Below are 57164 nucleotides of genomic sequence, written 5' to 3' on the forward strand. Positions count from 1 at the left end.
ACCGTAGGCTCTTGAGTCGGCTCAGCCGTAGGCTCCACCGTTGGTTCAGCGGTTGGTTCCGGAGTCGGCTCGACCGTAGGCTCTTGAGTCGGCTCAGCCGTAGGCTCCACCGTTGGTTCAGGGGTTGGTTCTGGAGTCGGCTCAGCCGTAGGCTCCACCGTTGGTTCAGCGGTTGGTTCTTGAGTCGGCTCGACCGTAGGCTCTTGAGTCGGCTCAGCCGTAGGCTCCACCGTTGGTTCAGGGGTTGGTTCTGGAGTCGGCTCGACCGTAGGCTCCACCGTTGGTTCAGCGGTTGGTTCTTGAGTCGGCTCGACCGTAGGCTCTTGAGTCGGCTCAGCCGTAGGCTCCACCGTAGGTTCAGGGGTTGGTTCTGGAGTCGGCTCGACCGTAGGCTCCACCGTTGGTTCAGCGGTTGGTTCCGGAGTCGGCTCGACCGTAGGCTCCACCGTAGGTTCAGCGGTTGGTTCCGGAGTCGGCTCGACCGTAGGCTCCACCGTAGGTTCAGGGGTTGGTTCCGGAGTCGGCTCGACCGTAGGCTCCACCGTAGGTTCAGGGGTTGGCTCCACCGTAGGTTCCGAGGTTAGTTCTGGAGTCGGCTCCACCGTAGGTTCCGAGGTTAGTTCTGGAGTCGGCTCAAAAGTTGATTCAGAGGTCGCTTCAGGCGATGGCAAAGTCGCTGGCACACGTGTCAGCGGGGAAAATGGCTTCGTGGATGGCGACTCCACTTGGTTTGTGAATTCTAGTTTGTCCTTGCCATCAGGAACAGGCTGTCCCGTCATATCCCGCAAGAACACGGCACGGCTCATTACGGCGGATGGCGTGCCCCCATCCATCGGGGCTTCGACTCCTTGCACTTGCGACTGGGTCTGGGCCGCGCTGTCCGGTATTGCCCATTCCCTTTCATCCTGCACGATCAGTTTAGGTATCAGACCGATAGCGGACGCTGTTACGGCGACACTTACCAAGCCAACGCCTAAAGTGACGGCTAGGCTGCTGCCTCCTGCAAGACTCAATCCGGCACCCGATGCAACAGCGGTTGCTGTCCCGGCAGTAGCTCCACCAGCTGCCGTCGCTGTGGCAGCTGAAACTCCCATCCCTGCAATACCTCCCGAGGCAGGAATCCCCAGCGCAGTAATCCCTCCAACAACCAGAGGAAGGACGTAAGCACGCAAAGTTGCACCGATTTCGTCCAGTTCCCCGAACACTACTGCGCAATTCGGGCACGATTTCAAATGGGCTTTGACACTACGCTCATTCCGGTTCCCAAGCGTCCCGCGGATAAAGGCGGGCAGATGTTCGCGAATGTCGGCGCAACTCGCGGGCACCCCGGACTGGCCATTCAAATGCGCGGCCAAGTACGCTTCGCGCAATCCCTCTCGCGCGCGTACCGCTAATGCGGAAACCGCATTGGGCGTCATTCCTAGAATTGGCGCAACGTCTCTCGGCGGCAGTTCTTCTACTTCGGTGAGCCACAGCACCGTCTTCCAGCGCTCAGTCAAGGCCTTGAACGCGACGATAGCAAAGGTGGATTCATGGCGTTCCATCGCATCGTCCGCGTGCGCATCGCCTGGCAGGAATTCCTGGACGTCTTCGACAGTAATCTGCTTTGAGGCCGACTTGTTCCTGGAAAAAGCTTCGCGCGATACAGCAGTCATTAAATAGGCGCGGAAGAACTCATCGGGTCCTGCTCCACGCTCGATGATGCGAAAGACCCGCAGGAAAGCTTCGGAGACGACATCCTCGGCATCGGAGGGAGAGTTCGTATGCCTAAACGCTACGTTCAGCGCCACTTGCCTGTGCCGTCGATACAGGTGGTCCTGGGCTTCGCGGCTTCCGTTCCTAACGCCCCGAATTAAATCTGCATCGCTGACTTCAGCAAAGCGTGCCCCAGAATCTATTGTCATTACGTCCCCATAACGTTTCGCGCGACAAGGCCGGCACCCGCCGCCGATCACCCCAAGGATTCCCCAACCCCTGAAGCCGGCAAACGGCAACCAATTCCCCATCGACGATGCCGCCCGAATTTGGGCGGCATTTTCATCCTTTAGAACCTATCAGGATTTTTCCAATATATCTATAAAATGGACTTGAAAATCCTGAAAGGTGGGCGAGTTCCATCCCCCAAGCTTGCAACTCACCCACCCGTCAGCACCTTCCCCATAAGACAACTGGACGACTCGAATCCCCATAATTCCTTGCTGCCCAGTTCAGCGCGTACACCTCTTAGATACGCGAGAACGGGAATCATGACGCAAGAAACCGGATTAATTTGGAAATTTTTTCTTCGGGCTGGAATTCGCATAGATTCCGCGGCTACCCCGCATCCTGGCGCGCGTCAGGAAGCTGGCTCCAGGCACCTTCCAAAACGGACCAGATGCTGTCGTCCATCAATGAAGTGGGGGTAATGGAGACATGCAGCAATGAATGGTCCTCGGCATTCCGCAGTTCCTTGCTCACGGAACTGCTGCCCATGGCGCCTTCGCCTTCCCAAAGCCCGATTTCCAAGGAATACTTTTCAGGTTCCTGCTTGATGTACCGCTGCACCAATTCGTTTGTCGAAAACCGATTGGACGATGCAATGCCCCGGAAATTCCAGATGTTCAGGCGGTCGACCACCTGCAGAAGCTGCCCGTAGTCTTGGCCGGAATCAGGGCGCCCCCTTGGATCCTCGTTGGCAGGTGAGCGCACATCCATGGTGAGCACCGGACCGGTTTCGTCCAAGCTGTCAGCCACTTTCTTCATGATGGAGGTGACCGTCTTTGACCGCCATAGATAGATTTGCTCTGACGTCGAATCAATCGTTCCGTCAGCCGACCTTGGCCAATCAGAGCGCTCGCTGAACTTCTCGAAATTCTTCAAGTCATCATCGCCGAACGTGTAGCTGGGGAACATCAGCTCGGTGACGTTGATGCCATCGGGTGCATAGCGCCGAACCGCTTCGCTGACCAGCTCGACAAGCCTTGTTTCAAGTCCGCCCTCTTTCCACGCCGAAATACTTGCCCAGTTCTTGGATGGATGTCCCTCGGTGTTGATTCCTGATAGCGATGGCTGGCGTTCCAACTCTCTGCCCAACAGGGTATCGATATTCAAGTAGATTGCTCGACGTTTGCCCTGCGCATCGCAGCGGAAGGCACTAATCGCTTCGGCAACGTAGTCCCGACCAGTTTGCGCGACTTCGCTTGATTCGACATCACGTTGGGCTGGCCAGGGGAAAGCCACCCAGTCGAGACGTCCAATGGAGAGCGATACTCCCGTCGCGTTGACCGAATCCAAACGGCGGGCAATTTCCGGGATGCGGGCAGGATCTTCGGCGGTGATATCTTCAAAACCGACGTTCACCACTCTGGAGAATTGGGGATGTTGGGAGCCTGTTTTGGAGAGGTGCATACTGAAGTCGTCTCCAGGGGAACTGGCGCCGTCTGCGCGAGGGGAATCTTGGCAGGCACGCTGCGGGGGCAACGGCGCGACCACCTTGGGGTCCGGCGTCGGGGCCGGTTGATGCGCTGTAGAAGTCTGGAATCCGGTCATGTAGTAGGTGGCCAGCGAAAAAATGATCGCCAACCCCGCAATGGCTGCCACTGCCAGTTTCCGGCGTTGATGTTGGTTCTTTGCCGTGCTCATGATCCGCTTCCGAGAATGGCAGAGAACTCACCGCTGGAAATGACACCGGTTCTTTGCAGCTTGTTCCATTTGGCTGGCCTCCCGCGGATTTCAAACGCGACCGCTGCGAGCATGGTGAGCCCCATCCCCGTGGCGTAGAACGGCCATAGCGGAAGGGTCCATAGGTTCGCCAGATCCCTCCAAGCTGTGTTCAGCGCGATGCCAAGAACCACCGAAGCCAGGGTGACTCCGATGCCAATCCAACCGATGACCATCGCGGTGCGTCCAATTAAGGTTGCTTCTTCGCCGCCGCCGAAGGTAATTAACCCGGCAGGGATGAAATAGAGCAACCCCGCAAGCACCAGGATCTGGGCCAGGGGCACCACCACCATCGTGAGGAAATTGAACAGCAGGAATACGCCGAAGGGCCCGAACCGGAGGTTGCCGTGCATCCGCCAATGTATCTTGATCGATTGCAGCAGGCCCCGTGCCCAGCGGACACGTTGCTTCCACAACGCCTGCAGCGTAGAAGGCGACTCCGCCAGGACAATCGCGCGTGGTTCAAAAGCCACACGATATCCGGCACCGTAGAAGCGCCAGGTCAATTCCAAGTCCTCTCCAACCGTATCGGTGCGGAACCCGCCAAGCTCCCTGACCAGATCGGCACGGAATGCGCCTATGTTCCCGGAAACTACTGGCAAGCAATGAATCAAGGACAGCGCCCGCCGCACAACACCCGTTCCCAGATGCGAAAGGACCGAAAGCATCTTGGTCAGCACCCTGTCCAGGTTTACAGGCCGGTCATCACCGCAGACCGCGCCGACTTTCCCATCACGGAATCCAGTGAGCAACCACGGAATAGTCACCGGCGAAAAAATTCCGTCGGCATCGACAAAAACCAGGATCTCTCCAGTAGCGACGGCTATCCCGCGATTAAGTGCCGCGCCTTTGCCGGCGTTCTCCTGGCTGATGGCCCGCACCAGGCGATGTTCCTGCGCCAGCTCATGCATCAGCCGTGCGGTGCCATCGGTGGATCCGTCATCGACAATCACCACTTCAGCGAGGTTTCCCTTGCTGCGCACAATTGATTCAACGCAGGCGCGCAACACCACTTCCTCGTTGTAGGCCGGGATGATTACCGATACCTTGTAGTCCGGGGTCAGCCCGAAATGCCTCGACGCCCGGGTTTGGCGGCGGGGACGAATGACCGCGTTTGCCCGGCTGCCAGGCGGTAACGCGGAAAGCTTCCCACTGCGGGTGAAGAGCAGGCCCCTGCGGCATTCAAAAAGCAAGGCCAAGGGGATCAGCAGCAGCTTCAACACACCTACGGAAAGGATGACCGTGGTCAGCGTGTAATAGCCAAGAACAAGTGCCGAGCTCATGCACAGCCAGCTTGCGCCGTGGACGCCACCCCGGCCAAGCGCAATGCAGCATCCAGCAGTTCCGGCGCCGACTGGCTGTTGGCTCCAAAACGGGCATTGACCTCGAGCACCACCGGTTGCCCATCGCCGCCCAGGCGCACGTCCATGTCTACCGGCCCGACCAGTTCGAGCGACTGCACCGCACTCCTGACGATCCACGCCACATGCGCGGCGATTGGATCGTCCAACTCGCAGCGGCGCACCGATACTGCGTTGCCCACAAGCCCTTCGCGCAGTTCGGTCTTCTCCACCACCACGCAGGCCTCGATGTCCCCGGTATCAGGGTTCCTGAAGATCATCGGCGCGAATTCGCGTCCGGGGGCAAAGCGCTGCACCACATCCCGCGTGCCAGCCGATACGCGGCCCGCCCCGAGATCCCCTGCCGTAACCAGGCGGACACCTCGCCCTCCGCGCGATACGCGTGGCTTGATGATGATCTGCTCTTCCGGGCTGAACTGTGCCAAGGCTTCGCTGTTGCCGGCGTTGATCCGGGCAAAGTCTGGGACGGGCACATTGTCCCCTCGCAAAGTCAGCATCGTGTAGTACTTGTCATCGCTGATCAGCACGGATTCTTCTGAGGAAATCAGCAATCGGGCTCCGGCCAATTCCAGCAGTTCTCGGATGCGCGCTGCCGAAAGGACCGGGAGTTCTTCGCTGACGGTCGGGATAACCAGTTCAACTGAATGCTCGAGAACAATCTCTTGAAGCCGAGTGGGGTACTGCTGGTCGCTGGCTGCGGGAACCTGGTGGAAGGCGTCGAGCAGCGGATCAATAGTTGGCACCATGTCAGCGCCGATGACGCTGTGTCCTCGCGCATGCAGCTGGCGGGCAAGCGAGCTTCCTGCTGGGCCGCCGACCCCGGTGACTAGGATCTTCATTAGAAATCCCCCACTGTAGTTGATACGAGGCGCATTACTTCGAATCCTTCGGCCCGCTGCTGCTTGACCTGATTGCCACGGAAATTAGCCATGGACTCGGTCCGCGCACGGGTCATATAGGGTTTGTTCCGCTGATCTGCATGGAGTTTGATGGCTTCGACTTTGACGTTGGTGTAGTTCTCGACGTCAACGAAGAAGCTTGGAGAGAAATCGTTGCCCACAGAGGGGCTCTCGAAGCAGAGTATGGAGGGCAGTCGCCTCCCGGCGCGCATTACTGCACGGTGCACCGCCTCGTGGTCTTGGTGGATATCAGTAGCTGAATGAGTCAGCACGACATCCGGTTCGAAAGCAGCGATTTCCTCCTCGATCGCTGCAACCATCAGGTTGGAATTCTCCGACAGCCGCGTATCGCAAAAGGACCGCACCGTATGGGACTGGGCGCCCAGATAACCAGCTCCGCGTCGGGCTTCTTGAATCCTGCGAGGAGCATGTCCGCCGCTTTCGCCCTGCGACATGACGACAATACGCACATCATGGCCGGCATCGACCAGTTTCGCGATGGTTGCACCGCAAGCCAGCTCGACATCATCGGGATGCGCTCCGACAGCCAGGAAGCGTCGCGGACGGGTGTTGTTCTGAGGCCTTCGTTGCAACGCCAACATCGTCAGACAGAAAATCAACAGCGAGATGGCCATCATTATGGCCACTACTGCCCCGATTTCCGACTGCTCTTGGGAAAGAAGATGCAAGCAGGCCGCAGCGATGAGTACCAAGTTGCCAGTAATCCAGGCAATAATGATGGTCTTGTAATGCGTAAAGTCGCGCACCAGCCATCGGCGGCCCCGCCGACTCAATGCGCTGAAGATCGCCGTTATAGAGGCCACAATGCCGAAGATTGCGAGTGTCATACTCATGACGTTCCCTTTCTATGGAGCGTTCAGAAGCGGATCCACTTCGTTTTTGAGGCTCGTCCTGGCGGCAGCGTAGAAAACGAGATTCCCCATGCCGTGCCGGAGTGGTTTGGAGATTTCTTGGGCACGTGTTTTCTTGCCAACGATGAACATCCATTCGATGGATCCATAGAGGTAGAGGGCATTGGGGCCTACTTCGTGACGGCACTTTCGCAGAAATTCTGACAATACGTATCGGCGAGCAAGCAATCCCGGTGATGGCGAGAGCTGCACGTGTCAGCCCAATACTGGTTTCAACGGAGGGCCCTAAATCTTGGCGGCTTTTCGCTGATGGCTCGCCGGGCGGAGAAAAACAAGTGCCTGAAATTCAGGATGACCAGTGATTTGATCGAGACGTCCTGAGATCCACAAATCCCTTGAAGTCGAGGTTCTGATGAGGGCACTGGACGGACAAGGAATCAGCAACACCCCATACGGGCAGACCTGTTGAGTCAAGCTCAGGGCGGTTTGGAGCAACTGTCCGTTTTTGCACATCGTCCGGATACGCAAAACGCCCGACTGGAAAATTATTTCCAGTCGGGCGTATGCGCGAACTTTCGTCAACAGCCTAGATGGTCGATCTTACGACGATCGCTAGAGCCTGCTCGATGAACAGTTCATAGCTTCATTCGATTCATAGGCTTCAGCCATGACGGCGGTTGCTGCGCCGAGACATCAGCACACCGGCAGCTGCCAAGAGGAGTCCAGCAATCAACACGTACATCGCAGTGAACCCGGTGTCTGCAAGCTTGTCATCCTTTTCGGACGACTGCGGAGCTTCGGATGAGTCCTCAGTCGGAGTCGACTTCTGAACGACGTTTTCCTCGGCTTCATCGGATTCACTAGGTTCCGTAGAACCCACAGTCGAGTCAGTAGGCTCAGCCGGATCAGTCGAGTCAGTAGGCTCAGCCGGATCAGTCGAGTCAGTAGGCTCAGCCGGATCAGTCGAGTCAGTAGGCTCAACCGGATCAGTAGGCTCGGTCGGCTCAACCGGATCAGTAGGCTCGGTCGGCTCAACAGTAGGTTCCGTAGGGTCCACAGTCGGCTCAGTCGGGTCAACAGTAGGTTCCGTAGGATCTACAGTCGGCTCGGTCGGATCCACAGTCGGCTCAGTCGGGTCAACAGTAGGTTCCGTAGGATCCACAGTCGGCTCAGTTGGGTCAACAGTAGGTTCCGTAGGATCTACAGTCGGCTCGGTCGGATCCACAGTCGGCTCAGTCGGGTCAACAGTAGGTTCCGTAGGATCCACAGTCGGCTCAGTCGGATCCACAGTCGGCTCGGTCGGCTCAACAGGCTCAGTCGGGTCAACAGTAGGTTCCGTAGGATCCACAGTCGGCTCGGTCGGCTCAACAGGCTCAGTCGGGTCAACAGTAGGTTCCGTAGGATCCACAGTCGGCTCAGTCGGATCCACAGTCGGCTCGGTCGGGTCAACAGTAGGTTCCGTCGGATCCACAGTCGGCTCGGTCGGCTCAACAGGCTCGGTCGGGACTGGCTTGACGACAAATCCGAAGTCCAGGGTTGGATCGCGGTCGCCGTCGTTGGTCAGCCCCTCGGACTTGGCTTCCCAAGTCGAGGAATCGCCTTCGCGATCGGTGCCGTTCTCAACCGTTGGAACATAAGGAGCCAATGGCTCCTTGGAAGCTTCCTGGTCGATAATCACGGTGTACGACTGTCCGTCTTCGAGAACCGGAAGATTCTCGAAGGTGTAGAAGCCGTTTTCGTCGGTGGTGGTCGGTCCTACAGGATCACCGTTAACATCGATCACCGGTTCGCCCTCAGGGCCAACCAGGGTGAGAACGACGTTTTCGATCCCAGGCTCGGCATCGTCCTGGATGCCATCCTTGTTCTCATCAACCCAGACGTAGTCGCCAACAGAAACCTTCGGTTCCTGCTTCAGGACTACACCGGCATCCCACGTCGGGTCGATACCCTCGGTAGCCTTGACTTCCTGATCAGAGTATTCCTTGGTCAGGGCGGTGTTCTGCTCGTCCAGGGTGAACTTGATGGTCAGGCCGGTCTGCGGATCAGCATCCGAGTCGGTGGCATCATCCTCGCCAGCATCCTGCGAAGTGAACTCGTACTTCGCAGCCTGCTCTTCGGTCAGCTCGAACTTCACCTGGTAATCGCCAGCTGGCAATTCATCGAAGATATAGCGGCCGTTGGCATCGGTGGCCGTCTCGCTGACGACCTCGCCATTGCCATCAAGTAGAGTGACCTTGACGCCTTCAAGGACCTCGGCATCACCCTGGACGCCGTCCTTGTTGCCATCAACCCAAACGTAGTCGCCTACGGCAAAGGTCTTGGCCGGCGCCTCTCCCGGGACGTTGTAGAAGACGGCGGCTTCGGACGAGCCGTCCGCGGCAACGGTGACCTCCAGCAGTTCTTCGGAAAGCTCATACCCTACTGGGGCAACGACTTCCTTGACCTTGTAGGTGCCTGGGGCGGGAACCGTCACGTTTTTGATTTCCTCGCCGGAAGCCACGCGCAGGGCACCGTCCATGACAAAGACATCATCGACGACAACCGTGCCTTCAGCGTCCAGGATCTGGAAGCGGGCATTCTCATCCGAGATGACGTTGAGAGTATCTTCTGCATCGACCTTGGAAATAGACAGCGGGTAGCCATCGGTCGGCGTAATCGTTGCCTTCGTGCTGCCGATGATGTTCTCGATTGCCACGTCTGCTTCGAAATCAACGATCTCGACGAGGACGTTCACCGAGGCAGCACCCTGCGAGGCATCAAGTACCGTACCCTGCTTCTGGTACAGCACCACGGTGCCGGACGGAGCATCGGCGCTCGGAGCGTCGTAGCGGGCCTGGACGTTGCCCTTCAGGTCCTGGACATCCATGCTCGCATTGAAGTGGGAATCAACGCTGGAATCCGGGACGAACCCGAGGAATTTCATTCCCGCTGGCAGCACGTCAACGACGTCGAAGATCTTGACACCGGTGTAGTTGCCGTGGGGAATCAGTGCCACGTTGTATACGTACTTCGGCTGGACCAGTTTCCCGTCCGGATCGACTTCAGCGCGAAGATTCTGGGTCCAGTCCTGGTTCGGGCTGTCGCGCACGCTCTTGCGGATCTCCGCTTCGTCGCCGTACGAGGTAGCTTCGCTCAAAGCCTCGGACCAGTACAACGCCTTGCCGTCTTCGCCGAAGAGGGTGGCCTTGTTCTTGATCTGCAAGGTCTGCTTTCCAGCGAATTCCTTGGTGTTCAGCGTCAGATCAAGGGAGAACTGCTTGTCGATACCCCACTCGGCGACCTTGGCGGCGCCGGCTTCGCTCAGCTTGATGACCAGCTGCTGCTGGTCATTGAGCGAGACAGTGAAATCTTCGGGCGCCATGGTGCGCCACCATTCGTAGGTGGCGGTAATCTGCGAGGCAATCTGCTCGAGGTCGCTGACATCGAAGACCTTGGTGTCCACGTAGTCGATGATCGTGCTCTTGGTCAGGTCGATGCCCTTGCCTGCCCCAACGGTAAAGGTGTACTTCACCGGAGCCGAAGTGCCGGGATCAATCTCGACCATGGCTGCATCGCTGCTCTTCTTGAAGTAGTTCGGTGCGTTGAACCCTTCCTCATTGGATTCCTGGGCCAGCAGGTTCACAACGTTGTTGTACCCATTCTTGCCCGGCCCGTATTCCGTGTTCAGTTTCCATTCGGCGCGGTTTGCCAGCTGGTACTTGCTTTGGCCCGGTACATCGGTCCAGCCTTTGGAAAGACCGCTGACGGTGTGGATCGTGGCCTTCGCGCTTACCGATACATTCAGATCGGTTCCCTTGCCGATGTTGATGTGCATCTTCTGGCCCTCAACGAAGTACGTTCCCACGTAGTCGTCGCCGGCAAAAGCGGCCAGGGCGACCGGAGCAATCTGCTCCAGCTCGATGCCCGTAGCGGTCACGAAGGAAGGGTCCCCGGTATTCCAGGTGGCTTGGGTCGGCAATGCATCGGAGATGATGACGTTATCCGTCAGAGTCTTCTTGACGTTGGAACCGTCCCAGGAGCGCAGATCCGAGGCGATGGTATAAGTGATGTCCTGGGCGGGATCCAGGGTGCCGTCCTCGGCAGGATCGACGTTCTGCGAGCTCCAGTTAGCGCTCTTCTTCAGTCCGCCGCTGTTCGGTCCGGGCAGGCCGGAAACGGTACCGGCGATGTTTCCGCCGATGCTCATGGTCGCTTCGCGGTCCGCCTCACCCAAGGTTGCGGTGTTCTTCAGGTCGACGCGGTAGCTGCCGCCATTTTCCTTGTTGACCTTGTCCGCTTCGGCCTGCAGCTGTGCTTCCAGGGCTGCGCGTGCGGCCTCATCGGCAACGGCGGCCTTGTAGGTGATCACGGTCTGGGAAGGACCTGGCAGATCCAGCTCGCCAGCAAAGGTACTCCCGTTGACGACGGGGGCGAATTCCACGGCGGATTGGGCCTTGTTCAAGCCGTTCTCGTCCCAGGTGGTTTGCGCCGCGGTGAACGAGCCCGCTATATAAGACATGGTTTCCGGCAGGACATCGGAAATTGCATAGCCCGGATTAGCGGCATTGGTGCCAACGGTGAGGGTGTACTCCACTGGCGCACCGATGACCGCCGGGTCAACGCTGACCTTCTGGGTATCCGGATCGTATTTCACGAACTGGTTCAGATTGCCGTTTTTGGAAATGTGCTTGCTCGAGCCGTCATTCACGTTGGCGAATTCGTCGCCGCCGTTCTTGATGATCACCTCAAGCGAGCTCTCTTCGCCGTCAACCGACCAGGAGATCTTATCCAGCGAGCTGTTTTCGACCGGGTTCACTACGAAATCCAGGGCGAGGACGCCCTGGCCGCTGCCAGCGGGCCATGGGTCGGCGAAGGTCACCAGCACGGTGTTCGGATCATTGGGATCCTGCTGGATGGACTTCACCGCATCATTGCCGGCCGGAACAGAAGCCACGGACACGTTCGCACCGAGCTTGATGGCCACGGTCGATCCCGGAACCACCTTGGTTCCGTCGTACTGGAGCATCATGGTCAGTTGCTGGTTCTCGGTGACTACGGATGTGCCATCGAATTTCTCGTTGCCGAGATTGACATCAACGCTGATACCGGGAGTCGCGGCCGCAGCGATGGTTCCACCCATACCCATCACCGAACCGAAGGACAATAGCACGGCCAGCATGATTGCCAGGACCGAGCGCAGTGCGCCACTGGTTCTAATGGGTAATTGATCTGGTGTGGATGCATCTCCAGACGCAGAACGCCGTCTATACATTTATTGTGTCCTCCGGGAATGTACGAGTTCAATCGGATTCAGGATTTTTCCTTAGGCCAACTAGAACCATAACCGCGCGAGAATCACCCGGGATTTGACGTGCGAACCATAATTTTCAGCTCTTTCACATGTACCGGATCCATTACCGAGCCCGCGTTCCCGGTATGCGTTCCCCGCCGGATGCAGAGACCTGGGGCTTCCCTTTGCGCCCCTGGCTTCCCAGTCAGAGACCTGGATGGAGGAAAATGCTCCGAATAAGCAAGCTAACCGGGGTTTCCGCACCATTCGACAGCATTTGCTGGTCCTCGATTCGCGGCTGCGACGGGCAGGCGAGAAACCAGCCAACGACCTCGCTTGGGGTAATGCGGGCCACAAATGCCTATCACGCTGCGCCTAGCCACAGAATTGGCCCTCCGGTGCAATTTCAGATCCGCGTTTAATCGTTTCACCCTGGAATTCACCCTTCTGGCCAATTCTTCCTAGGATTCAAAGCCCCAAGGTCCGTGCCTGGAGCAGCATTTGTTCCAGGCTCGTTGCCCCAAGTTTCCGGTACAGGCTTCGGATTTGGGTCTTGATGGTGTTCTCCGACCGGAAAGTTTCTTCGGCTATTTCCTTCCGGCTCTTTCCCTCGCGCAGGTGCCAGAGCACCTCCCGTTCACGGGGTGTGAGTGCGGGCCGGGCAACGGGCCCGGAATGCTGTTCGCCAGCCAACCGGGTGAGTCGATGGTCGAATTCCGGAGCGAGTTCAAGCAGGCTGCCGATCGCAGTCCAGCCGGGAATCAGTTTGAGCATAGCAATTTCATAAAGGCCGCCTGAATCCTCATGGATCAGCCGGATCATCGCGACACTCTCGCCGGTTGGTCCTGCCGCGCTGCGCGCAATGATTTCCGCATACTTGGCCAAGTTGCTGCCAACGCGAAGCCCCATGGATTCCCTGCCGTGGCGCAGCTGTGCCATGGCCGCGTCCGGATCGCCATCGACAAGGTTCTTCACTGCCAGCAATGCCGGATCGATTGCGCTGCGGTCGAACTCTTCGGAAAAATAGGAACGTTCGAGCAGTGCGACGGCGGCCAGGATGTCATCAAGCAGCCCTCGCGCCAGCGGAGCTCGCGACGACGCGGAACGTTGCCTGCGCAGTTGGAGGATGAGTTTTTCCGCTGCGGATGGCAGGCCCAGGATGATCTTCTCTGCGGCTAGCAAGTAGGCGTGCACCGGCCACAATTCGTTCATGTCAGGGGTTCGGGGAAGCTTTGACAGCTCGAATCGCACCAGTTCCGCGTCGAGGGTCCTCAGCGCAAGGCACGCGCGAGCCAGGATCGCTTCGCGATCCACACTCGCAATGTCCCGGCTCACTTGGGAAAGGTGCTGTTCGTGTTCGCTCAAGTAGCCAGCGGCGGCAGCGGCGTTGCCTTTCAGCGCATGCAGCAATGCAAGTTTTCCGGCCGAGCCTGAGAGCAAGAAAGCATTGCCGGTTCTCCGAGCGGATTCCAGCGCCAGTTCGTAGGATTGCTGCGCTTCAGTTCCCAGCCCGGCCATGAATAAGCTGTTGCCTGCCTGGGCCTGGGCCAGCGCTGCCAGTGTTGGCCTGACCGCATTGGCCGCATAGGCTTTGTGCAGCGCGTTGCGCATCCGCAGCGCCGCTTCCCCGGACTGGACATACATGCCGTTCATCCGCAGGTAGAGCATTTCCAGCAGGCCGATGCTTACCGCCCAGGCACCCGGGCTAAGGTAGTGCCGGTCCGCTTCCTGCCGCAGGGCTTGCGCCAGCTGATCTTTCTGGTATTCGACAGCCAGATGCGGAGCTTGCAGGCCGGAATCGTTGCCCGTGAACTCGTCGAGAATCCTCAGGCCCAGCCCGAAGTAGGCGTTCTTCCCGGAGATAAAAGGCGGGATGCGCTGGGCCAGTTCGATGAACTTCGCGAAGTCCAGCAAGAGCAGCTCATCCCAGTGTCCAGTTACCAGCCGATTAAGCACGCTCCAGCGTTGCTGTTCAATTGCGGCATCCGCAGTGGCCAGTAGCCCGTGCACGCTGGTTACCGCTTCGAGCGATGCCTCTTCGAGGAGCTCCATCCGCTGTGCACCGGCAGCTTGGATCCGCTCGCGCAGCAGAGCGCGCACCATCGATGGCATCAGCCACCCTTGTTCCGGATGCTCCTGCAAGAGGCCAGCCTGGACCAGGTCGTTTAGGGTGTGAGGGTCGGAGCGGAAATGGCTGTAGAAGATTTCCACCGTTGATTGGTCGAAGACTGGCAGGATAGCGGCTTCTGACAAGTCCCATTCCGGATCGTGGTGCGCCAGCCAAGTGGAGAGTGCTGCACGCAGCTTCTGGCGTGCTGGATCAGCTAGGCGAGGATCACGCACCAGAAGCTGGACCGCCCCGAGCCACCCTCCGCAGTTGCTGTAGACCTCGGCGGCGGCTTCCCAGGAGCCGGCACCGTCTCCGAGCATTGCGGCGATCTCAGCTTGATCCAAAAGCAGGTCGCGTTGCTGGGCAAAAAGGATCTTGGCCGTCAACGTCAAATGCCACACTGTATGCCCCGGCGCAAGCACCACGGCAGCGTGGAGCTGCGGATCCTGGGCTAGCTGCAGGGAAATCTTCTCGAGTTCTTCCAGCGCTTCGTATGGGTGCTCCGAGAAATCATGGACGACACCTTTTCGGTCGCCGATCCAGGATCTTGCGAACCAGGTCCGCCCGGTTTCGGGCGCTGCGCGCACCAGCAAGAGGCGTGACTCGGGATCTGCCCAGCGCAGGAAGCGCGGCAATGCCGGGTGCACCCGGGTTGCCTCAACCACCGCTACACCTCCAGGCCATTATCGCGCGGGCCAACCCGAGTGCAGCCCTGTCTAGATATTGAGACTACCAATCTCGTCTTTGACTAACCACCGCGTGGCGGCCGCTCTAGCCGCGACCCTCATTGGCTGTCTTCGAAACCGCGGTTCAAGGTTCCTGGCCGGCGCAGATCCCCAAGCGCCGAAAGCACATCGATGCGCGGCGCGCGTCCCTGTTTGGCCGGTTCCCCGGGCCGATCGAAGTGCGCTGGTGAAGCATGGCCGGTGCGCTTCTCGTTCCGGAGTTGGCGGCGCCAATGGACATAGGTCTTGATCCCGAAAGCCAGCAGCACAGCCATGACCACGAGGCCGAGGACTACGGAGGCCTGGACGACCTCGCCCAGGGAAAGTTCGTCGACATCCTGGGTCAGCATCGAGGCAGCAGTATTCGCGATCATACCCAATTCCTATTATCTAGAGTTGCGACTGCTTCATCCCCAAGTGGATGCCAGTCTATGGGCTGCATTGGCATAGTGGCCGGTGACACGGCAATCGATACGCGTTTGTTATGAATTGCTGGAACGCCCGGGAACCTCGTGATGAATACGTTGCAAACCGCAGTGGTTCGCCGCTGCGGATCGGCTAGAGTTTCCAGCGGAAAATGGCTTCGGCATCCTGCTTGCACAGGATGCCGAAGCCATAGATCGTTGCGGCGCCTAGCTCTCGCGGCGAATCAGCTGCCCCGTTGGCTTCTGGAAGTCCACGTCGGCCCCGGCAATGATGGACCGGCGGACCACGCCGCTTAGCGTCTTGCCCTGGTACGGGGAGATCGGGTTCTTGTGGTGCAGCTTCTGAACGTCCACCTCGAAGGTGTCCTCCGGAGCGAAGACCGCGAAGTCGGCATCCTTGCCTTCTTCGATGCTGCCCTTGGCGCTCAGGCCGGCAAGCTTCGAGGGATTCACGCCCATCCACTGCACAACCTGTTCCAGCTTCAGTCCGCGCTTCTTCGCTTCGCTCCAGATCAGGGGCAGGCCCAGCTGCAGCGAAGCCACTCCGCCCCAGGCCACGCCGAAGTCGCCGTTCTCCACATCCTTCAGATCGATGGTCGATGGGGAATGATCCGAAACGATGCAGTCGATGACGCCTTCTTCCAGGCCCCGCCAGAGCAGCTCGCGGTTGTCGTTCTCGCGGATCGGCGGGCAGCATTTGAAGGCGGTGGCGCCGTCGGGGATTTCCTCGGCCAGCAAGGTCAGGTAGTGCGGGCAGGTTTCCACGGTGAGCAACACGCCCTCGGCCTTCGCTTCGCGGATCATCTGAAGCGCATCCGAGCTGGACAGGTGCAGCACGTGGGCGCGCACTCCGGTCTTGCGGGCGCGTTCGATCACCTGCGCGATAGCGGTGTTCTCGGCATCGCGCGGGCGCGAGTCCAGGAAGCCGGCGTACTTGCCGCCCACCGGCTGCGGGGAGTTGCCGATGATATCGGAGTCCTCGGCGTGCACGATCATCAGCGAGTCGAAGGAGGCCAGTTCGGCCATGTCCTCTTCCATCTCGCCAACGCTCAGGGACGGGAACTCGTCGACTCCCGAATGCAGCAAGAAGCACTTGAAGCCGAAGACCCCGGCCTCGTGCAGCTCACGCAAATCCTTCTTGTTGCCCGGGATGGCACCGCCCCAGAAGCCGACGTTGACATAGGCGTTCTTGGAAGCGGCCGCGCGCTTGATATCCAGCGCTTCGAGGTTCACCGTGGGCGGGATGGAGTTCAGCGGCATGTCCACGATGGTGGTCACGCCGCCGGCCGCGGCGGCCTTGGTAGCCGACTCGAAGCCTTCCCACTCGGTGCGGCCTGGCTCGTTCACATGCACATGGGTATCAACGAGCCCGGGCAGCAGGACCTCGTCGGAGGCCACCTCGATGACGCGCTCTGCGGCCAGCCCGGCACCCAAATCCTGCACGGTAACGATCTTTCCGTCGCGCACGCCGATTTCGCGCGGGGCAATGCCTTGGGCGGTCAGTACTTGCTGGCCGCGCAGCACCAGGTCATAGGTGGTCTCGGTGGCGGTCGGGGACGATGTGCGGCCAACAGCTTCGTTGATGCTCATGAGGTGTTCCTACTCGTTAATTGCTAGGTGTTCTTGGGGCTCGGCAGCTCTATGCCAAGTCTAGATTGTTGTGGCGCGGGGCACACCCATATTGGTGAACCGGTGCCCCGCGCCAAACTTTGCGGGTTGGAGGTCAGCGACGACTGCCCTTTCACGCACCCACGGTGGCCGTGGCTGCCATCGGCACCAACGCGGTTGGTGCATCGGCGGCGTCCAAGGCCAGGTCTTCGAATTCATTGACGGCATCCAGCTGCGCGCCCATGGCGATGTTGGTGACCTTTTCCAGGATCACTTCCACCACAACCGGCACCTGGTGCTCTTCGGCCAGCGCGTTGGCCTGCGCGAATCCGGCAGCCAGCTGGCTCGGATCCTCGACGCGCACGGCCTTGCAGCCCAGGCCCTCGGCGACCTTCACATGGTCCACGCCGTAGCCCTTGGTTTCCGGGGAGTTGATGTTATCGAAGCCCAGGGACACGTGGTAATCCATCTCGAAGGCGCGCTGCGACTGGCGGATCAATCCGAGGTAGGAGTTGTTGACCACCACGTGCACGTACGGCAGCTTGAACTGGGCGCCGACGGCCAGCTCCTCGATCATGAACTGGAAATCGTAGTCTCCCGAGAGTGCCACGACCTTCGCTCCGGGCTTGCCGCGCACGACGCCCAGGGCGGCCGGCCCGGTCCAGCCCAGCGGGCCGGCCTGTCCGGCGTTGATCCAGTTGCGCGGCTTGTAGACATGTAGCATCTGCGCACCGGCGATCTGGCTCAGCCCGATGGTGGACACGTAGGTGGTGTCCTGGCCGAAGGCGGCGTTCATTTCCTGGTAGACGCGCTGCGGCTTGATCGGCACGTTCTCGAAGTTGGTCTTGCGGTGCCCGGTGGACTTGCGGGCGGTGGACTCGTTGGCCCAGGCCGAGTAGTCCGGCAGGGTGCCGGCGGCCTTGCGCTCGCGCACGACTTCCAGGATGGCCTCGATGGCGGCGCCGGCATCCGAGGTGATCCCCAGGTCCGGGGAGAACACCCGGCCGATCTGCGTGCCTTCGATATCCACGTGGATGAACTTGCGTCCGGCGCGGTAGGTGGCCAGATCGCCGGTGTGGCGGTTGGCCCAGCGGTTGCCCAGGCCCAGCACCATGTCCGATTCCAGGAAGGTCTGGTTGCCGTACTTGGTGTGGGTCTGGATGCCGACCATGCCCGACTGCAGCCGGTGGTCATCCGGGATGGCGCCCCAGCCCATCAGGGTCGGGGAGACCGGGATGTTCAGTTCCTCGGCGAGTTCGACCAGCTGCGCGCTGGCGTTGGCGTTGATCACGCCGCCGCCGGCGATGATGATCGGCTTGCTTCCGGAGACCAGCAGGTCCACGATCTTCTCGGCCTGGCCGCGCGTGGCCTTCGGCTTTTGAACCGGCAACGGCTCGTAGGCGTCGATATCGAAGTCGATCTCGGCCATCTGCACGTTGATCGGCAGGTCGATCAGGGCCGGGCCCGGGCGGCCCGAGCGCATGATCTGGAAGGCCTTGGCGAAGGTGCCCGGAACCAGTCCCGGTTCCAGCACGGTCGAGGCGTACTTGGTCACCGGCTTGGCGATGGACTCGATGTCCACGGCCTGGAAGTCCTCCTTGTGCAGCACATTGGTCGGGGCCTGCCCGGTGATGCACAGCATCGGGATGGAGTCGGCGATCGCGGCGTACAGGCCGGTGATCATGTCGGTGCCGGCAGGGCCGGAGGTGCCCAGGCACAGGCCGATCTTGCCGGTGGCCCGCGAGTAGCCGTCGGCGGCGTGGCTGGCACCCTCGACGTGGCGGTGCAGGGTGTGGCGGATGCCGCCGTGGGCCTTCATGGCCGAGTACAGCGGGTTGATCGCAGCCCCCGGCAGGCCGAACGCCTCGGTGGCGCCCTCCTTGGCCAGGATCTGGACGACGGCGTCGATTGCGCGCATCTTAGGCATGGGAATACGTCCTTTGGAACGAGAAGAGGAAAAGAAGGATACCTACGGCGGGAAGCCAAGGTGCATGAGTCACCACAACGCCGCTTCCTTGAGCACCAGCTAGCGGCGATGAACTGGAACAAAGCCCATTGCGCATCGGGTACGGTGCGTCGGGCCCCTGCCGTGTACCAGGGGCCCGGATGCACCGGAGCGTAGCCGGTATTGCGCGGCCGCTAGCTGAAGAAGCGGGTTACCTAGTTGTCCCCGCCGTAGGAAGATTTGGTGGTGCTAGGCAGGGACCGGGGCGTCGATCTTTCCGGCCAGGCGCTGCACCCCGCGGAAGAGGCCCGAATGGTCCAGTGCCCCGTCGCCGGAGGCCACGGTGGAGGTGACCAGCTGGGCAACCAGTGCGCCCAGGGGCAGCACGACGCCCGCCTCGCGGGCCGCGGAGGTCACGATGCCCATGTCCTTGTTGTGCAAGGCCAGGCGGAAGCCCGGGGCGAATTCGCGGTCCAGGATCTTCTGGGCCTTCTGGTCCAGGACCTTGGAGCCGGCCAGTCCCCCGCCGAGCACCGTGATGGCCGCGTCGGTGTCCACGCCATAGGCTTCGAGGAAGACCACTGCTTCGGACAGGGCCTGGATGTTGGCCGCGACGATCAGCTGGTTGGCCGCCTTCACGGTCTGCCCGGAGCCCGAAGGGCCCACCAGCACGATGGTCTTGCCTACCGCTTCGAGCACCGGCTTGGCGGCCTCGAAGTCAGCCTGCTCTCCGCCGACCATAATGGACAGCACGCCCTCGATGGCGCCGGCTTCGCCGCCGGATACCGGGGCATCCAGCGGGCGCAGTCCGGCGTTGCGGGCTGCGGCCGAGAGCTCGACGGCCACGTCGGGGCGGATCGAGGAGTTGTCGATCCACAGGGCGCCAGCCTTCGCGTTGGCGAAGACACCCTCTGCGCCGAGGGTGACGGCCTGGACATCCGGGGAGTCCGGGACCATGGTGATGACCACGTCTGCATTGGCCACTGCCTGCGCGATGGAGGCCGCCTTGGTTCCGCCGGCGGCGGCCAGCTCGTTGCCGGCCTTGTCGCTGCGGTTGTAGCCGGTGACCTTGTAGCCGGCGTTGATCAGGTTCTTGGCCATCGGCAGGCCCATGATGCCCAGTCCGATGAAGGCGATGTTCTGCGACATGTGATTCTCCAAAATCTGTGGTGCGGTAAGCGGTTAGGCGTTGGCGCTGGCGTTGGCGGCGGCTAGCCAGTTGAAGGCGGTGGCCGCGTCCTGCTTGTATTCCAGGGCCACCTTGCCGGTGTAGCCCAGTTCGATCGAGCGGCTGATCCACTGCTGCAGCGGCAGGTTGCCGGTTCCCGGTGCGCCGCGGCCTGGCGCGTCGGCGATCTGGATGTGCCCGAAGTCCTTGGCGTGGGACTCGATCAGCGCGGCAACGTCATCGCCGTTGACCGCCAGGTGGTAGAAGTCGGCCAGCAGGGCGATGTTCTGCGCGCCCTGGTCCTTGACGGCGGTAACGACGTCCAGCGCCTGGGCCGAGGTTTTCAGCGGGTAGGCCTCGGTGCCGGAGACCGGTTCAATGAGGATGGTTCCGCCGATGGCGGCCACGCCTTGCGCGGCGGCCACGAGGTTTTCCAGGGCCAGCTCATCTTGCGCCTGGGCGGCTACGCCGTCCAGGCGGTTGCCGTACAGGGCGTTGAAGGCCTTGCATCCGGTGGCTTCGGCGATGGCGATGACGGCCTGGATATTGGCCTTGAATTCGGCTTCTCGTCCCACCCAGGAGACCAGGCCCCGGTCCCCCGCTGGCATGTCGCCGGCGAAGAAGTTCAGGCCATCTAGCTGCACGCCGGCGTCCCCAAGGGAGGCAACGAAATCGTCGACCTGCTTGTCGCTCGGGACGGCTTCGTCGAATGGCCACCAGAATTCAACGCTGTCGAATCCCGCCTGCTTGGCGGCTTCTGCGCGCTGGAGCAGTGGCAGCTCGGTGAGGAGGATCGAGCAGTTCAGAGTGTAGGACACTGGCTTTTCCCTTCAAGAACATCTTCCAAGCATTCCGCTTCGTGGAAGTTAGCTTTTGCTTTATGAAAACTCTAGGACGAGACGCCAATCACTGTCAAGGTATTTCGCACCCTTCTCCCCCGGGCCCCCGAAAACGCGCGCCCCGCCCAGCAATCACGTAGATTATTCCCCCCTGGAACCATCCCGGATTCCGTCATTCCAGCGTCACGGAACGGCAAATTTGCGGCATTCGCTTCACAAAACGCCTACTGGGAAAATATCGCTGGGTGAAAATCAGGCATTCTATTGCGATAATGTGATCCAGCGCATACAGTGGTGGCTAATCACCTGGCAGATATCTCGGAGTGACCTCTTTAGCTCAGGAGCAGCCATGCTTTTACCACTGTGCATTACGCGCACTGCGCGGCACGCAGTTCGACTGCCTAGGCCAGCCATGCCCTTGCTTGGTTCGCCGGCAGAGTTCTATGTCAATTTCGGGCAGCCCATCTACCCCTAAGCGGGCCATGTCCCGGTCCAGCGCCCTCGCGCCCGGGATCAGAACGTCTCACTAGCCCAAATTCCGTCACCCTCTAGTTTCCCGCCGAAGGCACCACTATGCCCGGAGAAGGAAATGTGACACTTTGACAAGGACGTCAACATGCCGCAAACGACCCCCGAGATGCTGCCCGTTTCCCAGGCCGCACCGCAGAAAAACCTTCCAACCATTGACCAGTCCAACCCCTTCGAGCTGAGCGCTTCGCACTACAACAAGGATTTGGCGCCTACCACCCGCTCCGGACGCACCTGGAACGCCTACAGCATCTTCACGCTGTGGGCCAACGACGTGCATTCGCTGGGCAACTACACCTTCGCCATCGGCCTCTTCGCCCTGGGCATGAGCGGGTGGCAGATCCTCGGCGCCCTGGGCATCGGTGCGGTGCTGCTCTTTGCCCTGCTGAACTTCTCGGGCTTCATGGGCGAGAAAACCGGCGTGCCCTTCCCCGTGATGAGCCGCATCGCCTTCGGCATTACCGGCGCCCAGATCCCCGCCCTGCTGCGCGGAGCGGTAGCCATCGCCTGGTTCGGTATCCAGACCTACCTGGCGGCGCAGGTGCTTTCGGTCATGGTGATCGCAGTGGCACCGGGTGCGGCCAGCCTGGAACAGACCATATTCCTGGGGCTGGATGCCCTCGGCTGGATCTGCTTCGTGGCACTGTGGGCCATCCAGCTGGTCATCGTCAGCTACGGCATGGAAATGATCCGCAAGTACGAGGCCTTCGCCGGCCCGGTCATCCTGGTAACCTTCCTTGCCCTGGCCATCTGGATGCTCTTCGAATCCGGGTTCAACGTATCGATGAGCACCGGCGAGCCGAAGTCCGGCATCGAGATGTGGACCGCCATGTTCGGCGCGTCCGCCCTCTGGGTTTCCATCTACGGAACCTTTGTGCTGAACTTCTGCGACTTCACCCGCGGCGCCGCTTCCAAGCAGGCCATCGTTAAGGGCAACTTCTTCGGCATCCCGCTGAACATGCTTTTCTTCGGTGCCATCGTGGTGGTCCTGACCGGTACGCAGTTCTCCATCAACGGCCAGATCATCACCTCGCCATCCGATGTAGTCGGCGCGATCCCGAACACCGTACTGCTGCTGATGGCCTCGGCGGCGCTGCTGGTGCTGACCATCGCGGTGAACCTGATGGCCAACTTCGTCGCTCCGACCTACGCGCTGACCAATCTGTTCCCGAAGAAGCTGAACTTCCGCGGGGCCGCGTTGATCTCCGGCGCCATCGGCCTGGTCATCCTGCCGTGGAACCTCTACAACTCGCCGGAAATCATCAACTACTTCCTGGGCGGCCTGGGCGCGCTGCTCGGCCCGCTGTTCGGCATCATCATGGCCGACTACTGGATCATCCGCAAGGCACGCATCAACGTCATGGACCTGTACCGTGCGGATGCCAAGGGAACCTACTACTTCACCCGCGGCGTGAACTACCGCGCGGTGGGCGCCCTGGCCATTAGCTCCGTCATCGCCTTGGTGCTGGCCTTCGTCCCGGCGCTGCACACGCTGGGACCATTCGCCTGGTTCCTGGGCTCCGGCGCCGGCGCGCTCGCCTACCTCGTGCTGGCCAAGCGCCAGCATGACCTGGCCGATATCGATGGCGAACCGATCGCTGTGGCACCAACCCACTAGGAAAACTCATGCGCATTCTGATCCTGAACGTGAACACCACGCAATCCATGACCCGTGCCATCGGGGACTCCGCACGGCAGGTCGCCTCGCCCGGCACCGAAATCGTGGAATTAACCCCGGATTTCGGGGCCGACTCCTGCGAAGGCAATTTCGAAAGCTACCTTGCGGCCATCGCCGTCATGGACAAGGTGGTCCGCTACACGGAGCCCTTCGACGCAGTCATCCAAGCAGGCTACGGAGAGCACGGGCGCGAAGGCCTGCAGGAACTGCTCGATGTCCCGGTCGTGGACATCACCGAAGCGGCCGCTTCCACCGCCCAGTTCTTGGGGCACAAGTACTCGGTGGTCACCACGCTGGACCGCACGGTGCCGCTGATCGAGGACCGGCTGAAGCTGGCCGGGCTGACCGACCGGCTCGCCTCGGTGCGCGCCAGCGGGCTGGGCGTGCTGGAATTGGAATCCGATCCGCAACGTGCGGTCCAGGCGATAGTTGAGCAATCCCGCCAGGCAGTAGAGCTGGACAAGGCCGAGGTGATCTGCCTGGGCTGCGGCGGCATGGCCGAGCTGGAGGAACAAGTGCGCCTGGCCACCGGCGTGCCAATTGTCGATGGCGTGCGCGCAGCGGTGACCATCGCGGAGTCCCTTGTCCGCATGGGACTGAGCACCTCCAAGGTGCGTACCTACGCCCCTCCGCGGCCCAAGACCGTGACCGGCTGGCCGCTGTCCGCAGCGGTAGCGGGGCTGGCTAGCCGGTAAATAATGCCAAGCTAAATAGCACTTCCATCCCAGCCTGCTCACAGTCGGCGCCCCTAGAGTAGTAAGTACCTCATGAAGGTGCGAGTGATGACAAAAGAAAACCCCGATGCTTCGGCATCGGGGTTTTCTTGTTCTTGCATTCGTGCCCAGGCACCCAGCCGCACAAGGCTAAAAAGCATTTGCAGTATTCAGCAAGCTAGAGCAGCACCCGCTGGCGCCGCGACAATGCCAAGCCGATCGCCAGTGCAGCTACGAGCAGGATCAGCACGCCAAGGGAGAACGGGCCATAGCCCTCCTCGCCCACCAGGCTGGGCAAATTCACCAGGATGATTGCCAGGAAACCGAGCAAGCCCACCAGCCCCAACGACGGCGCGATGCGACGTTGCCAAACCGGCCCGCCTGGATGCTTCGCAGCAAAGAAGACCAGCACCGCCACCGAGGTCAGGGTGAGCAGCAGGACCACTCCTACCGAGGAGATGCCGCCAAGCCAGGTGTAGAACTGGTTGATCGGCTCCAGCTTGAGCAGCACCGCCAGCAAGATCAGCACGCCCGTAGCCACCGAGGCAACCACCGAGGCCCTGGCCGGGGAACCGAGCTTCGGATGAGCCTGGCCCAAAGCTGTTGGCAGCACCTGGCGCGCGCCGAGCTGGAAGAAGTACCGCGAGGAAATATTGTGGAATGACAGGATGCAGGCGAACAGGCTGGTCACGAACAGCAACTGGACGATATGCCCGCCGACCGCACCCAGGTAGGTTTCAGTGGTGCTCTGCAGAAGGGTTCCGGCGTTCTGCCCCGCATTGGCCACGATGGTGCTTTGGCCATTTGCGCTGATCAGCACCCAACTGGAAAGCGTGTAGAACACCCCGATGGCAATCAGGGAAATATACGTAGCCCTCGGAATAGTGCGGTCCGGGTCCTTCGCTTCATCGCGGAACACCGCAGTCGCCTCGAAGCCCACGAAAGACAGAATTGCAAAGAGGATGCCGATGCCCGGCGCCCCGGAAGCAATCTCTGCGGGGCTCAGAATGCCGGTGGAAAAGCCTTCCGGGCCCCCGCCGGAGAAGATGACCACCGCATCCAGGACCACGACGATAGCTACCTCGGCAATCAGCAGTACCGCCAGCAGCTTGCCTGACAGCTCGATATTCCGGTAGCCCAGCACCGCGACCAGGACGAAGCAGGCCGCTGCCCACAGCCACCACGGCAGATCCGGGCCGCCATAGGCCTTGACCAGCTCGCCCATACCCGGGCCGAACAGCCCGAACACGCCGGCCTCCAGCGCCAGGTAGGCCAACAGGGCCACGAAAGCCGCGCCCAGCCCGAGTCCGCGGCCCAGCCCGGCGCCAATGTAGGCATAGAACGCCCCGGCGTTGGGCACGAAACGCGTCATCTGGGTGAAGCCCACCGAGAACAGCAGCAGGACCACCGTGGCAATCACGAAGGAGAAAGGGAATCCGGCCCCGTTGCCGCCGGCGATGCCGAGGGGCACCGGGCCGCCGATCACGCCCAGGGGCGAGGCCGCGGCGACGACAATGAAGACGATGGAAGCCACCGAGAGGTTGCCGCGCAGCGATTGGGCGGATGCCGCTGCGGCGGCTGCCGGAGCTGCTTTGAGGGTTTGGGCCATGGGAGCACTCCACTAGAACTATTACGAGAATGTTCCCACCCTAGGCTCCCCTCCACGCGCGGTCGAGGCGACTGCAAAGAATAGTCATCGCGCGCAATCTCCAGCCTTGCTGATGTCATCTTCAGCCCTCCCCAGCCTCCGCGCTTGCTGCCCCGAGGTCACGCTTCGTCATGCAGCTGTCACGCCGCCGAGCCGTCCTGACATGTTCTGGACATCAGGTTGCCCCGGCGCCTAGGGGCTTCCAAACGGAAAGCAACTAGTGCGCCGGCCCGGCCGATCATGCGCTGGATGAAGATGCGCTGACGCGGATCCCGGCGCAGACCTATAACCTGCTGGCAGATGGGCGAGGCATCGAAACGCCGTCGATATCGGCGCCCCCGGGGTCGAATGCCGCACCAAGGAGGGCAGCGTGCGCGCTTCGCCGCTCCGGACGGCAAGAAGTCGCTTGGGGTCCTCCCTCAGCTCGCCCGTTTGCAGAAGGCCCGGCATCCACTCAGTGGAAGCTGCGGAACTTCCATCCGCAGGCGCAGAACAGCCCTGCCTCCGATCCGGCGGCAGGGCTGCGGCTGCGCTTCGCTAGACGATCGCTTCCACGATCGGCATGTTGCCGTCGTAGAAGTTCACGGTGGCTCGGCGTGCTGACTTATTGGCCACCACGTGGGTGATCACTTCTGCGACGTTCTCGCGCGAGGTCTGCGACGCCTCGCCTTCAACGTCCGAGCCGTTCACCTTGCCGGCCTTGTCAGCCAGCACAATCCGCTTGCTTGCCGGTTCCAGGGTCAATGCCCCTGGGCCCAGAATCGTGTAGTCCAGCCCGGTGCCGCGCAGGTAGGCATCGGCGTCGTGCTTGGCCTTGGCATATGCGTAGAACGAGTTGGCCGGGTCCAGATTGTCCACGTCTATCAGGGCTCGGCTGTAGGAGACCAGCACGAAGCGGTCCACCCCGGCCTGCTCGGCGGCCTGCATGGATCGCACCGCAGCGTCGTAATCCACGGCGCGGGTGCGCTGCTCGTTGCCACCACCGGCGCCCGCGGAGAAAACGATGGCGCTGGCACCGGAAAAGGCTTCCGCCAGCTGAGCCACGCCAGCGCTTTCGATATCGAGGATTACCGGATTGGCGCCCGTTGCACTGATATCAGCGGCATGCCCGGGATTGCGAATCAACGAGTCGACCGCGTAGCCACGCCCAACCAGTTTGGGAACTGCCAACAGGGCTACCTTCCCGTGTCCGCCAATGAGAACTACTCGATTTCCTTCAGCCATGAACTGCTCCTTCTGATCGCTGCTCGTATCTGGCACAACGAGGCCTGCCACGAACCTATTCCCAGCCTGCGCCAGTTACAGCTTTCTGAGTGCCAGCTCAATAGGGATTATTTCGGCTGGCAATCGGCGTACCCTCGGGTTCATAGCATTCGCACTCGACCCAGGATGAAGCTCATGAAGCATAGAACCCTGAATTTGGAACTCAGCAACGATCAGTTCGCGGACCTGGCTAATGCCTTGGAGGACCACCGGGACTACTTCAAGAAACGCGCCGATGAAGCGATGCTCGGCTTCGGGCTCGATACCGGTTACTGGCAGTCCCGCGCTGCCGAAGTCCAGGAGCTGCTCCAACTGGTTCTCAGCACCGCCAAGCACGAACAGCACTAGCCCGCATCCTATCCCCATCCAAGGAGCCAGCACTTTGCCCGCTGGGATTTTCACCATTGGCCATTCGGCGAGATCCATCCAGGATTTTCTCGCGCTGCTGGCGCAGCACGAAATCACGCAGGTTGCGGATGTACGCAAGCTGGCCGGATCCCGCAAGTTCCCGCAGTTCAACGCCGATGCCTTGCAAGCTTCCTTGAACGCGGAGGGAATCGGCCTGCACCGCGAAGAGGCGCTGGCCGGCCGGCGCCCGGCGAGCCAGAGCGTCGATTTCGAGGTCAACGCGTGGTGGAGGAACCGCAGCTTCCACAATTATGCCGACCACGCACTCGGCGATGATTTCCTGCATGCAATCCGGCAGCTCCAGAAGAGGGCCGCCGGGCAGAAGATTGCGATCATGTGCGCCGAAGCGGTGTGGTGGCGCTGCCACCGCCGGATCATCTCCGATCACCTCTTGGCCCGCGGCGCCGAGGTCTTCCACATCATCGATGGGCGTGGGGCCCAAGCCGCCGAGCTAAGCCCTGGCGCCGTGATTGGCCAGCAGCTGAGGATTACCTACCCGGCGGCGTGATTCCCGGATGGCGAAACGGGTATTAATGGCATCTTTTCCCTCACGGAATTCGTCAACGGTGCAATTCATGACGTTCCCTGACGCGGCTCTCGACACCTTCCGGCCCTAATTAAACAAGGTAGATGATCGTTATTTGGCCCGGAAATAGCCCAGTCAGCTGGGGGTAGCCTCAGCAAGCGCCAAAATTCCGAGCGAATCCGGCCTGCAAACCGCGCATTTGGGTGACGCACCTAACATAAGGGCCACTTAGCTTAATTCGCTCAGATAAGGCTAAGCTAATTATCAGATCACTCACTAGCGCAACCAACGTCGGTTGCTGTCCGAAGAAGGAATACATGTCCTCCATGAAGCTTCGCGCTGCTGCACTGCTGAGCATCGCCGCCCTGTCCCTGACCGCTTGCGGTTCCGCAACCGATACGGCTGCTGAGGCCAAGGCCGGCGACACCAAGACCGTCACCATCACCGACAACGACGGTGAGAAGAAGATCGAGGTTCCTGCAAAGTCTGTCGTTGCAACCGACAACCGCACCTTCGAGACCCTGGATTCCTGGGGCATCAAGCTGAGCGCAGGCGCCGTTACCCTGATGCCGGACACCATCTCCTACACCAAGGACGAGAAGGTCCTGGACTTGGGCAGCCACAAGGAACCGAACCTGGAGTCGGTCGTCACCGTCGACCCTGACCTGATCATCAACGGCCAGCGCTACACCCAGCACGCCGCGAAGTTCAAGGAACTGGCTCCCGAAGCCGCCATCGTTTCCCTGGACCCGCGCGAAGGCGAGCCATTCAACACCGAACTGGAACGACAGGTCACCACCCTGGGCGAGATCTTCGGCAAGCAGGCCGAGGCCAAGAAGCTCGTTGAGGACTTCGAAGCCGCCGAGAAGCGCGTAACCGATGCCTACGACAAGGACCAGACCGTCATGGGCCTGATCGCCTCGGGCGGCGAGCTGGGCTACTCGGCTCCAACCACCGGCCGCACCGTCGGCCCGATGTTCGACTTCCTGGGCCTGACCCCGGCGCTGAAGCTCGACGAATCCTCCACCGACCACGAGGGCGACGACGTTTCGGTCGAAGCCATCGCCAAGTCGAACCCGGACTGGATCATCGTCATGGACCGCGACGCAGCGGTTGCCGCCGACGGTGCCGACTACCAGCCGGCCAAGGAGCTGCTGGAGAATTCCGAAGCGCTGCAGAATGTCACTGCCGCCAAGGAATCCCAGGTTGTCGTGATGCCAGCTGACACCTACACCAACGAGAGCATCCAGACCTACACCGAGTTCCTGAATACTTTTGCTGACGCTCTGGAAGCTGCAAAGTAAGCGTCTTGAACTCCCCTGGCCTTTAGTGGCGAAGCCGGATTCCGGCTTCGCCACTAAAGCTGTATTCCCACCACATATTTCCACGGCGGCATTATGACAAGCACGACTTCCCCGGCCCGGACCAAGAGCAAGGTCCTTTCCGGCAAACTCGCATTGGGCATCCTCGGGGTGCTGGTGCTGCTGGCGTTCTCCCTGTTCACCGGCGTCTACGACATCTTCGGCAAGGACGACGGCGCCATGATGTTCGCCGTCACCCGCATTCCGCGCACCATTGCGCTGGTGCTGGCCGGGGCGGCCATGGCCATGAGCGGATTGGTGATGCAGCTGCTGACCCAGAACCGCTTCGTGGAGCCGACCACCACCGGCACCACCGAATGGGCGGGCCTGGGCCTTTTGACCATGCTGGTCTTCTTCCCCACCGCCACCCTGCTGGCCAAGATGAGCGTGGCGATTGTCTTCGCCTTCATCGGCACCATGATCTTCTTCCTGTTCTTGCAGCGCGTTTCGCTCAAGGCCTCGCTGACCGTGCCGATCGTGGGCATCATGCTCGGTTCCGTGGTCGGCGCCTTCTCCACCTTCTTCGCGCTGTCCACCGACAAGCTGCAGTCCATGGGCATCTGGCTGGCCGGTTCCTTCACCTCGGTGATCCGCGGGCAGTACGAGGTGCTGTGGATCGTGGCCATCGTGGCCGTAGCCATCTACATCGTTGCCGACCGCTTCACCGTGGCCGGGCTGGGCGAGGAAATCGCCACCAACGTCGGGCTGAATTACCGCCAGGTGATGCTGCTGGGCACCGCGCTGATCGCGGTCGCCACCGGCGTGGTCACCGTGGTCATCGGCAATCTGCCATTCCTCGGCCTGATCGTGCCGAATATCGTCTCGATGGTCCGCGGCGACGACCTGCGCAGCAACCTGCCCTGGGTCTGCCTGCTGGGCATCGCGATCACCACGGTATGCGACCTGATCGGCCGCACCATCATCATGCCGTTCGAGATCCCGGTCTCCCTGATCCTGGGCGTGCTCGGCGCGGCCGTCTTCATCTTCCTGCTTCTGAGGCAGCGTAAAGTTGGCTAATCTCATGACTCACCCTGCTTTGGGCATCCACCACTCCGGCCGTTCGGCCGGACCGCTGCCCACCAAGAAGGTCCGCAAGCGCTACTGGATCACCCTGTCGATCATGATCGGCTTGGCCTTGTTCTTCGGCATCGGCCTGCTCGCCTGGGATAACCCCATGCCATTTGGCACTGACGGCTTCTGGATCATCGCCAAGCTGCGCGCCAGCAACATCCTGACCATGGTGATCGTGGCCGCCTGCCAGTCCATCGCCACGGTGGCTTTCCAGACGGTCACCAACAACCGCATCATCACCCCGTCGATCATGGGCTTCGAGGCCTTGTACCGCGTGGTGCAGACTGGTGCGATCTTCGTGCTGGGCGTTGCCGGGGTGACCTTCTTTACCGGGGTCAGCCAGTTCGTCCTGCAGGTGGCGATCATGGTGGGCCTCTCGGTGGCACTGTACGGCTGGCTGCTTTCGGGCAAGCTGGGCAACATCCAGATCATGCTGCTGGTTGGCATCATCATCGGCACCGGGCTAGGCTCAATTGCCACGTTCATGCAGCGCCTGCTGACCCCGAGCGAATTCGATGTGCTCACCGCGCGCCTGTTCGGCTCCATGTCCAACGCGGACATGAGCTACATGCCGGTAGCCATCCCGCTGGTCATCATCGCCGGCGGCTACCTGGTCCTCGCCTCGAAGAAGATGAACATCCTGGCCCTGGGCAAGGAAACGACCATCAACCTGGGGATCAACCACCGCCGCGAAGTCATGAAGTCCCTGTTCTTCATTTCCATCCTGATGGCCGTGACCACTGCGCTGGTCGGTCCGCTGACCTTCCTCGGCTTCCTCGTGGCCACCTTGGCCTACCAGCTGGCCGACACCTACGACCACCGCTACATCTACCCGATGTCCTTCCTGGTCGGCTTCGTGGTCCTGGCCGGCGCCTACTTCATCATGAAGAACATCTTCTACGCCGATGGCGTGGTGGGCATCATCATCGAAGCCGTCGGCGGCATTACATTCCTGATCTTCATCCTGCGAAAGGGCCGGCTGTGATTACCCTCAATTCCGTCAGCAAGAAGTACAGCTCCACGGTCTCCATCGGCCCGGTCAGCCTGGAAATCCCCACCGGCGGCATCACCGCCCTGGTGGGCCCGAATGGCGCTGGCAAGTCCACCATGCTCACCATGGTCGGGCGCCTGCTGGGCATCGACCAGGGTTCCATCGAGGTCTCCGGCTACGACGTGTCCAAGACCAGCTCGAAGGACCTGGCCAAGATCGTCTCGATCCTGCGCCAGGAAAACCACTTCGTCACCCGCCTGACCGTGCGCCAGCTGGTGGGCTTCGGCCGCTACCCTCACTCCAAGGGCCGGTTGACCCAGTCCGACGAAGAGATCATCTCGCGCTCCATCGACTTCCTTGACCTGGGCGAGCTGGAAGACCGCTACCTGGATGAGCTCTCCGGCGGCCAGCGCCAGCGCGCCTACGTGGCCATGGTCCTGGCCCAGGACACCGACACGGTGCTGCTCGATGAGCCGCTGAACAACCTGGACATGAAGCACTCGGTGGTGATGATGCAGCACCTGCAGCGAGCTGCCCGCGAGCTGAACCGCACCATCGTGATCGTGCTGCACGATATCAATTTCGCTGGGCACTATGCGGACTACATCTGCGCCATGAAGCAGGGCAAGGTGGTGCACTTCGGCACCCCGACGCAGATCATGCAGGACGAAATCCTCAGCGAAGTTTTCGAGACCCCAGTCAACGTCGTCCCGGGCCCCAATGGCCCGCTTGCGGTGTACTACTGAGTCCGCGCAACTTGTGCACTGTAAGACCCCATGACCAGCTGTGGCCATGGGGTCTTACTGCACCTCGGCACCTTTTCACCGGCAGTTTCGGCTAAGCCTTGGGTTTCCCTAGCGCGTTGACCGCATCGATGATTGTCGCGCCCGGATGCTCAACACGATATGCCTTGATTTCCTGAGCCGACAGACCCGAGGCATCGCCGGTGACTTCCCGGGGCTTCGGGCCAGTCCAACCCCAGAACATCAGTGCCCAGCAACCGACAAGCAGCCCCCAAATGGAATCCTCCAATTGCGTCATCAGCAGCATTGAAGCTGCTGCCAGCGCCAAGAGAATACTGGTGCGCGTTGATTTGCCCATGGTTCCGCCTTGCTAGCTGGGAAGATGCTTTTCTCTTCCAGCCTTTCAAAAAGCGTACAGGCAATCAAGGACGTGGACCTCATCTTTTAGCAGGAGGCCTAGTCTATCCACTCTTCGGCCAACAGCGCATAGCCCATGGAATCCATCCATTCCCCGCTGCGGTGCAGGCTGTCCTTGCGGCCGTGGAATTCCTTGCGCATCCCCAAGCGCTCCATCAATTTCCACGATGGCTCATTGGCGGCGAAGCATTCGGCAGTAACCCGGCGCAAGCCAAGAGGGCCGAAGCACAGGCCGATGGCAGCACGGACGGCTTCAGTGGCGTAGCCCTTGCCGCCGTAGGCCGGGTCGAAGCTCCAGCCGAGGTTTCCCTCAACGCCTTTGGCGCTCTGCTCAACTTCGCTTTGCCCCCAGCCATCCACGATATCCAGCATGACCGTGCCGATCAGCACGGTCCCCTGCCCGGTGTCCAGTTCCACAGCCAGGTTCTTCAGCGGATAGACCTTCGCGAAGAACAACGAACGGAAATCTTCCAGTGTTGCAGGGCCAGCGGTGATCCACTGGGTGACATCGGCAAGCTGCCGGTAGCGCCAGAGGCTGTCCACGTCAGCCGAATTCATGCGACGCAGACGCAGGCGTTCAGTGGATACCGGCCAGCTGATCTTTTTCAGCGCATCTTCCATTCCCCAAGCCTAGCCCTGCGGTTTCCAGGTGCTCCTGGCCGCCACGTTCTCTCGACTGGGATCTGCCTGATCCTGTCGATGATGGACTTCGCGCTGGAGAGGGCGCCTTGGATGCCAAGCTGGATGATTCGCGCAGCATCTGGCCCCGCAGCCAACAGATCCACATTCTGATGCTCCTCGGGGCGATGCCCAGTTGCGCTTTGGGCTCCGGTTGCCGCGCGGCCTTGCCGTCCTGACCGCAGGCACGCTGCTGGTGATCTGCGCGCTGTCCTGGGCACTGCTGGTTTCCACCGGCATCATGAAGGCGTTGTGGCAGAGGAAAACGGGCGGGATCCATAAGGATCCCGCCCGTTCTCATTGCCCAGGGCCAACAGGCCGCATGCAGTTCATCGCATGTCCCTAGTCGCGCTTGCTGCTGCCAAAACCCCAAATGATCAGGACCAGCAGCGAGCCGCCGATGGCTAATAGGCAGGTGGACAATGACCAGAACTCGCTGACTCCGACACCGAAAGCTGCCGAACCAATCCAGCCTCCCAGCACTGCTCCGATCACGCCGAGCAGCAGCGTGGCCAGCCAGCCGCCTCCCTGTTTTCCGGGCTTGATTGCCTTCGCGATCGCACCGGCAACGAGGCCAAGGATGATCCAACCGATTATTCCCATGTATTCCTACTTCCCCAAGAGGTGCAGCACGATGATCGTGCCGTTAATGGCTATTTCTTGTTGTCCTGGACCGGTTCAGATGAGCACGGCCTTATTCGAATCCTGCTTTTCCGGCTTCTGGAAGCTGAACGAGATGTGCTTGCGGGAGAAAGACACCCCCAGCACCATTTCAAGGTCGGGTACTACGCGGCCATTGACCAGTTCGATTCCGCGATTCGCCGGAGCGTCGGCACGCAAGGTGAATCGCGCATAAAACACGGGTTCAGCTGCATTGCCGCCAATTCGAACGTTCGCATCCACGATTTCCGGTTGCGTTCGAGCGGCCGTTTCCGCGGCTTTGGCTATTACCGAAGTCTCTATCTCGCTGACTCCTTCGCTGCTCGATTCGTATCTGAATTCATGCGCCGACGGGCGACGCGGAATGGCAGTTATCAGCACCGCCAGCGAGAGCACGATGTCGGCAATTCCGAGCGCCAGCCCCAGTGGCAGCAGGTACTGCTGATCGATCGGCAGGCTGCTGGCAATCCGGGCTTGGCCGAGGCCAGCGCCTTGGCCAAGACCCCACCAGACTGCAGCTAGGCCCGAGGCACCGGCCGCCAACAGGACCAAACCGAGGATCGCCAGAATGAGTCGTTGGCGCACCACATGCGTTCTGAACATTTCTAGTTTCCTCCTCGACGTTGCACCGAGACTTTGACCTTGGGAGCGCGTTGCAACGGCAACCCGTCAATCACGCGCTGCGCCCGCGCCTGCGCGTTGTCCCGCACGCGCTGAACCGAGTGGGCTGGAGTCTGCACGGTAACCTGGACCAGGGCCGGGCTGCTTTTCACGCTCGCTCGGGTCACCGAATCGGTTCGCTCAACCTCGTGCCCCACCAAGGTTGATATTCCACGGCATGAGATTGCCTGTTCCGACCCCGCCGAAGGATCATCGGTATTCAGCAGGATGCTCTGCCGGCGCCCTGGAATGAGCGCGCTGAGCAACAGCAGCAGACCGAGCACCGCAAGAACCACCATGACGATCACTGCCAGGTTGTCATTGAATCGCAAGTTGCTGACCGCGTAAATGCCCTGCTGGGCAACACCAGGCCATTGCCCACTGGTCAAACGCAGCAGGCAGGATAGCGCCAGGATAACGCTCGTGGCCAACACGACGATAAAGCTGATCATCAAGGCCAGGGTGCGGGCACTGCGAACGTGCCAGAACCTGCTCATCGCAGCCTCCTGTTGCTAGTTCCTTCATCCGGCGTTGACATCCAGCTGACCCGTATATCGGTTTGCACCTGCTCAACGCCCAGATACTTGCGCAAATCAGCAGCAACCATGTTCCGGACGTCTTCGCAGGCTTGCTGGACATTGCTCGGATAGCTCAATCCAAGGTCCAAATCGACCACCACTGCACTTCCAAGCACCTCGGCCTTGGCCTTGGGCCGGCTGTCAAAATCCTTGTACTTCCCCAGTCCCAAGATCCCACCCGCGGCATAGCCGACGACTGGCACCTTATAGGCTGCTTGGGCAGCGATTTTTGAATAGACTCCCGTGTTCACCGTGGTGCGTCCACGGCTAGAGGACAGCTCTGCCATCTGCTTCACCGCCGACATTTGCTGAACACTTGGCCGAGGTCAACCCTGTCCTGCAAAAGCCATCCGACTCCAGCACCAATGATGGCGAAGAATGCCACCACCACGAACTGGGTGAATGATCCGAAGGCAATCAGCAATCCGGCTAGGCAGCCGATGGCCAAACCCCACTTGACGTGTAACATGTTCTGCTCCTTAGATGAGGACAGTTATTTCAGGCCGTCGCGGGGCTCGGCGTCATCGTCATCGTCTTCTGGCAGGTGCACGTCGGTGACTTCAATGTTTACCTCGATGACTTCCATACCGGTGGCGCGTTCAACCTGGGCGATGATATTCGAACGGATCTCGTTAGAGACCTCAACGATCGAGAACCCGTAGGAAACAACGATCGACACGTCGATGGCGGTCTGCTGCTCGCCCTTTTCGACGCTCACGCCTCCGGCCGCGTTGGCTTGGCCACCGGGGATGCGTTCGGCCAGCGAGTTGAAGGTCCGGCGGGCGGCATTGCCCATGGCGTATACGCCGGAGACTTCGCGGGCGGCGATGCTGGCGATCTTCTGGACAACACGGTCTTCGATGGTCGTCTTGCCCAGTTCGGTGTGCAACACCCCCCGGATCATTGGTTAGACAGGGGCAGGACACCATGCCGAGATTGGTCGGCCGACAGCTCCTATGTTCCTCGGTGTTTAGGAGCTGTCAACAACATAACGGGGTGTTTGGAACCGGCCCGGCAGACCGTGCTCATTGGTCGCTCATTGGAGGGGGATCCCGAAGCCTTCGGCGAACTCGTCACCGCCCTGACACCCGGCCTGCGTCAGTACTGCAAGACTTTTTTCAGCAGCTGGCAAGATGCAGAGGATGCTACTCAAGACGCGTGGATCCGCGCGTGGCAGTCATTGGGCTCGCTGCGCGAACGTGCCGCGTTTATGACGTGGCTCTACCGTATGGCACGAAATATTTGCCTTGATCGGATCCGCCAACGTGCCAACGTGCCAACGTGCCAACGTGCCAACGTGCCAACGTGCCAACGTGCCAACGTGCCAACGTGCCAACGTGCCAACGACCAGCAAACCGTGGATGATGGAGTGCTAGAGCAAACTCCAGTCCCAGACCGTGAATTGCCAGAAAACGTCGCCGTGCAACGCGGCGAACTTGCCGATGCCTGGCAGATCATCAACGGATTGCCCTCGGCGCTTCGCCAGGCGTTTGTACTGGTCGCGCTCCAAGGTATGAGCTATAGGGAAGCGGCCTTGGTTACCAACGTTTCAGAATCAACTGTGCGAGGGCGACTCGCACGGGCACGCAATGCAATCAGCGAGGCGGTGTCATGAACTCCCTTCCCTGCGGACGTACCACCGAAGACGTCCTAATGAACCTGGATGAGTCGGCCGACTTGCATGAATTGCAGTGCCGCTGGTGCCACGCCGAACGGCAGCGGCTCAAGGACCAGAACGGATTCATCACCCAACTGCTGCAAAGCTCGACTCCGGAGCACCATCCTGAAGCATTCTCGCAGCGAATATTGGGCGAAATAGCCGACCACTCGCCATTCCAGCGAATGTGGGATGTGCAAGAAGCGGGCACGGGACTGGCCAAACGCGTATCATCCCTGGATTTGATCAAGGCGATTCGAGCGGTATTTTCCGAATCGACGACATCGCAATTGAACTACACGGAGATCAAGGCGACCGACACGCAGATCCCCCACCTTAACTGGAGGGTGCAATGCCATGTAAGCATGGCTGGGGATAGCTCAGTTCAGGTTATCGAGCAGCAAGTTCTCGGATTCATCCGCGATGCCATCAGCCCGTTGATCTCCTGGAATGAATTGGTCGTTAACCTGGCCATCGAGGATATCCATGGACAGGCTATCGAGTCACTCACGCTAAGGGAAAAGAACTAGGCGGGCTTTCTGCCCCGCAATGCCGGCGAGCAGATCAGCACCGCCAAACCCGCAACGGGGAATACCATCAGTGCCAGACGCAGGCCTAAGTCTTCCGCGAGGAACCCCACTAACGGTGGGGAAAAGAGGAATCCCAGCCGCATGAGCCAGGAAACAACGCTCAACCCGGTCCCCGGCGGCAGTCCTGGTAATTTATCGGCCTGATCCATTACCGCGGGGACCAAGGTTGCCGAGCCGAACCCAGCCGCCGCAAAACCGAGGAGCGTGCTCGGAACCGTCCCGATGAGTAGCGCCAATCCCATGCCGAACGCTATCAGCAGACCTCCGGTCTGGGCCATGCCCCGTTGGCCGAATCGGTCCACCATTCGATCGCCTAAGAGCCGGCCGATGAACTGCGCGCCAACTAGCGCGATATAGCCAGTGGCGGCAAGCGGTGCCGGGGCCCCGAGAACGCCCAGATACAACGTCGCCCAAGAGTTTCCGGCATCTTCAACCATGACACCGGCAACGGATATCAGGACCAACGCCGCCATCATGAGCAGCACCCGACCGCGACGAATGGACGAGGCTTTAGCCCTAAGTGCGTCGGAGAAATCCGACGCAACAGCTTCAACAGTGGCTCGTTCCGCGGACCGAGGCAGGCAGAATTTCAACGCGGTCAGCGCGACCGCCGCAAAGAGGAGCATTGAGCCTCCCAGGTGCAACGGCAAATCCAGTTTCAGGTGCATCGCTCCGGCGGCCATCACACCGCCAATCACCGCGCCTACCGACCACAAAGCATGGAATGAATTCAGGATTGAGCGCCCATAGCGGCGCTGCACCACCAGCCCATGGGCGTTCTGCCCGACGTCGGTAATCGAGTCCATGGCGCCACCTAAAGCGAAGGCCAAGACCACCCAGATAAGACTTGGGGCGCTGCCTGCGCCCAACAGGGCCATGCCTGTGGCGATGGTGCCAAAGGTGGCAACCCGTGCGGATCCGAAGCGCCGCACCAGCGATCCCGCCGCCAGCCCGGCGAGAATGGCGCCCACCGGCCACGCGGTAACTAGCAATCCGTAGCCCACCGTCTCCAAGCCCAGTTCCTGTTTCAGCTCGGGAAGCCTGGGGGCCATATTGGCAAAGAGCGCCCCATTGGTCAGGAACAATGCCGACACGGCCGCGCGGGCACGGGAATTGGCGCTGGCTTCAGTTTTCGCCATCAGGTAATTGTTCTAAAGAGTGCGAATAGGCGAATGGGGCGGCTTGCCGGACCAGATCGCGTCCGCTGGCCAGGGCACCCTTTAGCGCTACGTCTGCGCCCAAGGTAGAAATGTGCAATTCCAGGCCGGCAAATTCCGGATCCTGGTCCAATTCTCGCTGGGCGATCTCGATTACTGGCGCCAAGTGCTGAGCCATCGCGCCACTGAGAATGATGCTTTCCAGCCCAATGAATCCCGCCAACACGGCGCTAATTTTTGCAAATCGATGGCCCAGGGACTCCAGGATTTCCAAGGCCAATGGGTCTCGCGCCGACGCGGCGTCAAAAACATTAACCGCGCTGAGTTCATTCGCGGGAACCTGCGACAGGCAGCTTACTCGGCCCTGGGCCAAGGCAGTCTTGGCTTCCATGCGAGCCTGATAGCCCAAGCCCAAGGCGTTACCTACGCCAGAGACGTAGGACAAGGCGCGCATTTCTCCGGCAAACCCCTGCTTGCCGCGCAAGATTTTTCCGTCAACCACGATTCCAGCACCGAGTCGTTCCCCGACCAGCAGTGAGGCGAAGGATCCAGCGCCACCGCGCAGCAGTTCGGCTGTGGCGGCCAAATTAGCATCATTGTCCACCACCACCAGATGCGCGTAGTCGCGCAATCCCGTGCTCCAGCACGGATTCATCCTTTGCCAGAATTGCTCAGGGTGCTCGGGGGATTTGCCGGAGGCATCCACCGGCGCAGGGACAGCAACCACCAGCGCCGCGAATTGGTCGACGCCATGGCGTTCAAGGGCCTTTTTCAACATCGTGCCAATTGCCGCCGTGCGCTCCTGCGCCCCGGCGCTGGGATCGATGCCCACTTCCTCGCGGGAAACTTCGTCGCCGTGGAGGTCGGTAAGCGCGAGGGTCAGCCGGTGTTGTCCAGCATCGATTCCTGCGATGAGTCCGGCGACGTGGTTCAGTTCGTAGCGCAGCGCCGGCCGTCCCTTGGAATATTCACCGGTGTGGCGCGTACTGGCCGCCTCGCATAACCAACCGGAGGTGACCAATTCCTTGGCCAGGCTCAGCACGGTTGCTCGGGTCAGCCCGGTGGCCCCGATCAATTCACTGGCCGTCACAGGCCCCTTTTCCCAGGCGACATCGAGAATTTTTCGGGTGTTGGCGCGACGCAAGGCATTCACGCCTGGCTCGTTTCGTTGCGGCTGTGCACGATCGGTAGATTCCACAATTTCGAGTATAGACGTAACTTTATTTACCTGCTAAATTTAATGCCGAGCTCGAAGTGATCCACCTCACCAACGACCGGAGATGCCCTTGAGTACTGCGTTAGAACACCCCAGCTTCATGGAGCGCCCGATGAATCGGCGCAGCGTACTGGGCAGCATGCTGGCCGCCGGGACACTGCTGGTCACCGGGTGCGGTTCGACAAATTCAACCACGTCGATTCGCTTCAACCAGTCCAAACCGGAAGTCATCGCCCACTTCCGCACCTTGCTCGATGAGTTCAATGCTTCCAAGACGTCGATCAACGCCGTCCACGAGGTGACTGCAGGCCTTTCGGCAGCATTCGCCCGCAACGATCCGCCGGATTTGGGGTGCCTGAACTACAACTACGAAATGGCCCGCTTCCAAGAACGCGGAGCGCTATCGGATTTGTCGGATCTGCCGCAAGTCCAGATGAACGCCCCATTCATCGCAGACCTGCTGGACTTGTACCCCCAATACCCGGGACGAGTTTCGGTACTGCCCTATTCGATGATGGGCGCAGCCGTGCTGTACAACAAGGACATCTTCGAGGCCCACTCCCTGTCCATCCCCCGGCGCTATTCCGAGTTCGTTGCCCTGTGCAAAGAGCTCAAAGAAAAGAAGATCACGCCGATCTACTCAACGTTCAAAGACGCGTGGACCGCAAGCCAAGGCCTAGCCGACTACACCCTTGGTGGGTCTGTAGACATCAATGCCTTCTTCGCCTCCCTGCGCGAAATCGGCGCGGATTTCGACCCGTCATCCGATTTGTCCTTCACGGCAGCTTTCACCGAACCACTACTGCGCATGCAGGAACTGGCAAACTACTCCAACGCGGATGCCTCCAGCCGCGGCTACGGAGACGGCAATTTAGCCTTCGCCAAGGGTGAAGCAGCCATGTATTTGCAAGGACCGTGGGCGCTTCCGGAAATCGAGAAGACCAATCCGGAAGCCGCGATCGGCACCTTCCCCCTGCCGATGACTGAAAATCCTGACGATCTCAAAGTCCGGGTGAACCTCGATCTCGCGCTATGGATCCCCGAAGCCTCGACACACCAACACGAAGCTCGCCAGTTGCTGGACTTCCTCTGCCAACCCGAGATCCAGAATACATACAACGAACTGGCGCTCGGCTTTGGCGTACGCTCCGACTCCCCTCCGGCCACCGACCCGCGGCTGGTGCAGATGCAGCCGTACATTGACGCCGGAAAGGTCTACCAGGGCGTTTCCACCGCTATCCCCCGGACCATCCCCTACGAGAACTACATGCAAGGCTTGGTCACCGGCGGCAGCGTCGAACAGACACTGGCCACCCTCGACACGGACTGGGCCCGGCTGGCCCAGCGCAGTTAGGACACCATGGCAACGACAACCACGGCACCACCGGCCACCTCGGCCGCTGCCCCGTTCCCCCAGACCCCAGCTCCCGCCCGGCGCCGGAGAATTGACGCAACGTACGTGCTGTTCCTCGTTCCGGCGCTGCTCTGCTTTACCGTGGCAATCACCGTGCCAGCTCTCCTCGGAGTCTTCTACAGCTTCACCAACTCGGTGGGGTTCGGCGACTACGAAATGGTCGGATTGACCAACTACCTCGCACTATTCGACGACCCAGCCATCATCGGCGCCTACGCCTTCACCATTGGTTTTGCCTTCATCACCGTGATCGCAACTAACGCCGTGGCTTTCATGCTCGCCGTCGGCCTCACCGCGCAAATTCGAGCACGCGTGGCCCTGCGCGCCATTTTCGTGATGCCCATGGTCATCTCTGGCATCGTGATCGCCTACGTCTTCAACTTCCTGTTCTCCAATACCCTTCCAGCACTGGGCCAGCTCCTCGGGCTGGACCCGCTGGAATCTTCCTTGCTGGCTAATCCCGATCTGGCATGGATCTCCATCGTCTTCGTCACCGCGTGGCAGGCCACCCCATCTGCGATGCTCATCTACATCGCCGGCCTCATGGCCATCCCCTATGAGCTCTACGAAGCGTCGTCTCTTGACGGTGCCAGCGCGTTCGGGCAGCTGAAGGCCGTTACGCTGCCACTGATGGTTGGCTACATCGGAATCAACATGATCCTCGGATTCAAAAACTTCCTCGGCGCCTATGACATCATCGTCGGCCTGACCAACGGCGGACCCGGAGTTGCAACGCGCTCCATCGCCATGACGATCTTCACAGGTTTCGAACGCGGAGATTACGCCTATCAGATGGCCAACGCCACGATCTTCTTCATCATCTCGCTGGTCATCGCCATCTTCCAGCTGCGCCTGACCTCAAAGGGAGAAGCCAAATGAGCACCGTCTTGAACCAGCGCCTAGCCAAGCGTTCCCGTGCGCGCATCGGCCGCGAGAAAACGAACTGGGTAGCCACATCCATCCTGGCGCTCTGCGCATTGAGCGTGCTGCTTCCCCTGTTCGTCACCATTTCCATGGCCTTCAAATCCGCCAAGCAGGCAGTCAATGGACAAGCGTTCTCCCTACCCAAGCCCTTCTCCATCGAAGGATTCACCAGCGCCTGGGAGCTAGTGAACTTCCCCAGGGCGTTCACCATCTCCCTGCTGATCACCTTGGTGGCCGTGTGCGGTGCGGTACTCGTAGCTTCCATGGCATCCTACGCAATCCACCGCAATTGGCACCGACGCTTCTACCGGCTGAGCTTCTACTATCTGCTCGGAGCGATGTTCTTGCCTTTCCCCGTGCTGGCACTGTCGCAAGTCAAGCTCACTGGCCTAGTCGGCCTCGATAACCCAGTAGGGGTAGCCATCTTGCACATCATGTTCGGACTCTCCTTCAATGTGCTGCTGTTCACCGCGTTCCTGCGCGGACTGCCCGGTGAATTGGAGGAAAGCGCACGCATCGACGGGGCAAGCACCTGGACCGCATTCTGGCGGATCATCTTCCCCCTGCTGGCTCCGATGAGCGCCACCGTCGCGATCTTCGCGTTCCTCGCCTCCTGGAACGACTTCATGATGCCTTCGCTGATCATCGCCGAGCAGGCCGACCAGACACTGCCAGTGGTTCAGCAGCTCTTCCAGACCCAATTCTCGAATAACTACCACGTCTCCTTTGCCTCCTACCTCATGGCCATGGCGCCGAGTATCATCGCCTATCTATTCACCCAACGCTGGGTGATGTCCGGGCTAACCCAGGGCGCCGTCAAATCCTGATCCACCTTCCGCAACATTATTGAAAGGAACCACAATGCCTTTGGACGAACTCCAGCAGGCCACCACCGCCGCCGTGGATGCCGATTGGTGGCGCCAGGCCGCCGTCTACCAGATCTACCCGCGGAGCTTTGCGGATACGAATGCTGATGGGCTCGGCGACCTGCCGGGCATCACCTCCCGCGTCGACTACCTCAAGTCCTTGCACATCGATGCGGTTTGGCTCTCGCCTTTTTATCCTTCGGCACTGGCTGATGGTGGCTACGACGTGGACGACTACCGCAACGTAGACCCGCGACTGGGCACCTTGGACGATTTCGATGCGATGACCCAGGCCCTGCATGCCGCCGGAATCAGGGTCATTGTCGATATCGTGCCGAACCACTCCTCCGATCGCCATGAATGGTTCAGGGCCGCATTGTCCTCGGAGAAAGGCTCCGAAGAACGCAATCGATACATCTTCCGAGATGGCCTCGGCGAACACGGCGAGTTGCCTCCGACCGATTGGGAATCGATATTCGGCGGTCCGGCCTGGGAACCTGTAGGGGACGGCCAATGGTATTTGCATCTGTTCGCCAAGGAACAGCCTGATTTCAACTGGTCCAATGACGAGGTCCGCCAGGACTTCCTCAAGACGTTGCGCTTCTGGTCGGATCGGGGCGTGGATGGCTTCCGCGTTGATGTCGCCCACGCGCTGGCCAAGAACATCGGCTACGAGAATTACCCGAGCAAGGAGGAACTTGCCGCAATGCCATGGGATGGCACTCATCCGATCTGGGATCGCGATGAGGTCCATGATATTTACGCCCAGTGGCGCGAGGTATTCAACGAATACGATCCCCCTCGCACCGCCGTCGCCGAAGCCTGGACCGATGCCGATCGCCGCCCCGCATACGCCCGCGCCAGCGGGCTGGGGCAAGCCTTCAATTTCGATCTATTGCAGGCAGACTTCGACGCTGCGGCATTCAAGAAGATCATCACCTTCAATCTCGCGCAGGCCGCCGCGGCCGGCTCCTCCACCACGTGGGTGTACTCGAACCACGACGTCGTCCGGCACGCCACCCGCTATGGATTGCCCGCCGTTGGAGATCCGGACGCGGCCAAGAAATGGCTGCTGCATGGCGCTGATGCGGAGCAGCTCGATGCCGCGCTGGGGTTGCGCCGAGCCCACGCCGCGACTTTGATGGAACTCGCACTGCCCGGCTCTGCCTACCTCTACCAAGGCGAAGAGCTCGGCTTGCCCGAAGTGACCGGCATCCCCGACGCACAACGCCAAGACCCCGCCTTCTTCCGCAACAAGGGCGTGGAAGTCGGCCGCGATGGCTGCCGGGTCCCGCTCCCCTGGTCGACATCCGGTCCATCCTTCGGATTCGGGGAGTCTCACGCGCATTTGCCGCAGCCGGCAGGTTTCGGACAGTACTCCGTCGCAGCGCAGGACGGCCAGGACGGCAGCACCTTGGAACTCTACCGGAAGGCACTGAAGTTGCGGCGTGAACTGCAGGACGAGGAATCCTTGCGCTGGTTGCCCAGCGAACCCGGAGTGCTGGCCTTCAGTCGTCCAGGCGGCTGGGTGTGCATCACTAATTTCAGCGCAGAACCTCAGCCGCTACCGGCAGGTGAATTGCTGCTGACCAGCGCCGAACTAACCGCAGAGCACACGTTGCCTGCGGCGACTACCGCGTGGTTGCGCGCTTAGCCTGACGCGCTGCCATACTGCACACCTGCGGCCGCGGTGTTCCTAGAACGAACCGCGGCTGCAGGTGTTTCGCCCGGCAGTTGCTAGGGCTTCAGCCAACGCACCTCGCCGGTGGCCAGGTCGTAGACCGCTGGAACCACCCGCGTGCGCTTCTCCTCAACCGCGGTACGGATAATCGACGAACGCTCCAGCAGCTGCTCTGCCACGGCCCGGGCATTGGCTTCCACCACTGTCTGCACATCCTCTGGTTGCGCGCCGGCCATTTGGGCTTGGCGTGCCACCGGCACAATCTGATCCGCGAAGTCGCCCATTTCCCCTGGCAAGGACGGGTTCCGCGGGTCCTTGGCCATTGCTTCCAAGGTGCCGGTGACAGCCCCGCAGGATGTGTGCCCCAGAACCACCAGCAGTGGCACCGCGTAGGGTGCGGAAACGGCGAATTCCATGCTGCCCACCAGGGTGTCATCCAGGACAGCGCCAGCGGTGCGGGTGACGAACAGGTCGCCGATACCCTGGTCGAAGAGCAACTCCGGGGTCACTCGGGAGTCGACACAGCCATGGACCAGCGCGAAGGGCGCCTGATGCTCCGCCAAATCGGCACGCAGCCCGGTTTCCTGATTCGGATGCTTCGGGCTTCCGGCGACATATCGCTGGTTGCCCGCCTGCAATGCGTCGAGCGCTTCCCGTGGTGTCTGCGGCGCGGTCGCATGGTTGACCGGAGCCGCTTCGGAGGCCACCTGGGCTGGTGCGCAGGCGGCCAAGCCGGCGAGGGCAATGAGTCCGGCAGTTCCGGCGAGCAGGCTGCGCCTGCTGGTTTCTGCGCGTACGGCGGAAGGCTGGGCTTGTGGTGCGTCTTTGCGATTGAGCATGGTGCCTTTCGAAGGTGTCCAGGTAAGCGGCAAAGACAATTAACGATTCTTTGACACTAAATAACACGATGCAGTCTATTGATTCATATTTGATTTTTGGACCAGAAGAGCAACATTACGGAGAGTTTTAACGCTCTTGTCACATAGTGGCCTCCAGCAGAAACCCACTTGCCTCCGAAGCCCCCTTAAGCACGCTGTGATTGACACCACACTTTTTCTTCGGTTGGATGGAGCTGTCAATCGATCGATTGATTCTTGAGGCGCAGGGTGGTTTTCATGGAATTGGGAAAGGTCCAGCAAGCAGCCGTAGCTTGTTTCGCTCAGCGCGGCTTCGCGGCGACCGGCATCCGCGAACTCGGCACAGCCGTTGGACTGAACTCAGCCACGCTTTACCATTACGTGGGTGGCAAGGAAGACCTGCTGGTGGGCATCATGAACGACTGCCTGGCCGCCATGATCACCGGCGCCGGGCAGGCACTGGCCGGCAGCAAGGATCCGGTACGCCAGCTCGCCTTGCTCGTGGCCTTCCACGTCGGGTTCACCGCAACCAACCCCGACACCGCACGTGTCACCGAATACGAGATGCGCGCGCTATCCGCCGAAGCCCGCGAAAAGATGCAGGCACTGCGCGATGACTACGAGCAGCTCTTTGCCGACGTGCTGGAAGCCGGCGAGCGCCAGGGAAGCTTCAGCACCCCGGACTTGGGCATCGCCCGCCTGGCACTGATGGAAATGGGCACCGGCGTCTCGCACTGGTACCGCAAGGACGGCCGGCTCTCGCTGGCCGAGGTACAGCTGAATTTCATTTCCCTGGCCATGCGCATCCTCGCCGTGCCCGACGAATTCCCGCTGCCCCCGCAACAGCTGCCCGTACCCCGGGTAATCGCCAGCGAACCGACCAGCAAGGACTGACTTCGTGAAGACTCTTTCCTCCCAACTGAACCCAGAGCAGTTTCAGCGCAACGCGGCCGACCAGGCGCCGTTGCTGGCCGAGCTGCACGAACGGCTTGAACGCGCCGCGCGCGGCGGCTCCGAGAAGTCCCGGCAGCGCCACGTGGATCGCGGCAAGCTGTTGCCCCGCGAGCGGGTGGATGCGCTGCTCGATGACGGCTCGCCCTTCCTGGAAATCGCGCCGCTGGCCGCGGAGGACATGTACGATGGCGCGAGCCCCGGCGCCGGAATGATTGCCGGCATCGGCCTGGTGCACGGCCGCCAGGTGCTGGTCATCGCCAATGACGCCACCGTCAAGGGCGGCACCTACTTCCCGATGACCGTCAAGAAGCACCTGCGCGCCCAGGAAGTCGCGCTGGAGAACAACCTGCCCTGCATCTACCTGGTGGATTCGGGCGGAGCGTTCCTGCCGATGCAGGACGAGGTATTCCCGGACCGCGAGCATTTCGGCCGCATCTTCTACAACCAGGCGCAGCTCTCGGCCGCCAAGATCCCGCAGCTGGCCGCGGTGCTCGGCTCCTGCACCGCCGGCGGCGCCTACGTGCCGGCGATGAGCGACGAGACGGTGATCGTGCGCAACCAGGGCACCATCTTCCTCGGCGGCCCGCCGCTGGTGAAGGCCGCCATCGGGGAGATCGTCACCGCCGAGGAGCTGGGCGGCGGAGACCTGCACGCCAAGACCTCGGGCGTGGTGGACCACCTGGCCGAGAACGACGAGCATGCGCTGATGATAATCCGCGATATCGTCTCCACCCTGCCGGCCAACCCGGCGCCCGCCTGGCGCATCGAGAGCCAGGTGGCCGAGCCGCTCTACCCGGGCAGCGAACTGGCCGGGGTGGTGCCGGTGGATGTCAACGCGCCCTATGACGTGCACGAGGTCATCGCCCGCATCATCGATGCCAGCATGTTCCACGAGTTCAAGGCCGACTACGGCACCACTCTGGTCACCGGCTTCGCGCATATCCACGGGCATCAGGTAGGCATCATCGCCAATAACGGCGTGCTGTTCTCCGAATCCGCCATGAAGGGCGCGCACTTCATCGAGCTCTGCGACCAGCGCGGCATCCCGCTGGTGTTCTTGCAGAACCTCGCCGGATTCATGGTGGGCCGCGACTACGAGGCGGACGGCATCGCCAAGCACGGGGCCAAGATGGTCACCGCCGTGGCCACCGCCCGGGTGCCCAAGCTGACGGTGATCATCGGCGGCTCCTTCGGCGCCGGCAACTACTCGATGTGCGGCCGGGCCTACTCCCCGCGCTTCTTGTGGATGTGGCCGGCAGCGCGCATCTCGGTGATGGGCGGGGCCCAGGCCGCCTCGGTGCTCTCCACGGTCAAGCGCGATGGACTGGAGGCCGGCGGCGGCAGCTTCGGCGCCGAGGAAGAGGAAGCGTTCAAGGCTCCGATCCGAGAGCAATACGAAACCCAGGGCAACCCCTACTATTCCACCGCCAGATTATGGGATGACGGGGTCATCGACCCGGCAGATACCCGCCGGGTGCTCGGCCTGGCCCTGGATGTCTGCGCCCGCCAGCCGCTGCCGGCAACCAACTTCGGCCTCTTCCGGATGTAGTGCGAGGAAAACACCATGACTACCAAGCTCTTTGACACTGTCCTGATCGCCAACCGCGGGGAAATCGCGGTGCGCATCATCCGCACCCTGCGAGCCCTGGGCATCGAATCGGTGGCCGTCTACTCCGATGCCGATGCCGGGGCGCTGCATGTGTCCGAAGCCGACCGTGCGGTACGCATCGGAGCAGCCCCGGCCACTGAAAGCTACCTGGATATCGACGCGGTGATCGCCGCCTGCAGGCAAACCGGTGCCCAGGCGGTGCACCCGGGCTACGGGTTCCTCTCCGAGAACGTGGATTTCGCCCGCGCGCTGGAGGCTGCCGGCATCACCTTCATCGGCCCGCCGGTGCACTCCATCAACCTCATGGGCGACAAGATCCGCTCCAAGAACCATGTCCTCTCCCACCAGGTGCCGGTGGTTCCCGGCATCGCCGAACCCGGGCTGGGCGACGAGCAGCTGCTCGCCGCCGCCGCGGACGTCGGCTTCCCGCTGCTGATCAAGCCATCGGCCGGCGGCGGCGGCAAGGGCATGTTCGCCGTGGAATCAGCCGCCCAGCTTCCCGAAGCGCTGTCCAGTGCCCGGCGCACCGCGCGCAGCGCCTTCGGCGATGACACCCTGTTCCTCGAGCGGCTGGTGCGCAATCCACGCCATATCGAGGTGCAGATCCTGGCCGACGCGCACGGGAACACCGTGCACCTGGGCGAACGCGAATGCTCCTTGCAGCGACGCCACCAGAAGGTCATCGAGGAAGCCCCCGCGCCGTTGTTCGAGAACCTGGAGCACGGCGCGGCGATCCGCGAGCGCATTGGCGCCGCCGCGGTGGCGGCCGCGCAATCGGTGGGCTACGTCGGCGCCGGAACTGTCGAGTTCCTGGTGAGCGACCAGAACCCGGACGAATTCTTCTTCATGGAAATGAATACCCGCCTGCAGGTGGAGCACCCGGTCACCGAGGAAGTCGTGCGGGTGAACGGGGAAAAGCTGGATCTGGTCCAGTGGCAGGTGCGCATCGCGGCCGGCCACGCACTGGATTTCACCCAGGACCAGGTGGCGCTGGAAGGCCATGCCATCGAGGCGCGGCTCTACGCGGAGGACCCGTCATCCGGCTTCCTGCCATCGGTGGGCACCGTGCTGCACGTGCACGAGCCAGGGAATGTCCGCGTGGATTCCTCGCTGCGCGACGGCCTGGAAATCAGCGCCCACTACGATCCGATGCTTTCCAAACTCATCGCCTGGGGCCCGGATCGCACCGAGGCGCTGGCCCGCTTGGACCGGGCCCTGGCGCAGACCGTGGTGCTGGGCGTGCTGACCAACAGCGAATACCTGCGGCTGCTGCTGGCCGACGAGGATGTGGCCGCCGGACGCCTGGACACCAACCTGATCGAGCGGAAAATGGACCAGTTCGCCTTCCGCAAGGTCGGGCCCCGCGAACTGGCCTTGGCAGCGCATCTGGAAGATCGGCGGATTCCAGCCGCGAATACGCCGTGGGGCCTGCGCGATGGCTGGCGGGCCCAGCATCGCCGGGCCAGCATCCAGCATTTCGAGGCAGGTGACCAGCAGGCAGCAACCTCGCTCCTCGCCCAATCCGGCGGCAGCCGGGTACAGGTTGCCGGTGAGGAGCTCACCGTCCAGGAATCCGCCGGTTCCCTGGCCGTCAACGGCCAGCGCAGCGGAATCCAGCATGCCTTCGCCGCCGATGGCACGCTGTGGCTGTGCGAAGAAGGCTGGACCGCGGCGGTGCGCAAGCTGTCCCGCGAAGAAGTCCTCGAACGCCACCTGGCCACCATCGCCATTCAATCCGGCTCCTTCTCCCCGCATGTCCAGTCCCCCATGCCCGGCACCGTGATCAACGTCCAGGCAGCCGATGGCGATGCGGTCGCCAAGGGCCAACTGCTGCTGAGCATCGAAGCGATGAAGATGGAGCACCAGCTCTTCTCCCCCGCGGAGGGCATCGTGCGCATGACCGGGTTGAAGGCCGGGGACCTGGTCAAGGCCAAGCAGGTCGTGGCCACCGTGGAAGCAACACAGCCAACCGCAGCACAGCATCAGGAGCAGGACGCATGAGCGAGCAAACCCCCAAACGTGTCGAGCAGCGCGGCCTCTACTTCGATGAGCTGCAGCTCGGGGCCACCTACGTGCACAGGCCCGGACGCACCCTGACCGAGGCGGATAACGTCGCTTTCACGACGATGACCATGAACAACCAGGGACTGCACCTGGACGCGGCATGGGCATCTACCCAGCCATTCGGCAAGCCGCTGGTCAACTCCCTGCTGACCCTGAGCACCATGATCGGCCAGTCGGTGGGCCAGCTGACCGAAGGCACCATCGTGGGGCAGCTGGGCATCAATGACGTGCGCTTCCCGCACCCGATGTTCCACGGCGATACGCTCTACACCGAAACCGAGATCACCGCACTGCGCGAATCCAAGTCCCGCCCCGGGCAGGGCCTGGCGTCCATGACCCACACCGGCCGCAACCAGCACGGCGACATCGTGGCCACCGCCACCCGCACCTGCCTGATGTGGACCCATCAGGCGCACCTGGATGCGCTGGAAGCCAAGGGGGAAAGCTCCAATGGCTAGCTTCCTGATGGGTCCTTCCCTGCTGTTCTGCCCGGCCGACAGGCCCGAGCGCTATGCCAAGGCGGCGCAGCGTGCCGATGCGGTCATCATCGATCTGGAAGACGCGGTGGCTGCCGGGAACAAGGATGCCGCCCGCCGCGCCTTGCTGGATACGCCGCTGGATCCCGCGCGGGTCATCGTGCGCGTGAACCCGGTCGATAGCGAGCACTTCGCCAAGGACCTGGAAGCGCTGGGGCAGACGGCCTATCGCACCGTGATGCTGCCCAAGTGCGAGTCGGCGGCGCAGCCGGCTGCGCTGGCAGGCTACGACGTCCTGGCGCTGTGCGAAACCGCCAAGGGCATCACCAATGCCTCGGACATTGCCGGGGCGCAGAATGTTGTCGCGCTGATGTGGGGCGCCGAGGATTTGATCGCCTCGCTCGGCGGCACATCCTCGCGCGGCCAGGATGGCAGCTACCGCGAGGTGGCACGGTTCGCGCGGTCGCAGGTGCTGCTGAATGCGGTGGCCAACGGCAAGGCCGCAGTTGATTCCGTGTACCTCGATATCCCTGATCTGGAAGGCCTGGGCGAAGAGTCCCGCGATGCCAAGGCATCGGGATTCGCCGCGAAGGCGTCAATTCACCCGAACCAGATGCCGGTCATTCGCGAGGCGTTCGCACCGACCGAAGCAGAACGGGAACGCGCACGGCGGATCCTTGAAGCCGCAGAGGCAAATCCAGGAGTTTTCGCTTTCGAGGGGCAGATGGTCGATGAGCCGCTGCTGCGCCAGGCCCGGGCCACCTTGGGCAAATAAGCTGTTTCCCGCCATGGGCTAAAGTGTGTAGCAATTACAGCCGACAGCTGGCCAACGGAGGTTCACATGCCTGTCGTGAAGAAACCCGGAGCCGATACCCTGGTGTATTTCTGGTTTGCGGTTGGACTGGCCGTGCTCGGCATGGTCATCCAACAAATCGGCGCCGTCATGATGCTCAAGGGCGCGCTGGAGCTGAACATCCTGGAAGTGACCACGCTTCACTTGGTCGCCTGGGGCTGCTACACCGGAGCCCTCATCTTCACCATCGTGGTCATGCACAAGGCCATTGCCATGCTGATTTACCTGGTGCATCATCATCGCCCGCTGCCGCCACGAACGGGGGCGGTGATCCGCGATGCCCCGGTAACGGCCCAGACCCCCGATACGGCCGCTGCCGGGCAGGAATCCGGTGCGGCAAAAGCCATGGAAGATCAACTGGGCAAGGAAGAGCCGCCCTCCGGGGCCAAGCTAAAAACCTTTCCGCGGCAGGCGCTGGGTGCAGTGCAACCACAGGATCAGCAACAGGGCGCCAAGCACCAAAACACCCGAAACGGCAAAGACCTCGCGTAGCGAGTAAGCGGAGGCAACCAGGCCCAAGACCCATGCGCCCACGGCGGTGCTCACATCCAAAGCGAAGAAGTACGTGGCGCTGGCCCTGCCGCGGGCTTCCGGTTTAGCGCTGAGTACCGAAATTGAATTCATCGCCGGGCTGACCACGCCAGCGCCGAGGCCAAAGCAGGCCCCGGCGATAATGAGCATGGCCATGGAGGCCGAAAAGTAGATCAGCGCCATCGAGCCGGCCGAGAACAGCACGCCGAAGCACACGATCGCAGTCAACGACATGCGACGGCGCAACCACCCCATGAGCAAACGGGAGATCGCCAACGCAACACCGCTGGCGACGAAGAATAACCCCACATTGCCCAGCCCTTGCTGTTGCCCATAAGCGGCCAAGAAGGTGTTCACGCAGGTCGTGCCGAACATGAAGCACAACATGACGGTGGCAGGACGCCAGGCATCCTTTTCCACCAGTTGCAAGAATCCGCGATTGGCCGCCGAGCTCATGGAAGCCCTGCGCCGGCGCTCCACTTCCTTCGCCGGCTTAGCCAGGGGAATGCGCAGCAGGAAGTTCATCAGGCAAAAGGCGAGGGCCACGCCGAAGGCGGTTTCGTAGCCGGCAACTTCGCGCAGGGTCAGTGCGAGCCCCGGCGCAAAGATAGTCACCACGGTTTGTTCCAGGCTGAGAATGCCCAACCCTTCGGCCAGCTTCTTCTCTGGAATGATATCCGTGGCCAAGGTGCCCACCGCGGTGCTGTTCAAGCTGAAGCCAGCGCCTTGCAATGCGCGCAGAGCCAAGAAGAGCCACACCGGCAAGGACAGCAGATACAGGCCGGTGCCAATCGTAAAGAAGCTGGCACCGAGCAGCATGGCCATCCAACGCCCCTTGGCATCAACCAGCCAGCCGGCCAGCGGGCGGGACAGCGCCGCGGTTGCAAAGTACAAGGTGGAGGTCAAGCCAACTTCGGCGGGTGACAGGCCAAGGTCAAAGGCGTACAGCGGGACCAGGGCCACCAGCATCATGGTGGCTACGCGCAGGCTCGCATTCGAGAGCATCAGCGCGAAAAAGGTCCGACTATACAAAGTTCTCCAAGGGTGTGAGGTCAACAATTATTCTATGCGCGTCACGAACTTCACGTTCCCTTGATGCCAGTGCCATGCTCTTAGCATCATCAAGAAGGAGCGTGCGATTGAACTCCCCGAAGCCATTGCGGATCCACCGAGCCTGGCTGGTCGCCATCGTGACCACGCTGGCGCTAGTCGCCACGGCGGCGTTCCGCTCGACCACCGGCGCGTTCTTTGAACCACTTGAATCCGAATTCGGCTGGCTCCGCTCCCAGTTATCGACCGCAGTGACCATCAACCTGGTGGTCTACGGCCTGGCAGCTCCTTTCGCCGCGACTTTGCTGGAACGGTATTCCATGCGCAAGGTGGCTGCCATCGCCCTGGCATTGGTGGCCTCCGGGGCCGGATTGTCCGTGTTCATCAGCCAGATCTGGCAGTTGTGGGTACTGTGGGGCGTGCTGGTTGGACTGGGCACCGGAGCGATGGCGCTGGTTTTCGGTTCCGTGGTGGCCAACCGCTGGTTCTCCGAGCGCCGCGGCCTGGTGATGGGCATCTTTTCCGGCGCGAATGCCGCCGGCCAGCTGGTGTTCCTGCCAAGCATTGTGCTGATCATCGAGCAGTACTCATGGAGGGTCGCGGCTCTGGTTGTTGCGGTCTTCGCGGTGCTGATCATCCCGTTGCTGCGCTGGCCCTTCGCCAATTCCCCTGCCGAAGCCGGTGTGCTGCCCTACGGCGGGGCCGGAGCTGCAGCCGCGCCGGCATCCGGAACGCAGCAGGGTTCAATGGCTGCCGCGACGCTCAAAGCCCTGTTCGCGGCCTCGCGCTACCCGGCATTCTGGGTCTTGGCGATGACCTTCTGGATCTGCGGATGGTCTACCAACGGGCTAGTGCAGACGCACTTCATCCCTGCGGCGCACGACCATGGCATGCCGGCAACGACCGCTTCCGGGTTGCTGGCGCTGGTTGGCATTTTCGATATCCTTGGCACGGTGTTCTCCGGGTGGCTGACCGACCGTGTACGCCCGTGGCTGCTGCTTGCGGTGTACTACGCGTTGCGCGGACTCTCGCTGATGTTCCTGCACTCGCTGATGGGTCCAACCGTCGAGCCGCTGATGTGGATCTTCATTGTCTTCTACGGTTTGGACTGGGTGGCGACCGTGCCTCCTACGGTGGTGCTCTGCCGCCAGTACTTCGGTCCGGTTAAAGCCACCGTGGTCTTCGGCTGGGTCTTCGCCTTCCACATGATCGGCGCCGGCGCAGGCTCGCTGACCGCAGGGCTGTCGCGGGAAACCACCGGCAGCTACCTGGCCGCGTGGATTACCGCTGCGGTACTGTGCCTTGCGGCAGCCGTCAGCCTGCTGTTCTTGCCGCGCATGCGCAAAGCCTACGAGGATCCTCAGCTCGAGAAAGTTGGCGTGTAGCCGCACGGCACCACTGCGTAATAGCCGCTTAACGCAAAAACCTCGCAGAGCAGATCACTGCTGATCGCTCTGCGAGGTTTCGCGCATCAGGCTCAGACGAGCGCTACGTCCTTGGAAGGAACGTGGAGCTTCTGGTTGCCGTAGTGCACCGAGAAGAACCAGCCGATACCGGTCACGATATGGATCAGGCTCAGGCCCACGGCGGTTGCGGCATCTGCTGCGTTCATGATCGGGAAGACGATCGAGACTACCGCTATGAGCAAGCCAGCCCACTGCGCGATCTTGCAAATGCCCTTGTTTGCCCGTCCGATCAAGAAGACCACCAGGCCGAAGAAGAGGATCGGGACCAGCGTGAACTGCAACAGGTGGTCAAAGCCAACAACATCAGTTGGATTAGAACCAATCCGGCGGGATGCCCCAGCGGCGCCAGCTAAGAAGAAAATGATGACATTCAGGTAGCTGGTACCCAGCGCACCGATAATCACCTGAATGAAATTGAATGGGCTATTGGGTTGTCCCTGAGCCGACATGGCACTCCTAGAATTGTTGAAAGTTCGCAACTATTCTATTCCCGAGTGCCTGTGCTGCGGCTCTCAGGAGACCGTGAGAACCACGACACTTAGCAGGGCTATGTATTTTCCAAGGCCGCGATCTCGTTGAACTTCCTATTCGAGTTGTTCACTGCGATATACCAAGACGCCGCAACCACCAGGTGCATAATCGCCACTGTCAGCGCGGTCCCCCAGTCCTCGGCGAAGAACCACTGCACCACCGCTGAGGCCAGCACGGCGGCAACGCCGACCCACTGGGCGATGCGGCAGAAGCTCGGCTTAGCCCGGCCGATCAAGAAGGTCAGGAACCCGAGAATGAGAATGGGTAGGGCAGTGAATCGCACGATATGGAGGAAATCCAGGTTCTGGAACAACCCGCCCGAGTATTCCATGGACGCGCCGATGACCCTGGCAATGAAGTAGGCCAAGACACTCAGCGACATGGCCCCGAAAGCCGCAATCACCACTTGGGCGAAATTGAACGGCATCTTGAATCTAACGTCAGCCTGCATCGCGAATCATCCCCTTTTACGGCGAATTCGAGCTGAACTGATAGTTCCACTGTACGCCTGCTGAGGGCAATTGGATCCGTCGATTTTCCGATGCTTTCGGCATCGCCAGCACCAGCACGCAGCCGCACATGGCCTAGTTCGGGCCGAGCACCAGGAACAGCGCGTATCCGCCCAGCGCAAAGAGCGCCAGCGTGGCCATCAGCACTGCCACCACGTCCGCTTGGATCTTCTCGCGCTTCACCCCCAGAGCCATGCGCCGATACCGCGCACGCTGCGAGAGCAGGATCCCCAGCGCCATCGATGAAGACACCGCGATCAGCAGGATCATGCCCATCCCGTAGTGCGGGAGCCAGCGCAGGAAAACGGCAGACACCACGAGGAAGGAAACCATCGTGCGATTCCACGCGAAGATGGTCCGCTCGGGTTGCAGGCCCGCATCGGCGATCTCGATGGGTTCGTTTTTCACGAGCTCAGAGACCATAAAATCATGGCGATCGCAGCCAGCGAAGCCACCACCGCACCGAAGGCCAGCAGCGGGACAATGGCGGGAATCGGCAATGGCCGGCCGGTGCGCATGCCGCGTTCCACGCGGACCCAGCGCACGGCTGCACCGGCGGCAATCAGGATGCCGACACCGATCACCAGCACCGCCAACCAGGTGCGCAAGGGCGAGGGAAACGCCTCCGCCGCAAAAGCCTCCAGCGCAGTACCGCCTGCGAGGAAGGCTAGCGAAGTTCTAATCCAAGCCAGGAAAGTTCGTTCATTGGCCAAGGTGAAACGCGGATCAGGCTCGCTACCCTTGGGCAGAAGCCAGCGCGATAGCCGGCTGCGTTCTTGCTCGGACATGACCCTCCTTCGTTTGTATCGACGTTATGAGCATACCCAACCAATTATCGGCTGAACCTATTTAGTTAGTAGATAAAAACAGTTTTACGAATGTGATCCAGCGCATAAGAATAGATGGCAGTACTTGAATCGAAGAAAGGGCGCACTCCATGGCCTCCATCAATCTCAATCCCCACGTTGTTACGCTGGGCACCGCTGGCGGACCGCGTTGGTGGACCGGCGAAAACGCGGGCAAGCGCGCAGGCATCTCCACCGCCGTAGTCATCGGTGACAGCGTCTACCTGGTGGATGCCGGTACCGGCGTGGGAAATCAGCTGATGAAGGCCGGGTTCAGCCCCTCGAACCTGCGCGGAATCTTCCTGACGCATCTGCATTCGGACCACACCATCGATCTGGCCTCGCTGGCCATCTTCGGGATGTTCACCCTTCCTGCCGGCAAGGCACCGATCTCCATCATCGGCCCCGGCGACCGCGGAGCACTGCCGCCGGTCTCACCGCGCGCGGTAACCGCCCCGCAGCCGCTCTACCCGGAAAATCCTACGCCGGGCACTGCCTCGATGTTCTCGCATCTGATGCAGGCCTACGCCACGGACTTGAACGACCGGGTGATCGACGCGCTGCGCCCATCACCGCTGGATCATTTCACCGCTTCGGACATCGAGATTCCTGCGGGCACCGGCTACCACCCGAACGAGAACCCGACTCCACAGGGCTTTGCTCCGTTCGAGATCCACCGCGACGAGCTGGTCACGGTCACCGCAACCCTGGTCAAGCACCCGCCGATCGCTCCGGCCTTTGCGTTCCGCTTCGACACCGTTGACGGTTCGGTGACTATCTCCGGGGACACCGCCCCATGCCAGAACCTGGCCACCCTTGCACAGGGTACCGACCTGCTGCTGCATGAAGCGATCGACTTCGACTGGGTGGAGCGCGCCTACGGATCGGTTGGCACCTTGGAGGCCCAGGCATCGATGGACCATCACCGCGCTTCGCACACCTCGCCTCAGCAGGCGATCGACATCGCCCACCAGGCCGGGGCCCGCGCCCTTGCCCTGCATCACCTGGTTCCCGGCACAACTCCGCTCTCGGTCTGGGAATCCCACGCCGAGAAATTCTCCGGAACATACC

Annotated in this window: 53 protein-coding genes and 1 pseudogene (1 of these 54 running past the window's edge); 23 read left to right on the forward strand and 31 right to left on the reverse strand. The window is 61.2% G+C overall.

The genetic code is table 11. From position 1 onward, the window contains the following. Positions 1-1304: zf-HC2 domain-containing protein (locus ACRDT3_RS08240; RefSeq protein ID WP_431492607.1), on the reverse strand; the 1304-nt coding region annotated here is incomplete at its 3' end. Between ACRDT3_RS08240 and ACRDT3_RS08245 the strand changes: the two genes are divergently transcribed. Next, a complete protein-coding gene (locus tag ACRDT3_RS08245; RefSeq protein WP_431492608.1) occupies positions 1233-1394 on the forward strand; it encodes a hypothetical protein in 162 nt (53 codons plus the stop codon). The two genes, ACRDT3_RS08240 and ACRDT3_RS08245, sit on opposite strands and share 72 nt — an antisense overlap. A 24-nt stretch (positions 1395-1418) precedes the next feature. Here ACRDT3_RS08245 and ACRDT3_RS08250 read toward each other — a convergent pair. From ACRDT3_RS08250 to ACRDT3_RS08305, 12 genes and pseudogenes are all read right to left on the reverse strand, one after another. Continuing rightward, positions 1419-2006, reverse strand: a pseudogene (locus tag ACRDT3_RS08250) (RNA polymerase sigma factor); the annotation flags it as partial. Between the two features lie 307 nt (positions 2007-2313). Next, positions 2314-3621 carry a hypothetical protein gene (locus ACRDT3_RS08255; protein ID WP_431492516.1) on the reverse strand — a complete coding sequence of 436 codons (1308 nt, stop codon included), beginning with the start codon at positions 3619-3621 and terminating at the stop codon, positions 2314-2316. Continuing rightward, positions 3618-4982, reverse strand: coding sequence for a glycosyltransferase (locus tag ACRDT3_RS08260; RefSeq protein WP_431492517.1), 1365 nt, complete (start codon positions 4980-4982; stop codon positions 3618-3620). The genes ACRDT3_RS08255 and ACRDT3_RS08260 overlap by 4 nt, the downstream gene beginning before the upstream one ends. Next, on the reverse strand, positions 4979-5899 hold the full coding sequence (locus ACRDT3_RS08265) for an ATP-grasp domain-containing protein (protein ID WP_431492518.1): 921 nt from the start codon (positions 5897-5899) through the stop codon (positions 4979-4981). Before ACRDT3_RS08265 ends, ACRDT3_RS08260 begins: the two co-directional genes overlap by 4 nt. Continuing rightward, complete coding sequence (locus tag ACRDT3_RS08270) at positions 5899-6813, reverse strand: PIG-L deacetylase family protein (RefSeq protein WP_431492519.1); 915 nt, start codon at positions 6811-6813, stop codon at positions 5899-5901. Before ACRDT3_RS08270 ends, ACRDT3_RS08265 begins: the two co-directional genes overlap by 1 nt. A gap of 679 nt (positions 6814-7492) precedes the next feature. Then, a complete protein-coding gene (locus ACRDT3_RS08275) occupies positions 7493-11989 on the reverse strand; it encodes an SdrD B-like domain-containing protein (protein ID WP_431492520.1) in 4497 nt (1498 codons plus the stop codon). Between the two features lie 579 nt (positions 11990-12568). Further along, positions 12569-14875, reverse strand: coding sequence for a response regulator transcription factor (locus ACRDT3_RS08280; protein ID WP_431492521.1), 2307 nt, complete (start codon positions 14873-14875; stop codon positions 12569-12571). Positions 14876-14994: 119 nt separating this feature from the next. Beyond that, entirely contained in the window at positions 14995-15309 is a 315-nt protein-coding gene (locus ACRDT3_RS08285) for a hypothetical protein (RefSeq protein WP_431492522.1), read from the reverse strand. A 258-nt stretch (positions 15310-15567) separates the two neighbouring features. Further along, a complete protein-coding gene (allB, locus tag ACRDT3_RS08290; RefSeq protein WP_431492523.1) occupies positions 15568-16950 on the reverse strand; it encodes an allantoinase AllB in 1383 nt (460 codons plus the stop codon). A 151-nt stretch (positions 16951-17101) separates the two neighbouring features. After that, complete coding sequence (gcl, locus tag ACRDT3_RS08295) at positions 17102-18895, reverse strand: glyoxylate carboligase (RefSeq protein ID WP_431492524.1); 1794 nt, start codon at positions 18893-18895, stop codon at positions 17102-17104. Between the two features lie 267 nt (positions 18896-19162). Continuing rightward, positions 19163-20074, reverse strand: a complete 912-nt coding sequence (locus ACRDT3_RS08300) for a 2-hydroxy-3-oxopropionate reductase (RefSeq protein WP_431492525.1) — start codon at positions 20072-20074, stop codon at positions 19163-19165. 21 nt (positions 20075-20095) lie between these two features. After that, on the reverse strand, positions 20096-20899 hold the full coding sequence (locus tag ACRDT3_RS08305; RefSeq protein WP_431492526.1) for a hydroxypyruvate isomerase family protein: 804 nt from the start codon (positions 20897-20899) through the stop codon (positions 20096-20098). 637 nt (positions 20900-21536) lie between these two features. Between ACRDT3_RS08305 and ACRDT3_RS08310 the strand changes: the two genes are divergently transcribed. Both ACRDT3_RS08310 and ACRDT3_RS08315 read left to right on the forward strand, forming a co-directional pair. After that, positions 21537-23066, forward strand: a complete 1530-nt coding sequence (locus ACRDT3_RS08310) for an NCS1 family nucleobase:cation symporter-1 (RefSeq protein ID WP_431492527.1) — start codon at positions 21537-21539, stop codon at positions 23064-23066. 8 nt (positions 23067-23074) lie between these two features. After that, complete coding sequence (locus ACRDT3_RS08315) at positions 23075-23821, forward strand: aspartate/glutamate racemase family protein (RefSeq protein ID WP_431492528.1); 747 nt, start codon at positions 23075-23077, stop codon at positions 23819-23821. Between the two features lie 196 nt (positions 23822-24017). Here ACRDT3_RS08315 and ACRDT3_RS08320 read toward each other — a convergent pair whose 3' ends face one another. Together ACRDT3_RS08320 and ACRDT3_RS08325 are read right to left on the reverse strand one after the other, a co-directional pair. Continuing rightward, positions 24018-25448: an APC family permease gene (locus ACRDT3_RS08320; protein ID WP_431492529.1), complete on the reverse strand. Its 1431-nt coding sequence runs from the start codon at positions 25446-25448 to the stop codon at positions 24018-24020. A 576-nt stretch (positions 25449-26024) separates the two neighbouring features. Continuing rightward, positions 26025-26711 carry an SDR family oxidoreductase gene (locus tag ACRDT3_RS08325; RefSeq protein WP_431492530.1) on the reverse strand — a complete coding sequence of 229 codons (687 nt, stop codon included), beginning with the start codon at positions 26709-26711 and terminating at the stop codon, positions 26025-26027. A 174-nt stretch (positions 26712-26885) separates the two neighbouring features. On the opposite strand from ACRDT3_RS08325, the gene ACRDT3_RS08330 reads away from it, so the two are divergent. The 6 genes from ACRDT3_RS08330 (at position 26886) to ACRDT3_RS08355 (ending at position 31853) form a co-directional block, all read left to right on the forward strand. Beyond that, complete coding sequence (locus ACRDT3_RS08330; protein WP_431492531.1) at positions 26886-27098, forward strand: hypothetical protein; 213 nt, start codon at positions 26886-26888, stop codon at positions 27096-27098. A gap of 34 nt (positions 27099-27132) precedes the next feature. After that, positions 27133-27666: a DUF488 family protein gene (locus ACRDT3_RS08335; protein WP_431492532.1), complete on the forward strand. Its 534-nt coding sequence runs from the start codon at positions 27133-27135 to the stop codon at positions 27664-27666. A gap of 335 nt (positions 27667-28001) precedes the next feature. Further along, positions 28002-28988 carry a siderophore ABC transporter substrate-binding protein gene (locus ACRDT3_RS08340; RefSeq protein WP_431492533.1) on the forward strand — a complete coding sequence of 329 codons (987 nt, stop codon included), beginning with the start codon at positions 28002-28004 and terminating at the stop codon, positions 28986-28988. 93 nt (positions 28989-29081) lie between these two features. Continuing rightward, positions 29082-30062 carry an ABC transporter permease gene (locus ACRDT3_RS08345; protein WP_431492534.1) on the forward strand — a complete coding sequence of 327 codons (981 nt, stop codon included), beginning with the start codon at positions 29082-29084 and terminating at the stop codon, positions 30060-30062. Positions 30063-30066: 4 nt separating this feature from the next. Then, positions 30067-31101: an iron chelate uptake ABC transporter family permease subunit gene (locus tag ACRDT3_RS08350; RefSeq protein ID WP_431492535.1), complete on the forward strand. Its 1035-nt coding sequence runs from the start codon at positions 30067-30069 to the stop codon at positions 31099-31101. Then, a complete protein-coding gene (locus ACRDT3_RS08355) occupies positions 31098-31853 on the forward strand; it encodes an iron ABC transporter ATP-binding protein (protein ID WP_431492536.1) in 756 nt (251 codons plus the stop codon). The genes ACRDT3_RS08350 and ACRDT3_RS08355 overlap by 4 nt, the downstream gene beginning before the upstream one ends. A gap of 91 nt (positions 31854-31944) precedes the next feature. On the opposite strand, the gene ACRDT3_RS08360 is transcribed toward ACRDT3_RS08355, so the two are convergent. The 8 genes from ACRDT3_RS08360 to ACRDT3_RS08395 all read right to left on the reverse strand — a co-directional run bounded on the left by ACRDT3_RS08360 (position 31945) and on the right by ACRDT3_RS08395 (position 35735). After that, a complete protein-coding gene (locus ACRDT3_RS08360; RefSeq protein ID WP_431492537.1) occupies positions 31945-32208 on the reverse strand; it encodes a hypothetical protein in 264 nt (87 codons plus the stop codon). 98 nt (positions 32209-32306) lie between these two features. Next, positions 32307-32888: a GNAT family N-acetyltransferase gene (locus ACRDT3_RS08365; RefSeq protein ID WP_431492538.1), complete on the reverse strand. Its 582-nt coding sequence runs from the start codon at positions 32886-32888 to the stop codon at positions 32307-32309. 399 nt (positions 32889-33287) lie between these two features. Further along, the gene (locus tag ACRDT3_RS08370; protein WP_431492539.1) at positions 33288-33548 is read right to left on the reverse strand and encodes a GlsB/YeaQ/YmgE family stress response membrane protein; all 261 of its coding nucleotides are present in this window, start codon (positions 33546-33548) and stop codon (positions 33288-33290) included. Between the two features lie 75 nt (positions 33549-33623). Further along, positions 33624-34208: a hypothetical protein gene (locus ACRDT3_RS08375; protein ID WP_431492540.1), complete on the reverse strand. Its 585-nt coding sequence runs from the start codon at positions 34206-34208 to the stop codon at positions 33624-33626. Positions 34209-34210: 2 nt separating this feature from the next. Continuing rightward, the gene (locus tag ACRDT3_RS08380; protein ID WP_431492541.1) at positions 34211-34762 is read right to left on the reverse strand and encodes a DUF6286 domain-containing protein; all 552 of its coding nucleotides are present in this window, start codon (positions 34760-34762) and stop codon (positions 34211-34213) included. Beyond that, positions 34759-35130: an Asp23/Gls24 family envelope stress response protein gene (locus ACRDT3_RS08385; protein ID WP_431492542.1), complete on the reverse strand. Its 372-nt coding sequence runs from the start codon at positions 35128-35130 to the stop codon at positions 34759-34761. Before ACRDT3_RS08385 ends, ACRDT3_RS08380 begins: the two co-directional genes overlap by 4 nt. 5 nt (positions 35131-35135) lie before the next feature. Next, complete coding sequence (locus ACRDT3_RS08390; RefSeq protein ID WP_431492543.1) at positions 35136-35312, reverse strand: hypothetical protein; 177 nt, start codon at positions 35310-35312, stop codon at positions 35136-35138. Between the two features lie 24 nt (positions 35313-35336). Next, complete coding sequence (locus ACRDT3_RS08395) at positions 35337-35735, reverse strand: Asp23/Gls24 family envelope stress response protein (RefSeq protein ID WP_431492544.1); 399 nt, start codon at positions 35733-35735, stop codon at positions 35337-35339. A gap of 108 nt (positions 35736-35843) precedes the next feature. Between ACRDT3_RS08395 and ACRDT3_RS08400 the strand changes: the two genes are divergently transcribed. Both ACRDT3_RS08400 and ACRDT3_RS08405 read left to right on the forward strand, forming a co-directional pair. After that, positions 35844-36458: an RNA polymerase sigma factor gene (locus ACRDT3_RS08400; protein WP_431492545.1), complete on the forward strand. Its 615-nt coding sequence runs from the start codon at positions 35844-35846 to the stop codon at positions 36456-36458. After that, complete coding sequence (locus ACRDT3_RS08405; RefSeq protein ID WP_431492546.1) at positions 36455-37030, forward strand: hypothetical protein; 576 nt, start codon at positions 36455-36457, stop codon at positions 37028-37030. The genes ACRDT3_RS08400 and ACRDT3_RS08405 overlap by 4 nt, the downstream gene beginning before the upstream one ends. Here ACRDT3_RS08405 and ACRDT3_RS08410 read toward each other — a convergent pair. Both ACRDT3_RS08410 and ACRDT3_RS08415 read right to left on the reverse strand, forming a co-directional pair. After that, on the reverse strand, positions 37027-38229 hold the full coding sequence (locus ACRDT3_RS08410; RefSeq protein WP_431492547.1) for an MFS transporter: 1203 nt from the start codon (positions 38227-38229) through the stop codon (positions 37027-37029). The genes ACRDT3_RS08405 and ACRDT3_RS08410 overlap by 4 nt on opposite strands. Continuing rightward, on the reverse strand, positions 38216-39400 hold the full coding sequence (locus ACRDT3_RS08415) for an ROK family transcriptional regulator (protein WP_431492548.1): 1185 nt from the start codon (positions 39398-39400) through the stop codon (positions 38216-38218). Before ACRDT3_RS08415 ends, ACRDT3_RS08410 begins: the two co-directional genes overlap by 14 nt. A 175-nt stretch (positions 39401-39575) precedes the next feature. On the opposite strand from ACRDT3_RS08415, the gene ACRDT3_RS08420 reads away from it, so the two are divergent. Genes ACRDT3_RS08420 through ACRDT3_RS08435 form a run of 4 tightly spaced genes read left to right on the forward strand, consistent with a single transcriptional unit; the run spans position 39576 to position 44321 of the window. Beyond that, positions 39576-40817: an ABC transporter substrate-binding protein gene (locus tag ACRDT3_RS08420; RefSeq protein WP_431492549.1), complete on the forward strand. Its 1242-nt coding sequence runs from the start codon at positions 39576-39578 to the stop codon at positions 40815-40817. Positions 40818-40823: 6 nt separating this feature from the next. Beyond that, a complete protein-coding gene (locus tag ACRDT3_RS08425) occupies positions 40824-41756 on the forward strand; it encodes a carbohydrate ABC transporter permease (protein ID WP_431492550.1) in 933 nt (310 codons plus the stop codon). Next, positions 41753-42628, forward strand: coding sequence for a carbohydrate ABC transporter permease (locus ACRDT3_RS08430; RefSeq protein ID WP_431492551.1), 876 nt, complete (start codon positions 41753-41755; stop codon positions 42626-42628). Before ACRDT3_RS08425 ends, ACRDT3_RS08430 begins: the two co-directional genes overlap by 4 nt. Positions 42629-42662: 34 nt before the next feature. Next, a complete protein-coding gene (locus ACRDT3_RS08435; protein WP_431492552.1) occupies positions 42663-44321 on the forward strand; it encodes a glycoside hydrolase family 13 protein in 1659 nt (552 codons plus the stop codon). 83 nt (positions 44322-44404) lie between these two features. On the opposite strand, the gene ACRDT3_RS08440 is transcribed toward ACRDT3_RS08435, so the two are convergent. Further along, a complete protein-coding gene (locus ACRDT3_RS08440; protein WP_431492553.1) occupies positions 44405-45187 on the reverse strand; it encodes a carbonic anhydrase in 783 nt (260 codons plus the stop codon). A gap of 276 nt (positions 45188-45463) precedes the next feature. Here ACRDT3_RS08440 and ACRDT3_RS08445 point away from each other — a divergent pair, with 276 nt between their 5' ends. The 6 genes from ACRDT3_RS08445 to ACRDT3_RS08470 all read left to right on the forward strand — a co-directional run bounded on the left by ACRDT3_RS08445 (position 45464) and on the right by ACRDT3_RS08470 (position 51653). After that, entirely contained in the window at positions 45464-46099 is a 636-nt protein-coding gene (locus tag ACRDT3_RS08445; protein ID WP_431492554.1) for a TetR/AcrR family transcriptional regulator, read from the forward strand. Between the two features lie 4 nt (positions 46100-46103). Continuing rightward, positions 46104-47708 (forward strand): carboxyl transferase domain-containing protein, encoded by a 1605-nt coding sequence (locus ACRDT3_RS08450; RefSeq protein WP_431492555.1) that lies wholly within the window; start codon positions 46104-46106, stop codon positions 47706-47708. A 15-nt stretch (positions 47709-47723) separates the two neighbouring features. After that, positions 47724-49769: a biotin carboxylase N-terminal domain-containing protein gene (locus ACRDT3_RS08455; RefSeq protein ID WP_431492556.1), complete on the forward strand. Its 2046-nt coding sequence runs from the start codon at positions 47724-47726 to the stop codon at positions 49767-49769. After that, positions 49766-50290 (forward strand): MaoC family dehydratase, encoded by a 525-nt coding sequence (locus ACRDT3_RS08460; RefSeq protein ID WP_431492557.1) that lies wholly within the window; start codon positions 49766-49768, stop codon positions 50288-50290. Before ACRDT3_RS08455 ends, ACRDT3_RS08460 begins: the two co-directional genes overlap by 4 nt. Continuing rightward, positions 50283-51083 (forward strand): HpcH/HpaI aldolase/citrate lyase family protein, encoded by an 801-nt coding sequence (locus ACRDT3_RS08465; RefSeq protein ID WP_431492558.1) that lies wholly within the window; start codon positions 50283-50285, stop codon positions 51081-51083. The genes ACRDT3_RS08460 and ACRDT3_RS08465 overlap by 8 nt, the downstream gene beginning before the upstream one ends. 66 nt (positions 51084-51149) lie before the next feature. Continuing rightward, positions 51150-51653, forward strand: a complete 504-nt coding sequence (locus ACRDT3_RS08470; protein WP_431492559.1) for a hypothetical protein — start codon at positions 51150-51152, stop codon at positions 51651-51653. Here the strand turns inward: ACRDT3_RS08470 and ACRDT3_RS08475 are convergent. Beyond that, positions 51552-52724, reverse strand: a complete 1173-nt coding sequence (locus ACRDT3_RS08475) for an MFS transporter (RefSeq protein WP_134779161.1) — start codon at positions 52722-52724, stop codon at positions 51552-51554. The two genes, ACRDT3_RS08470 and ACRDT3_RS08475, sit on opposite strands and share 102 nt — an antisense overlap. 101 nt (positions 52725-52825) lie before the next feature. Between ACRDT3_RS08475 and ACRDT3_RS08480 the strand changes: the two genes are divergently transcribed. Continuing rightward, on the forward strand, positions 52826-54127 hold the full coding sequence (locus ACRDT3_RS08480) for an MFS transporter (RefSeq protein ID WP_431492560.1): 1302 nt from the start codon (positions 52826-52828) through the stop codon (positions 54125-54127). A 92-nt stretch (positions 54128-54219) separates the two neighbouring features. On the opposite strand, the gene ACRDT3_RS08485 is transcribed toward ACRDT3_RS08480, so the two are convergent. The 4 genes from ACRDT3_RS08485 to ACRDT3_RS08500 form a co-directional block, all read right to left on the reverse strand. After that, the gene (locus ACRDT3_RS08485) at positions 54220-54657 is read right to left on the reverse strand and encodes a DUF6069 family protein (protein ID WP_431492561.1); all 438 of its coding nucleotides are present in this window, start codon (positions 54655-54657) and stop codon (positions 54220-54222) included. Positions 54658-54755: 98 nt separating this feature from the next. After that, complete coding sequence (locus ACRDT3_RS08490; RefSeq protein ID WP_431492562.1) at positions 54756-55190, reverse strand: DUF6069 family protein; 435 nt, start codon at positions 55188-55190, stop codon at positions 54756-54758. A gap of 133 nt (positions 55191-55323) precedes the next feature. Further along, positions 55324-55656, reverse strand: coding sequence for a DUF202 domain-containing protein (locus tag ACRDT3_RS08495; RefSeq protein ID WP_431492563.1), 333 nt, complete (start codon positions 55654-55656; stop codon positions 55324-55326). Next, on the reverse strand, positions 55653-56036 hold the full coding sequence (locus ACRDT3_RS08500; RefSeq protein ID WP_431492564.1) for a YidH family protein: 384 nt from the start codon (positions 56034-56036) through the stop codon (positions 55653-55655). Before ACRDT3_RS08500 ends, ACRDT3_RS08495 begins: the two co-directional genes overlap by 4 nt. Positions 56037-56185: 149 nt before the next feature. Between ACRDT3_RS08500 and ACRDT3_RS08505 the strand changes: the two genes are divergently transcribed. Then, positions 56186-57164: the 5' portion of an MBL fold metallo-hydrolase gene (locus ACRDT3_RS08505; RefSeq protein WP_431492565.1), read on the forward strand. Its footprint extends 68 nt past the window's final position; only the first 979 of its 1047 coding nucleotides appear in the window; the start codon lies at positions 56186-56188; its stop codon lies off the right edge, out of view.

Source organism: Glutamicibacter sp. (genome assembly GCF_050701915.1).
Taxonomy (GTDB): Bacteria; Actinomycetota; Actinomycetes; order Actinomycetales; family Micrococcaceae; genus Glutamicibacter.

Excerpts from the sequence above, each read along its gene's own strand:
- ACRDT3_RS08410 (WP_431492547.1), bottom strand. The coding sequence starts at position 38,229 with ATGGCGAAAACTGAAGCCAGCGCCAATTCCCGTGCCCGCGCGGCCGTG.
- ACRDT3_RS08405 (WP_431492546.1), top strand. The coding sequence starts at position 36,455 with ATGAACTCCCTTCCCTGCGGACGTACCACCGAAGACGTCCTAATGAAC.
- ACRDT3_RS08465 (WP_431492558.1), top strand. The coding sequence starts at position 50,283 with ATGGCTAGCTTCCTGATGGGTCCTTCCCTGCTGTTCTGCCCGGCCGAC.
- ACRDT3_RS08320 (WP_431492529.1), bottom strand. The coding sequence starts at position 25,448 with ATGGCCCAAACCCTCAAAGCAGCTCCGGCAGCCGCCGCAGCGGCATCC.
- ACRDT3_RS08275 (WP_431492520.1), bottom strand. The coding sequence starts at position 11,989 with ATGCTGGCCGTGCTATTGTCCTTCGGTTCGGTGATGGGTATGGGTGGA.
- ACRDT3_RS08435 (WP_431492552.1), top strand. The coding sequence starts at position 42,663 with ATGCCTTTGGACGAACTCCAGCAGGCCACCACCGCCGCCGTGGATGCC.
- ACRDT3_RS08365 (WP_431492538.1), bottom strand. The coding sequence starts at position 32,888 with ATGGAAGATGCGCTGAAAAAGATCAGCTGGCCGGTATCCACTGAACGC.
- ACRDT3_RS08260 (WP_431492517.1), bottom strand. The coding sequence starts at position 4,982 with ATGAGCTCGGCACTTGTTCTTGGCTATTACACGCTGACCACGGTCATC.
- ACRDT3_RS08370 (WP_431492539.1), bottom strand. The coding sequence starts at position 33,548 with ATGGGAATAATCGGTTGGATCATCCTTGGCCTCGTTGCCGGTGCGATC.
- ACRDT3_RS08440 (WP_431492553.1), bottom strand. The coding sequence starts at position 45,187 with ATGCTCAATCGCAAAGACGCACCACAAGCCCAGCCTTCCGCCGTACGC.
- ACRDT3_RS08500 (WP_431492564.1), bottom strand. The coding sequence starts at position 56,036 with ATGTCCGAGCAAGAACGCAGCCGGCTATCGCGCTGGCTTCTGCCCAAG.
- ACRDT3_RS08285 (WP_431492522.1), bottom strand. The coding sequence starts at position 15,309 with ATGATCGCGAATACTGCTGCCTCGATGCTGACCCAGGATGTCGACGAA.
- ACRDT3_RS08255 (WP_431492516.1), bottom strand. The coding sequence starts at position 3,621 with ATGAGCACGGCAAAGAACCAACATCAACGCCGGAAACTGGCAGTGGCA.
- ACRDT3_RS08385 (WP_431492542.1), bottom strand. The coding sequence starts at position 35,130 with ATGGCAGAGCTGTCCTCTAGCCGTGGACGCACCACGGTGAACACGGGA.
- ACRDT3_RS08420 (WP_431492549.1), top strand. The coding sequence starts at position 39,576 with ATGAATCGGCGCAGCGTACTGGGCAGCATGCTGGCCGCCGGGACACTG.
- ACRDT3_RS08345 (WP_431492534.1), top strand. The coding sequence starts at position 29,082 with ATGACAAGCACGACTTCCCCGGCCCGGACCAAGAGCAAGGTCCTTTCC.
- ACRDT3_RS08340 (WP_431492533.1), top strand. The coding sequence starts at position 28,002 with ATGTCCTCCATGAAGCTTCGCGCTGCTGCACTGCTGAGCATCGCCGCC.
- ACRDT3_RS08265 (WP_431492518.1), bottom strand. The coding sequence starts at position 5,899 with ATGAAGATCCTAGTCACCGGGGTCGGCGGCCCAGCAGGAAGCTCGCTT.
- ACRDT3_RS08455 (WP_431492556.1), top strand. The coding sequence starts at position 47,724 with ATGACTACCAAGCTCTTTGACACTGTCCTGATCGCCAACCGCGGGGAA.
- ACRDT3_RS08470 (WP_431492559.1), top strand. The coding sequence starts at position 51,150 with ATGCCTGTCGTGAAGAAACCCGGAGCCGATACCCTGGTGTATTTCTGG.
- ACRDT3_RS08445 (WP_431492554.1), top strand. The coding sequence starts at position 45,464 with ATGGAATTGGGAAAGGTCCAGCAAGCAGCCGTAGCTTGTTTCGCTCAG.
- ACRDT3_RS08315 (WP_431492528.1), top strand. The coding sequence starts at position 23,075 with ATGCGCATTCTGATCCTGAACGTGAACACCACGCAATCCATGACCCGT.
- ACRDT3_RS08375 (WP_431492540.1), bottom strand. The coding sequence starts at position 34,208 with ATGTTCAGAACGCATGTGGTGCGCCAACGACTCATTCTGGCGATCCTC.
- ACRDT3_RS08390 (WP_431492543.1), bottom strand. The coding sequence starts at position 35,312 with ATGTTACACGTCAAGTGGGGTTTGGCCATCGGCTGCCTAGCCGGATTG.
- ACRDT3_RS08425 (WP_431492550.1), top strand. The coding sequence starts at position 40,824 with ATGGCAACGACAACCACGGCACCACCGGCCACCTCGGCCGCTGCCCCG.
- ACRDT3_RS08325 (WP_431492530.1), bottom strand. The coding sequence starts at position 26,711 with ATGGCTGAAGGAAATCGAGTAGTTCTCATTGGCGGACACGGGAAGGTA.
- ACRDT3_RS08245 (WP_431492608.1), top strand. The coding sequence starts at position 1,233 with ATGGGCTTTGACACTACGCTCATTCCGGTTCCCAAGCGTCCCGCGGAT.
- ACRDT3_RS08270 (WP_431492519.1), bottom strand. The coding sequence starts at position 6,813 with ATGAGTATGACACTCGCAATCTTCGGCATTGTGGCCTCTATAACGGCG.
- ACRDT3_RS08460 (WP_431492557.1), top strand. The coding sequence starts at position 49,766 with ATGAGCGAGCAAACCCCCAAACGTGTCGAGCAGCGCGGCCTCTACTTC.
- ACRDT3_RS08360 (WP_431492537.1), bottom strand. The coding sequence starts at position 32,208 with ATGGGCAAATCAACGCGCACCAGTATTCTCTTGGCGCTGGCAGCAGCT.
- gcl (WP_431492524.1), bottom strand. The coding sequence starts at position 18,895 with ATGCCTAAGATGCGCGCAATCGACGCCGTCGTCCAGATCCTGGCCAAG.
- ACRDT3_RS08310 (WP_431492527.1), top strand. The coding sequence starts at position 21,537 with ATGCCGCAAACGACCCCCGAGATGCTGCCCGTTTCCCAGGCCGCACCG.
- ACRDT3_RS08490 (WP_431492562.1), bottom strand. The coding sequence starts at position 55,190 with ATGCAGGCTGACGTTAGATTCAAGATGCCGTTCAATTTCGCCCAAGTG.
- ACRDT3_RS08380 (WP_431492541.1), bottom strand. The coding sequence starts at position 34,762 with ATGAGCAGGTTCTGGCACGTTCGCAGTGCCCGCACCCTGGCCTTGATG.
- ACRDT3_RS08430 (WP_431492551.1), top strand. The coding sequence starts at position 41,753 with ATGAGCACCGTCTTGAACCAGCGCCTAGCCAAGCGTTCCCGTGCGCGC.
- ACRDT3_RS08350 (WP_431492535.1), top strand. The coding sequence starts at position 30,067 with ATGACTCACCCTGCTTTGGGCATCCACCACTCCGGCCGTTCGGCCGGA.
- allB (WP_431492523.1), bottom strand. The coding sequence starts at position 16,950 with ATGAGCATCAACGAAGCTGTTGGCCGCACATCGTCCCCGACCGCCACC.
- ACRDT3_RS08485 (WP_431492561.1), bottom strand. The coding sequence starts at position 54,657 with ATGTCGGCTCAGGGACAACCCAATAGCCCATTCAATTTCATTCAGGTG.
- ACRDT3_RS08330 (WP_431492531.1), top strand. The coding sequence starts at position 26,886 with ATGAAGCATAGAACCCTGAATTTGGAACTCAGCAACGATCAGTTCGCG.